The following is a 47079-nucleotide window of genomic DNA, read 5'->3' as shown; positions in this document are numbered from 1 at the left end:
GGAAGTCGAGAGCCTGTGAGATACGCATAAAAAATCCGAAACCAATCAACAGGTTTCGGATTTTTACACATCAGGAGGATCGGTCAATGGATCCTTAACTGATCGGCATTAGCGCCATGCGCTCCTTTTCTTTATCTGTCTGGTATCCGGCGTCTTCAGCCTTTGTGCAACCAGGGTGTCAGTCGCAGTATATCTCCCTCAAGCTGCAACTTGCCCGCCGCGAAGTCCGCGAGTTGCTCGTTGCGAAGCAGCAGCTGACCATCCTGCCAGGGGAGAGGCTGCTGACGGGCACCGTCGATGAGGTAGGCGGTGCCGCTCGGCTGCACCAGGGTCACCCGTACCCCCGCCATGTCCGGCAGGAAGTGCTTGCCGACCATGCCTGCCAGCTTGTCCAGCAGCGACTGCATCTCCTGCTGGCGTGCCACCACCTCGCTCACCCTGAACGCCGGGCCATCCGACGCAGGGGGCGCATCGGCCATCACCTGCACCGACATGTCGCAGGCGGCGTGTGGTTCGGTCAGCTCCACCACTACGGTTGCCTTGTCGAGATTGAGATCGTCGTCATAGGGCAGGCGCAGCTCGCTGTCTATGGTCACCTCGGCGGCAACGTCCCGATCCAGGGTCGAGACCCGGGCCGAGGCGAGCCCGCAGCGCTGGCCACTTTGCGGATCGGTCAGATAAAACCCCAACCTGGCATCACCAAACTCGCCCTTGGCAAAGGTCTTCATCTGGCTGTAGAAGGTGCTGTATTGCAGATCCAGCGAGGGCGCCGCCGCGCACAGCACCGGCACTATCAGCAGACTTGCCGCCATGCCATGTCGAACCAGCTTCATATGCCATCCTTTTGCATCACGCGTTGAAATGATCGGGCCCTTGCCCGGTGGCGGCATTGTCCGCCACTTCGGTCACCTCCACGGCGACCCCGCACAGATCCCGATAGAGGATCCCCTTGAGGTTGAAATAGAGGGGGGCCACCCAGATAAGGCCTATGCCCATGGGGATGATGGCCAGGAAAAACAGCGCCAGCATGACGCCATGCAGCAGCACTATGCTGGGCCAGCCACGGGCGAACAACTTGAGGGAGACCAGGATGGCCTGGGCCGGCGACAGGCCGCGCTCCAGCACCAGGGGCACGGTGAACACCAGCCCCATGCCCACCAGGGCAGAGGGAATGAAGGCCAGCATCACCGGCAAGCCCAGCAGCTCAAACAGGGGGCCAAACAGGCTGGTGATGAGGCTGCCCAGCAGGCTCAGGGAGCCCAGACGCAGGAAGTGACGGAAGAAGTCGAACACCTGGTTCGGGCGGGCCCGCACCCCCACCGACTGCTGCAACCCCAGCATGTCGAGGGAAGAGGTCATGGGGGACATGATGACGGTGATAAGCAGGCTCAATATCAGGGCCATGTCCATGTCACCCCCTTCCTGGCTGACATAGGGGGCCAGCAGGGTGTTGCTCAGCAGGATCCAGATTGCCATGACCCCGGCGATGGCCAGCGTCAGACCGAAACCGGTGCGGCGGGTCTGTTGCCAGGCCTCTTTCAACACCCCTTGCAGGTCCAGACGGTATCCCTGGCTGAGGGACTGTTCGAGGGTTCCACCGATCCGCATTCTATTACTCAATTGACTATCCAACATTCAAAAGCGACTGTTCCAAGGTGGCACATTATAGCGGTTTGACCGGGCATGCGTAGTCGTTTTTCCTGTTATCTTCCGTTCAGAAAGCCATTGATTTCACTGACAAGCGCGCAGTTACCCTGCCCTCTGTTTGTGCCCCGGTCGCCTGGCTTGGCCCTGGCCCGCCATGGGCGTAGGATGGATGGCCAAGACTCGACAGACTCGCGCACTCCATCCCGGATCGCCCACACAAGGAAAGCTGCAATGTCCGAACTGACGCTCTATCTCGCCCCCGGTACCTGTGCCATGGCGGTGCGCATCGCCCTGGTGGAAGCCGGTGCCCCGCACCAGATCAAGCGCCTCGATCTCGCCGCCGGGGAGCAACGCACCCCCGCCTACCTTGCCATCAACCCCAAGGGACGGGTGCCGGCCCTGGTGACGGAGCGCGGCGTGCTGACCGAAACCCCGGCCCTGCTGCTCTACGTGGCTCAGCGTTTCCCCGATGCCGGGCTCGCCCCCCTGGACGACCCCTTCCTGCTGGCCAGGATGCAGGAGGTGCACAGCTTCCTCGCCTCGACGGTGCACGTCTCCCATGCCCATGGCCGCCGCGCCAGCCGCTGGGCCGATGACGAGCACGCCATCGCCGCCATGAAGGCCAGGATGCCGCAGAACATGCGCGAAGGGTTTGCCGAGATAGAACACCACTATCTGGCCGGCCCCTGGGTGCTGGGGGAGCATTTCAGTCTGGCCGACATCTACCTGTTCGTGGTGGCCAGCTGGCTCGAGAGCGACGGGGTCGCCATCGACGAGTTTCCCAAGGTGGCGGCCCATACCAGGCGCATGCTGGCGCGCCCCGCCGTGCAGCAAGCCCTCCTCCTCTGACCCCTTCTTCCCGTGGTACGGGTGCTCTTCTGGCACCCGTTTTTCCCTCCGACGGCCGGATCACTGAGATCGTTTTCACATTTTCGTCATCTGTTCCTAGACCCGTTAACGGTTAGCGCCTATCTTTCGCCTCAACAACGCAACCGGTTGCGTAACCGGTTGCCCAGATAAATATCGACATGCGGTCCCCATGCCGCCGAGGTGTTGTATGAAACGAGGCAAGCTGCTCAATGCTCCCCTGAGTGCCCTGGTGGCACAGATGGGCCACACCGACGAGATCACCGTCTGCGATGCGGGCCTGCCCATTGCGGCAGGTCCGGAGCGCATCGATCTGGCGCTGATGGCGGGGACTCCCAGCCTTGAAACCGTGCTGACCGCCCTGCTCACCGATCTGGTGGTGGAGAAGGTGATCATGGCAAGCGAAATAAAATTGATCAGCCCGGATGCCCATCAGACACTGGTTGCGCAGCTAGAGGCCCACGCCTTGGCCCAGGGCAAGCCCATCACCATCGAATACTGCCTGCACGAGGCGTTCAAGACCCGCTCCCGCCAGAGCAAGGCTGTGGTACGCAGCGGCGAGGTGACTCCCTACGCCAACATTATTCTCTGCGCCGGTGTGGCGTTTTAAGCCTCTTCAAGGAAGCTGCAAATGAGCACAACCGCCTCCCCCTCACCCATTCTCGAGCTCACCGGGATCGTCAAGACCTTCCCCGGTGTGCGCGCCCTCGACGAAGCAGGTCTGCGAGTCTATCCGGGCCAGGTGATGGCCCTGCTCGGTGAAAATGGCGCCGGCAAATCCACCCTGATGAAGGTGCTGACCGGCATCTATCAGGCCGATGCGGGCACTATCAGCTACCGCGGCCAGCCGGTCCACTTCAAGGGCCCCCGCGACTCCCAGGATCAGGGGATCAGCATCATCCACCAGGAGCTGAACCTGCTGCCGGAGTTGTCGATTGCCGCCAACATCTTCCTCGGCCGCGAGCCGCGCACCCGCTTTGGCAACATAGATCACAAACAGTTGCGTGAGCGGGCAAGCACCCTGCTGGCCCGTCTCGGCGTCAAGCACGGACCGGACACCCGGCTCGGGGACCTGTCGATTGGCGAGCAGCAGATGGTGGAGATCGCCAAGGCGCTGTCGTTCGATGCCAGCGTCATCATCATGGACGAGCCCACAGATGCCCTGACCGACACCGAGACCGAGCAGCTGTTCGTGGTCATCCGCGAGCTGCGCCAGCAGGGCTGCGGCATCGTCTACATCTCCCACCGCCTCAAGGAGATCTTCCAGATCTGCGACAGCGTTACCGTACTGCGGGACGGCAAGTGGATCGGCGAGCAGGCGGTGAGCGATCTCGACGAAGACAGGATCATCGAGATGATGGTGGGCCGCCGGCTGGAGGAGCAATACCCGCGCCTCGTGCGCGAGCTCGGCCCCGTCAGCCTGCAAGTCAAAGATCTGGCCGGTCCCGGCGTGCGCGGGGTGAGCTTCTCCCTGCGTCAGGGGGAGATCCTGGGCTTCAGCGGCCTCATGGGCTCTGGCCGTACCGAGCTGATGAAGCTCATCTACGGCGCCAGCCCCATCAGCAGTGGCGCTGTCGAGGTCGATGGCAAGGTGCTGGTACCGCGCACCCCGGCCGACGGATTGGCCGCCGGCATCGCCTATATCTCCGAGGATCGCAAGGGGGATGGCCTGGTGCTGGAGCTGTCGGTGCGTGAAAACATGAGCCTCTGCGCCCTCGGCGAGTTCATCAGTCACGGCAAGATAGATGGCAAGGCCGAGCGCCAGGCGGTGAGCGACTATGTGCGTCTCTTCAACATCAAGACCCCGAGTCAGGATCAGCTGATAAAGCTGCTCTCAGGCGGCAACCAGCAGAAGGTGGCCATCGCCAAGGGGCTGCTGACAAGGCCCAAGGTGCTGATCCTGGACGAGCCGACCCGGGGCGTCGACGTGGGGGCCAAGAAGGAGATCTACCAGCTCATCAACCAGTTCAAGAAGGAGGGGATGAGCATCATCCTGGTCTCCTCCGAGATGCCGGAAGTGCTCGGCATGAGTGATCGCATCCTGGTGATGCACGAAGGGCGAATCAGCGCAGAGTTCAACACCCGCGAGGCCAATCAGGAGAAACTGATGGCAGCGGCAGTCGGCAAACAGTGGCAAGCAGAGCAAGAGGCAGCACAATGACAACCCAAACCCTTCCCCGCCGTGGCGTCATGAGCAAGGCCTGGTGGATCGAGAACAAATCCCTGGTGGCGCTGCTGGTGCTGATCGGCGTGGTCTCCTTCTTGAGCCCCAACTTCTTCACCGCCGACAACCTGCTCAACATACTGCGCCAGACCTCGGTCAACGCCATCATGGCGGTCGGCATGACGCTGGTCATCCTCACCGCCGGTATCGATCTCTCGGTCGGCTCCGTGCTGGCCCTGTGCGGCGCCCTGGCGGCGACCATGGTGGCCATGGAGCTGCCGATCTGGCTGGTGGTGCCCCTCACCCTGGGTGCCGGTGCCCTGCTCGGCGGCGTCAGCGGCCTCATCATCGCCAAGGGCAAGGTGCAGGCCTTCATCGCCACCCTGGTGACCATGACGGCCCTGCGCGGCGTCACCATGGTCTACACCGAGGGACGTCCCATCTCCACCGGCTTCAGCGACGGCGCCGATCACTTCGCCTGGCTGGGGACCGGCTACCTGTTCGGTCTGCCGGTGCCCATCTGGCTGATGGCCATCGTCTTCCTGCTGGCCTGGTACCTGCTCAACCACACGCGCCTCGGCCGTTACATCTATGCCCTGGGCGGCAACGAGTCGGCCACCCGCCTCTCCGGCATCAACGTGGCCCGGGTCAAGCTCGCAGTCTACGGCCTGTGCGGCATGCTGTCGGCCCTGGCCGGGCTCATCGTCACCTCCCGCCTCTCTTCGGCCCAGCCGACCGCCGGCATGGGGTACGAGCTGGATGCCATCGCCGCCGTGGTGCTGGGTGGCACCAGCCTGATGGGGGGCAAGGGTCGCATCATGGGTACCCTCATCGGGGCACTCATCATCGGCTTCCTCAACAACGCCCTCAACCTGCTCGACGTCTCGTCCTATTACCAGATGATCGCCAAGGCCAGCGTCATTTTGCTCGCCGTGATGATCGATAACAAAAGCAATCGTTAATAACGTAAGCCATGCACACACAAGGAATGAAATGATGAAAAAGCTCAATACCCTGCTCGCTGCCGCCATCATGTCCGTGCTGGGTACCGCCCAGGCCGCCGATCAGACACTGGCCATGGTGGTCTCCACCCTCAACAACCCCTTCTTCGTCACCATGAAGGAGGGGGCCGAAGCCAAGGCCAAGGAGCTTGGTTACGAGTTGGTGGTGCTGGACTCCCAGAATGACCCGGCCAAGGAGCTCTCCAACGTGGAAGATCTCACCGTGCGCAAGGTCAATGCCATCCTGATCAACCCCACCGACTCCGAAGCCGTGGGCAACGCCATCCGCCTGGCCAACAAGGCCAATATCCCGGTGCTGACCCTGGACCGCGGCGCGGCCCAGGGTGAGGTCAAGGCCCACATCGCCTCCGACAACGTGGCCGGTGGCAAGCTGGCCGGTGACTTCATCACCGAGAAGCTGGGGGCAGGCACCAAGGTGATCCAGCTCGAAGGGATCGCCGGGACCTCTGCCGCCCGTGACCGTGGCGAAGGGTTTGCTCTGGCCGTTGCCGCCAACAAGCTGCAGGTGCTGGCTTCCCAGCCGGCCGACTTTGACCGCACCAAGGGTCTGAACGTCATGGAGAACCTGCTGGCGGCCCACCCGACCGTGCAGGCGGTGTTCGCCCAGAACGACGAGATGGCGCTGGGTGCCATCCGCGCCGTGCAGGCGGCCGGCAAAGAGGTGATGATAGTCGGCTTCGACGGCACCGACGATGGCAAGGCGGCGGTAGCCAAGGGTAAACTGGCCGCCACCGTGGCCCAGCAGCCGGCGCTGATCGGTGCCATCGGCGTGGAAACCGCCGACAAGGTGCTCAAGGGCCAGCCGGTGGAGAAATCCATCCCGGTACCGCTGCAAATCGTCAGCAAGTAAGCATGACGGGGGAGGCTCGCCTCCCCCTTTGTCTCCTGTACACAGGCAGAGCCTCCCGGCTTGGGCTCACTCAAGCCAAGATGTTCTCAATCAAGGGTGATCGATATGAATCGTCTCGTAGTTCTCGGCAGCGTCAATGCGGATCATGTGCTGCGCGTCCCCCACTTTCCCCGTCCCGGTGAAACCCTGACCGGTCACAGTTACCAGGTGGTCCCCGGTGGCAAGGGGGCCAACCAGGCGGTGGCCGCCGCCCGCCTCGGCGCCGCCGTCTCCTTTATCGCCCGCATCGGCGATGACGCCATCGGCCGTCAGATGAAAACGGGGTTTGCCAACGACGGCATCGACGTCAGCGCCGTCGAACTCGACGACAAGCTCCCCACCGGTATCGCCATCATCTATGTGAGCGACGAGGGGGAGAACAGCATAGGCCTCTCCACCGAGGCCAACGGCGCCCTCTCTCCTGCCATGGTCAAGCGCCATGAGGCCATGATCGCGGGCGCCCACACCCTGCTGCTGCAGCTGGAAGTGCCGCTTGAAAGCGTGTTTGAAGCCGCCAAGCTGGCTAGATCCCACGGCACCCGGGTGGTGCTCAACCCGGCGCCCGCCCAGCCGCTCTCCGCCGATCTGCTGGCGCTGGTGGATCTCATCACCCCCAACCAGACCGAGGCCGAGCTGCTGACCGGGGTCAAGGTGAGCGACGAGGCGAGCGCGGCAGAGGCGGCGGCCCGTTTCCACCAGATGGGGATAGCGGACGTGATGATCACCCTAGGGTCCCAGGGGGTCTATTGCAGCAACGCCAAGCAGCAGGCGCTCATTCCGGGCTTTCGGGTTGAGGCGGTGGACACCACGGCCGCCGGCGATACCTTCAACGGCGCCCTGCTGGCCGCCGAGCTGGCTGGCGCCGATTTCCACAGTGCGGTGCGCTTCGCCCACGGGGCGGCGGCGCTTTCGGTGACTCGCTTCGGAGCCCAGAGCTCCATCCCGGGCAAGCAGGAGGTCGACACCTTCCTCCAGTCCCAAACGGCGCAGGGGCACTGATGGCCAACATCAAGGAGGTGGCGGCGCGGGCGGGGGTCTCCACCACCACAGTCTCCCACGTCATCAACGAAACCCGTTTCGTGGCAGAAGAGACCCGGGAGCGGGTCTTCAGTGCCATGCGCGATCTCAACTATGCCCCCAGCCTGGTGGCCCGCAGCCTCAAGGTGAAGGAGACCAACAGCATCGGCATGCTGGTCACCACCTCCAGCAACCCCTTCTTCGCCGAGGTGGTGCGCGGGGTGGAACGCTACTGCTTCGAGCAGGGTTACAACCTGATGCTGGGCAACACAGAGGGGCAGGCCGAAACCGCCCTCTCCTACCTCAAGATGATGCTCAGAAAACGAGTGGATGGCCTGCTGATCATGTGCAGCGAGGGGCAGCAGGAGGTGTTCAACCAGCTCGACTGGCTCAAGAGCCTGCCGGTGGTGGTGATGGACTGGGGCATGGAGAGCAAGGAGGTGGATCTCATCGCCGACAACTCCCATCGCGGCGGCTATCTGGCTACCCGTCATCTGCTGGCGCTGGGCCACACCGATATCGGCTGCATCACAGGGCCCCACAGCCGCGCCCCCGCCAACCAGCGCCTGGCGGGCTTCGAGCAGGCGATGCAGGAGGCGGGGCTCACCGTCAATCCCGGCTGGATCCAGGAGGGGGATTTCGATTGCGCCAGTGGTTTCAGCGCCATGGAGCGGCTGCTTGCCCTGCCTGCACGCCCCAGCGCCCTGTTTGTGTGCAACGATATGATGGCCATGGGGGTCATCAGCGCCGCCCATCGCGCCGGGCTTCAGATCCCGCGGGATCTCTCCCTCGTCGGCTATGACAACGTGGCACTGGCCCAGTATATGTCCCCGCCGCTGACCACCATCAATCAACCCAAGGAGGAGCTGGGTCGCCTCGCCGTCACCCGGCTGCTGGCACGGATCAATGGCGAGCAGATTGATAATCGCATGATCACCGTGGACCCTGATCTGGTGATCAGAGACTCCTGCGCCCCCTTGTCGCCCTCCACCGGCCCCCAGCAGCATTGATTTTCGCACAATGACAAGGGCGGCCGAGGCCGCCCTTGTCATTCTCTATCCGTCACTACCAGGTCAACGGGGCTCCCCCTGTCTCCTTATCTCCCCTTCCTGCACCTCTGCCGGACGGCCCAGACGCAGCAGCCCCAGTTGCTGCGCCAGGGGCTGCAGCAAGGCATCGTGATCAGAGGGATCGGGCAGCCAGTAGCGCACCGGCCAGCCCGCGCGCAAGAGTACGGGGACCCGACTGCCCAGTTCACGCAATGCCAGCACGCAGCCGCGCTGGCTCAGCTTCTCCAGCAGCAGAGCATCCTCCGTCAGGGTCGGCAGCGCCAGGATGAGCGTCCGCTCTCCCAGGGGCGGCAGATAGGCCAGCACATGGGCCAGCTGGGACTGCTGATGGAGCACCAGGAGCAGCGGCAGCCGCGGTTCTGCGTCCGTCAGCAGCCGCGCCACCACGGGGCCCAGGATACCGCGCTCCTGCATCCAGTCCATGTCACACCTCTGCTGTCCCACCCGCCAGCGCAGGCCGATGCTCAGCACCTGTTGGCCCCGCTCGTCTTCCAGGATCTCCGAGATGGTCTCCAGCGGCGAGGGCGCGGCCCCCGCCAGCCACTCCCGCAGTTGATGCAGCTGGCGCTGGCCCATGTGCAGGGAAGCCTTCATCGCCGACTGGTACCAGATCAGGGTCGCATTGTCCCGCTTGGCCTGGTTCAGCGCCAATATGGCCTGCTCCTGCAGCTGATCCGCATCCTCTCCCTCAATGGCCCTGGCCACCCCGAAGCGGCAGGCCAGATCGAAGCTGCTCTCCCGGGTCACGAACTCGAACTGCAGCAGGCTCACCATGGCCTCCATCTCGGCTTCGAGACCGGGCTGCTCGCCGGCCAGGACCACGGCAAATTCATCCCCTCCCAGCCGGTAGGCCCGACCGGGATAGGCTTGCCGCAGTCTCGCGGCGACCGCCTGCAGCAGGCGATCCCCGACCTGGTAGCCGAGCAGATCATTGACCTGCTTGAACCGTTTCAGATCCAGCACCACCAGGGCCTGGGCATGATTGCGCTGCAGGGATTGCCTGAGCTGGCCCTGCAAGGCGCGGCGATTGCCGAGCCGGGTCATGGGGTCGAGCAGGGAGAGACGGCGATTCTGCAGATTGGTGCGGATCAGGGCAAACACCAGCACGCCCCCCATCACCAGCAGGATCAGTTGCCAGATCTGGATCCAGAACAGGCTCTGGCGCAGTTGATTGAGGGAGGCTTCCCGCTCCTGTCCGGAGAGGATCTGATCCCCTATCTGCTCCACCTGACGGGTCAGCTCGGCAATCCGGGCCTCAGAACGGTCAAGGGCCTGCCCCTCCTGCAGCGCACCGGCCTGCATCTGGGGCTCCAGCGCCTTGATCTCATCAAACAGCCCGGCCAGCACAGTACCCAGCCCATGGCGGCTACGCGCATCTGCGGTCTCGCTGCTGATCAGAAACACATCCAGCCGATTCCACAGCAGATCGTAATCCAGGCTCAGCGCCTCCATCTCGAGTCCCCCCGCCCGATAGAGGCGCAAGCCATAGAGGAAGCGTTGAGATTCCAGCATGACCTGGCTGATGTTCCAATGGGTGTTGCGATAGAAGATGTCGACCAGCTGCTCGTGCCGACTCTGCAGGAGCAGCCCCCAGACAGAGGAAAACAAAAACAGCAGGGAGATGGCCGCGAGCAGCAGATTATGGCGGTGACGGCGCGTCACGGGATGACCTCGATGCGCACCAGTTGCCACACCATGTAGCTGTGAATGGGAGAGAGATCGAATTCAGGGTATTTAGAGAAGGGCATCAGCAGCCAGACGGGACCCTTGTTGCGACGGGTCAGCGGCTTGTCATCCTGATAGCGCACCAGGCTCAGCGGCACCTCGGCAAACTGGGCGAGCTCGAATTGCTGCTGATAGCCATTGAGACCCGTCACCCTGACATGAGTGACATCCTTGAGCCCCTGCGCCGCCAGCATCGCCTTCAGAGTCGGGCCACGATAGCGGTGAACCCCTGTGGTCCAGGGGGTCGCCGTCTCGAACTCGGTCTGCGGCAAGGCGGCCAGCGCCGCCTCGTCCAGGGGGATCTCCCGCCTGTCTGGCAGGATCAAGTGCAATAGTGGTGAGGAAGAGCTTGCCTGAGTGCCGAACGCCGTCAGCACCAGCAGAATAAAAGCGATCCCATGCTTGAAAATGTTCATATCCCTTGCGCCAGCTGCATCTTCGATTTTACGGGTCAGTTTGGCGGCTTCATTGAGTCAATGCAACTATGTCATTTCTCAATAGTTATGGCCCGCGCATCTCCATCCAGTTATGACCGTCGATCTGCTTGGGTTGATGCACCCCGCAGCTTTGCAGTAATTCGTCCACGAAGGCCGGCACCAGCAGGGAGGCCGGGCCATAGCGCTTCTCGTCAAACTGGCTGCCTACCTCGCTTGGCTCCAGGTTCAGCTCGACGGTGTGAGCACCGTTGAGACCCGCCTCGTGGACGAACCCCGCCGCAGGATAGACGGCCCCCGAGGTGCCGATGGAGAGGAAGAGATCGCATTGTGCCAGGGCCGAGTAGATGCGATCCAGCCCCAGCGGCATCTCGCCAAACCAGACCACATGAGGCCGCAACGGTTGCGGCAACTGGCAGCAGGAGCAGAGCTCGTGCTGATGAAGCTCCCCGCGCCACTCGATCACCTGCCCCGAGCTGGGACAGCGCGCCTTGAGCAGCTCGCCGTGCATGTGGATGAGGTTTTTGCTGCCGGCACTCTCGTGCAGATTGTCGATGTTCTGGGTGACCAGGGTCACGCGCCCCGGCAACAGGCGCTCGAGGCGCGCCAGGGCATAGTGGGCAGGATTGGGGTGGATCTCGGCGCGTTGCAACTGATGGCGCCGTGCGTTGTAAAAACGTTGCACCAGTTCGGGATCCCGGGCATAGCCCTCCGGGGTGGCCACGTCTTCCACCCTGTGCTCCTCCCACAGGCCGTCGCAGGCCCGAAACGTCTTGATACCGGATTCGGCCGAGATGCCGGCACCGGTGAGGATCACGATATGTTTGGCTGACTGCACCATGGTTGATTTCCTCCAACGGATCACAGGCTGACCTTAGCACAGCAGGCCGGCCCGGCACATTCGCCCTTGGTCTTAGGAATGCCGGGGCACCAGGGTGCCCAGTATGCTCAAGTCCAGCCTGGCAAACACCATCTCCCGCCCCGTCACCAGGGTCAGCGGCAGCCCCAGCCCCTTCAGCAGGGCCAGCATGGGCCTGTTCTGGCCGAGTACCTCGGCGGTCCACTCGCGGATCCCCTCCCCGTGCGCCAGCAGTGCCAGCGCCAGCAAGATGCGGCGTCCGGCCCCCCTATGCTGGAAATGATCCGCGACTATGCAGGAGAACTCCGCCCTGTCGGGATGCAGGCGCCGCCGGATAGACTGGGCCATGGCCAGCGGTCGGCCCTGTTCGTCGGTGAGCAGCAAGCCTATCTGGGGGGCTCTGGGGTAGTCGAGAAAGAAGGCGAGCTGCTCGGCGGTGGCGGGCTGCTTGGCGCGCATGAAGCGCAGGTAGACACTCTGCTCGCTCAGCGCCTCGTAGGCCGCCTTCAGCCGCGCGGGATCGGCTCCTGCCAGCTCCTGCAGCCGGCAGGGAATGCCGCCCACCTCCATCATCAGGGGCAGAGAGGCACGCGAGCCTGGGTGCACCCAGCCTGCCAGCGCTCTGTTCAGGCGCGCCTCATCGGGAGGCCAGCAAAGGTAGCGCGGCACGGGCTACCAGCGCCCCGCCATGCCGAGATCCTGCCACTGGGCGGGATCCTGCAGGTTGAAGGGATCGTCGAGATAGAGGGCCATGCCGAGCTCGCGGGCCCGCCCGATAAAGCGGGACAGCAGGGAGTCGGCGGCCATCGCCTCCAGCTCCGGCAGCAGATGCTGCCCCAGCAGCAGGCTCTGGATCGGCAGCCGCTCCAGCTGTTCGAAAGGAAGGTGCTGGGCATTGTCGAGCAGCAGGGCGAGCCTGGCCCCGGCAAGACTCGCCTGCAGCACCAGGGCGAAGCGATCCGCCTGGCCCAGCAAGTTATCCCGCCGATGAATGACCAGGGTCAGCTCGCTCGCCTGCCTGCCATGCTGCTCCAACCATGCCTTGAGGGGGTCCCAGTGAGGGGGCAGGCTGCTCACGGCCAGCCAGATTGGCAGGGGACAGGAGGCCGCATCCGCCAGCAGGCCAAGCTGGCCGCGGGCCTCTCCCTGCCAGCTGCGAATGGTGCGCTTCAGGCCACCCAGCCTGCGCTGGCGCTGCGGCCCCAGGTAGAGTGCCTTGAGCTGACGCAGTAGATCGTCGCTCTGCAGCGGCTTGGCCAGGGCGGCCAGCACGTTGAAGCCGGCGTCGTTCAGCAGGCGCCTGGCGCCGTCGATCAGGGTCTGATCGTGGGCGGACAACAGTATGATGGGCAGGCCGCTGTGACGGTACTGGGGATGGCTCATCAGGAGACTGATGGCATCCTGCTCCGCCAGGCTGAGATCGCAGACAAGCAGCCCCACCCCGCCCTCTTCCAGCGCCCGCAGGCAGCCGTCGCCATCCTGCACCCAGTGGCAGGGAAGTCCCAACGCCTGGATCTCCTGCTGGATGCAGGCCCCCTGGAAGGGGTGATCCTCGAGCAGCAGGATCTGGAGCCGGGCGAGCCAATCCCGCCACCCCTGCTCCCGCGCCTGCAACCCCTCAAGCCAGGGATCCGACAGGGGGTAGATCCCCACCCCGGGGATCTGCAACTGCGGCAGATAATCGGCCCCCTCGTGGGAGGCGGGATCGAACAGGGCGATGGCTCCGGCGGCGAACAACCCCTCCCACTGCCAGCTCGCGTCCGGCCGGGTACGGTGCAGGCTGGCATAGGCCGGCAAGCCCGCCTCCTTTGCCGCCTGATGGGAGACAGCGTCCAGGGCATAGACGCTGACGGGGTGAAACACGGGCTCCTGGCTGACATCAGATTCCAGCAACGCCAACAACTCTTCATCTGTGATGATCATCTCATGCTCTCTCGCCCAGTTGCCGGCAGACCTCTTCCACGGCCTGCTTCAATTCTTCCACCAGGGGTTGCCCGGGGGCTCGCTGCCAGCACTCGATCACCTGTACCAGGGCGGCGGCCCCCACCATTTTGGCGGCCCCCTTCATCTTGTGTAAAGCCGTATTGAGGGCGCCTTCATCCCCTGCCGTGACGCACCTCTCAATGTCGGCCAGATCCTGACGAGCCGACTCCAGATAGAGGTTGATGAGCGCCGGGTTGAGCAGGGTCGTCATGGGGGTTGCCTTGACGGCGGCCTCCACCAGAGGCGCACTGCTGCGACCCGAGACGGTGCGCAGCAAGATGGCCAGCTCCTTCAACAGGACGGGTTTGTCCAGATGGCCCTGGCAGCCGCAGTCCGCCAGACGCTGGGCCGCCTGCTCGCTGAGATCGGCGGTGATCACATAGACAGGCAGCTGCTGCCAGCGCGCCGAGGCCCGCAACTGCCGGCAGAGCTCGGCACCGTCCATCACCGGCATCTGCAGGTCGGTCAGCACCAGATCGACCGATTCCCGCGCCAGGATCTCGAGGGCCAGACGGCCATTGGCGGCGCTCAGCACCCGGGCACCCAGCTGACTCAGCTGCATGCTGATCAGCACCCTATTCACCTCGTGATCCTCCACCAGGAGGACCCTCATGCCGGCCCCCGGCAGATCCGCGACCTCCCCGCTCCCCTGGACCAGCCTGGGTTGCAGCAGACTCACCACGGCGCCGGGGATCCAGGGCTCCCCCTGCCAGGACCAGGCACGCAGACCCTGTTCATCCTGGATGGCGACAAGGCCGGGCGCCGTCGCCTCCTCGGTCACGCCAAACTCGACGAGCCAGGCCCGCACGTACACCAGCTCCTCGGGGGGGAGCTGCAGGGACATCTGTTTGAACCTTGGCTGCCAGGGCGCCTTCTCCTGCGTCTCTTTGAGAGGCCATGCGCAGATGAAGCGGCTGCCGCCAGTGGCCACCGGCTCGAACCGGATCTCCCCCCCCATCTGCTCCATCAGCTGGCGGCAGATGGCCAGCCCCAAGCCGGTGCCCTGGGCCCTGAGCTGACCCAGCTCCTCCCCTTGCTCGAAGGGCTGGAACAGCCGGGGCAGCAGCTCGGCACTGATGCCGGGCCCCTCATCATCCACCCCGCACCAGACCCAGTCCCCGTGCCGGCGTGCCCACAGCACCACCTCGCCCTGCTCGCTGAACTTGATGGCGTTGGAGAGCAGGTTGTGCAGCACCTGTTGCACCCTGTGGGGATCGAGCGCCATCAGGGCGGGCAGTGCCGGATCCAGGTTGAGGCGCATCTGCAGGTGTTTGGAGCGCGCCTTGGACCAGTGCACCGCCGCCACATGCTCGCACAGCTCTACCAGATCGGTCGGCTGCAGGGAGAGCCGCAACTGGCGACTCTCGTTGCGGCTGAAGTCGAGCACGTCGTTGAGCAGCCCAAGCAGCTCGTTGCCCGCCTGCCTGACGTGCGCCAGCACCGAGGCCTGCTCTGCGGAGAGCGCGGTCTGATCCAGCCACTCCAGCAAGCCCAGGATGGCATTCATGGGGGTGCGGATCTCGTGGCTCACGGCGGCGAGGAAGCGCCCCTTGGCGAGCACGGCTTGCTGGGCCTGCTCGTGGGAGAGTTGCAGGGAGTGCTCCTGCTCGACCCGGTTGGTCACATCCTGCACCACCCCAAAGACGCGCCACCCCTCCCCCTGACGGCGCCCCCTGCCGGAGAACTGCAGCCAGCGCGTGCCCTTGGCCGGATGCTGGTAGCGCAGCAGATGGGAGAAGGGGCGTCCGGCCTGCAACATGGTCAGCATGGGGGCGCGCATCTCCCGCCTGTCCTGGTGCGAGATGCGGGTGAGGGTCTCGTTGGGATTGAGGCGGATCTGCTGGCTGGCCAGCCCCAGCAGCTCATGGCTGCCGCGGCTGACGAACTCCACCCGGGTGATGGCGCCCCCTTGCAGGGTGAACTGCAGCACCACCCCGGGCACCGTATTGGTGAGGGCCCGCAGGCGGCGCTCCGCCTGGCGCAGCAAGCGGGTGCGCTCGCGCAGGGCGCTGATGTCGGACAGGGCGATAAGATCCCCGGCCGGCGACTGGGGCCCCAGGCGCAGCGGGATCTGGGCATAGGAGTAGACCTGATCCCGCAGGGCTATCTCCCCCTCAGCCCCTTGCAACTGCGGAGACGGCAGGACGAGATCGGTGGCGTAGCGCGCCTCCATCCGCTTGGCCCGCTTGTTGCGCTTGATCACCTCCCCCTTGTCATTGCGCAAGAACACCGGCACGGGCAGCGCCTGGAACAGGGACTCCCTGAACTTGCTCTCCAGCGCCAGCGCCTGCTCCGCCTTCTGGCGCTCCCGCGCCTCCTGGGCGAGCTGCTGGCGGGAGCGCCAGACTGACCAGATCACCCCAGCGCTAATAAGGAGTGCCAGCAGGACAGAGCCAAGCCAGAAGCCGTAACTGACCCCCTCCTGCTGGTTCAGGACCAGGCGCCGCCAACGCTGGACCAGCTCGCTCACCTGGCGATCGTTGATGGTCGTCAGGCTCTGCTCCAGCACCCCGGCAAGCCTTGGCTGATCCCGCCGGATGGCAAAGCCGAGGCTAAACACCTCCGGCAGCTCAGTGATGCTCAGCTCGCTCAGCTGGTTGCTGCGCAGCGGATATTGCAGTTGATAGAGCTCGGCCAGCATGGCATCGGCCTCACCGCTCTGCACCGCCGCCAGCCCTTGCAACAGATTGTCGGTCACCCCCCAGTCGTGTTGCCCGAACCGGGCCAGCAGGCTGGTGTCGTACAGCATGCGGGGCACGACCACCTTGCCCTTGACCGCGGCAAGGGTTTGATAAGCCCCCCGCTTGCGGCTGACCAGGGCGTAGCGACTGGTTGCCACCACACGAGTGAACTCGAACTCCTCGTGCAGTGCCGGCGACTCCAGCAGGCCGGCCATCATGGCGGCCTCCCCGCTGCGCAACCTGGCGAGCGCCTCCTCCTTGCTGGCAACCGGGATCAGCTCGAAATTCAGCCCCGTCTGCCGACTCACCTCCCGCAGCACATCGCCACTCCAGCCGATGAGCTCACCCTGCTGGTTGACGCCGCTATAGGGCATGAAGCCGGGATCAGCCACCAACTTGATGGTGCGCGCGCTGCCGACCAGCCAGGCCTGATCCTTGTCGGTAAAGTGCAAAGGGTTGATGTCCTGCTCGCTCTGGGGCAGATAGCGCCCCAGATCCCGATAGAGGCTGCCCGGCGGCAGGAAGCGGATCGCCGTGTCTATCAGCTCCTGCAACTGCGGCTTGTCGTCCATCATCAGCCGGTAGCTGATCACCAGATCGTCGCTGCGCAGCCGCCGCAGGCGCAGCCCCTCATCCGGGAACTCCCGCATCAGGTAACGCAGTTGCAGATAGTCACCGAGGTAGGCGCTGCCCCTGCCCGCCACCAGGGCCCCGTACCAGTTTTCCGCATCGGTCAGGCGCAGCTGGGACGAGTGGGGATAGAGCCGCCGCAGGGTCTCCTCTGCCTGCCAGACGGGCGAGACCAGGAAGGTCGCCTGCTCAAGCGCCCCCCGATAGAGGATGGCGGACTCCGCCTCCAGCATGGCGCGGCTCAGGGCCGTGCCGGGCAGGGTCGCCCGGGTTGGGCCCACATGGGGGATGAGATCGCACTGCCCGCGCTGCAAGCCCTGCAGGGTCGCCGCCCAGTTCGGCAGTTTTTCAAAGCGCAGCGGCACCGGCAGTTGCAGGGCCAGTCGTTTCATCTGATCGATGAGCAGGCCCCCCTGCGCTTCCAGATAGGGAGGGCGCTGCAGGGCCGGGTAGCAGAAAGTCAGCCCGCTGAGCGTATCGGCATAGGCCTGGGTCTCGGCTGACAGGGGAAGCGTGGCGGCACGCAGCGGCAAGGCCAGCAGCGCACCAAACAGGAAGAGGGTCTTTATCATCGAAACGCAAAAGCCAGGCATTTGCCTGGCTTTTCTTTACTCATTGGGTTCAACATTTTCTACCCTGGCCTTGAGCTTCTGGCCAGGCCGGAAGGTCACCACGCGACGGGCGCTGATGGGAATATCCTCGCCCGTCTTGGGGTTACGTCCGGGACGCTGGTTCTTCTCACGAAGATCAAAGTTACCGAAGCCTGAAATCTTGACTTGTTCACCGCGCTCGAGCGCCTGTCTGATTTCCTCAAAGAAGGCTTCCACCATGTCTTTGGCTTCACGCTTGCTCATCCCGAGCTGGGTGAACAGGTGCTCTGCAATGTCGGCTTTGGTAAGCGCCATAGATCAATCCCTCAAGGATGCATTCAACTCTTCACCAAGGGCCCGCACGACATTGTCTACGGTCTCGGCAATCTCTTTCTCCTCCAGGGTGCGCTGGGTGTCTTGCAACACTAGACTGATGGCCAGGCTCTTCTTGTCCTCTGCCATACCAGCACCCTGGTATACGTCGAACAAGTTTATTCCAACTAACTGATTTCCGCCAACTTTTTTAATTACTGCCAGGACGTCACCGGCCAGAACCGCAACGTCGACCACCACGGCGATGTCACGGCGGTTGGCCGGGAAGCGGGAAACTTCGGCTGCAACCGGCACCTTGGCAGGGGTCAGCTTGTCCAGCTCCAGCTCGAACATCACCGCACGGCTCTTGAGACCCAGCTTCTTCTCGAGGCTCGGGTGGATCACGCCGATGTGGCCGATGACGGCGCCATTGCGCAGGATGGCGGCGCTCTGGCCCGGGTGCAGGGCGCTGTGCTCGGTACGCTCGAAGCTGAAGGTGGCCCCTTCGGCGGTGAGATCCAGCACGGCTTCCAGATCCCCTTTCAGATCAAAGAAGTCGCTGCCACGGCTCTTGACGTCCCAGTGCTCGTCGCTCTGGTTGCCGGTGATGATGCCGGCCAGCATGGGCTCCTGACGGATGCCGTTCTCGGCGCTCGCGTCCTTGATGAAACGCAGGCCCTGCTCGAACAGACGCACGCGCGGCTGCTGACGGTTCTGGTTATAGACCACAGCCTGTACCAGACCCGGGAACATAGAGACGCGCATGGCGGACATCTCGACCGAGATCGGGTTCGGCAGCACTATGGCATCGCTCTGGGGGAACAGGGTCTGCTGGGCCTTGGGATCCACGAAGCTGTAGGTGATCGCTTCCTGGAAACCGCGGTCAACCAGCAGGTCACGCACCCGCTTCAGGGTCACCTGGCCTTCGGCCTGCTCAACCATGGCCAGGGAGGCGGCGGGTTTGAGGTTCGGGATCTTGTTGTAGCCGTAGATGCGGGCCACTTCCTCGATGAGGTCTTCCTCGATGGCGATGTCAAAACGCCAGGAGGGCGCGAGCGCAGTCCAACCGTCGGCATCCACGGTCACCTGCATGCCGAGGCGGGTCAGGATCTCGAGCACCTGGGCATCGGCCACGCTGATACCGATCACTTTGTCGAGCTTGGTGCGACGCAGCTTGATGGGTGCCGCTTTCGGCAGATGGGCATCGGATTTGACCTCGATGACCGGACCCGCTTCACCGCCACAAATGTCCAGCAGCAGACGGGTGGCTCTGTCCATCACCTTGGCTTGCAGCTCGGGATCCACCCCGCGCTCGAAGCGGTGGGAAGAGTCAGTGTGCAGGCCGTAGGCACGGGCGCGGCCGGTGATGGAGAGCGGCGCGAAGAAGGCGCACTCCAGCAGGATGTCGGTGGTGGTCTCGGAGACACCGGTGCGATCGCCGCCGAAGATACCGGCCATGCAGGCAGGGCCTTGGGCGTCGGCGATAACGAGCGTAGTCTCTTTGAGCTTCACCTCGGTACCGTCGAGCAGGGTCATCGGCTCATCGGCGTGGGCACGACGCACCACCAGTTCCCCTTCCAGCTTGGCCAAGTCGAAGGCGTGCATCGGCTGACCGTATTCCAGCAGCAGGAAGTTGGTGATGTCGACGATGGCGTCGATGGAGCGAATGCCGCCACGGCGCAGTTTCTCCTGCATCCAGAGCGGGCTCTGGGCGCTCAGGTTCAGCCCCTTGATGACGCGACCCAGATAACGGGGGCAATCGGCTGGCGCCTCAACCCGGATCGGGAAAGTTGCATCAATGGTTGCAACAGCTGGTGCCCAGGTCGGCTCGACCACGTCCACGCTGTTGAGCACGCCAATTTCACGAGCCAGACCGGCGATACCCAGGCAATCGGCACGGTTCGGAGTCAGATCCACGTCGATGGAGACGTCGTTGAGGTTGAGGTAGTCACGAATGTCGGTGCCGATGGGGGCATCGCTCGGCAGCTCTATGATGCCATCTGCTTCTACGTCGATACCCAGCTCGCTGAAGGAGCAGAGCATACCGTGGGACGGCTGGCCACGCAGCTTGGCTTTCTTGATGGTGAAATCACCCGGCAGGGTCGCGCCCACCTTGGCCACGCACACTTTGAGACCGGTGCTGCAGTTCGGCGCGCCGCAGACGATGTCCAGCAGATCGGCCTCGCCCACGTTGACCTTGGTCACCCGCAGCTTGTCGGCGTCAGGATGCTGGGCACACTCGACCACTTCACCCACCACCACGTTGTTGAACTGGCCGGCCACCGCTTCCACGGCGTCCACTTCCAGACCGGCCATGGTGATCTGCTCGGCCAGTGCGTTGTCACTCAACTCGGTGCGGACCCACTCCATCACCCAGGATTTACTGAATTTCATGTTCTCTCGCCCTTACTTGAACTGCTTGAGGAAGCGCAGATCGTTTTCGAAGAAGGCACGCAGGTCGTTGACCCCGTAACGCAGCATGGTCAGGCGCTCAACGCCCATGCCGAAGGCAAAACCGGAGTATTTTTCCGGATCGATGCCGACCGAACGCAGCACGTTCGGGTGCACCATGCCGCAGCCCAGCACTTCCAGCCACTTGCCGTTCTTGCCCATCACGTCCACTTCGGCGCTGGGCTCGGTAAACGGGAAGTAGGAGGGACGGAAGCGAATGGTGAGATCTTCCTCGAAGTAGTTGCGCAGGAAGTCGTGCAGTATCCCCTTCAGTTCGGTGAAGCTGGCATGCTCGTCCACCAGCAGGCCTTCGACCTGGTGGAACATGGGGGTGTGGGTCATGTCGTAGTCGTTACGATAGACACGGCCCGGCGCTATGATGCGGATCGGCGGCTGCTGATGTTCCATGGTGCGGATCTGCACGCCCGAGGTGTGGGTACGCAGCATCAGATCGGGATTGAAGTAGAAGGTATCGTGATCGGTACGCGCCGGGTGATGAGCCGGAATGTTCAGCGCATCGAAGTTGTGGAAGCCATCTTCAATCTCGGGACCGCGCTCGACCTTGAAACCCATCTCGCCAAACAGGCGTTCGATGCGTTCAATGGTGCGGGTCACCGGGTGCAGGCCACCGTTCTCGATGCGACGACCCGGCAGGCTGATGTCGATGGTCTCGGCGGCCAGCTTCTGGTTCAGCACGGCAACTTCGAGGGCTTCACGACGCGCGTTCAAGGCATCCTGAACCAGCTGCTTGGCCTGGTTGATCACGGCGCCTGCGGCGGGACGCGCCTCAGGCGAAAGGGCGCCCAGGCCCTTCATCTGCTCGGTAAAAAAGCCCTTTTTACCCAGATATTTGACCCGGATTTCGTCGAGGGCGGCGATGTCGCTTACGCCCTCAATTTCGGCCTTGGCCTGGCCGACTACTTCTTCAAGCTGTTGCATGTCTTCCTCGTCACCACTCCCGAAACAGGAGCCTTTAGGCTAAATAAGGTCAAGAGGGGAATAATACAAAAAAAGCCCCTTCGCTGACCATAGTTATGGCGGGCTTTTCTCCCTATAAATCATTTTGTTATATCAAGCGAGTCTCAAGCCCTCCCCCGCTCGCTTCAATTTTTGATGATCGACCTTGGTTTGTTGGCATATCAGACATTTTCATGTCGGCCACCAGGGCAGATGGCGCTGTACGGCACAGCACCATGAAAGCAAAAAACGGGCAACAAAAAAGGAGGCCTGAGCCTCCTTTTATCTTTCATAACAGAACCGGATTAAACCAGCGCTGCTTTGGCCTTTTCAACCAGGGCGGTGAAAGCCAGCTTGTCGTGAACGGCGATATCGGACAGGATCTTGCGATCGATCTCGATGGAAGCCTTCTTCAGACCGTCGATCAGACGGCTGTAGGACAGACCGTTCTGACGGGCTGCAGCGTTGATACGCGCAATCCACAGCTGACGGAACTGACGCTTCTTCTGGCGACGGTCACGGTAGGCATACTGACCAGCTTTGGTTACCGCTTGTACCGCTACGCGGTAGACACGGGAACGGGCGCCGTAGTAACCCTTGGCGGCTTTCATTACTTTCTTGTGACGAGCGCGAGCAGTCACACCACGTTTAACTCTTGGCATTTTTCACATCCCCCTTATGCGTACGGCAGACAAGCGACAACACGTTTGTGGTCGGCAGCAGAAACCATGAACTTCGGCCCCAGCTTACGCTTACGCTTACTGCTCTTCTTGGTCAGGATGTGACGCAGGTGGTTGTGCTTGCACTTGAAGCGACCTGAGCCAGTCTTCTTGAAGCGCTTTGCAGCACCCCGGTTGGTTTTCATCTTCGGCATTTCATACTCCGCATTGTGAGTGACAACAAAATCGCAAGGCGAACCGACTCATGGGGCGAACCCATGAGTCAATTTCTTGTGGGCCTTAAGATTTCTTCTTGGGTGCGAGGACCATCACAGCTTGACGGCCTTCGACTTTCGGGAACGACTCGACTACGGCCAACTCTTCCAGATCGTTCTTGACTCGCTCCAGAACCTTGATACCAAGATCCTGGTGGGCCATTTCACGACCACGGAAGCGCAGGGTGACCTTCGCCTTGTCCCCGTCTTCCAGAAAGCGAACCAGGTTGCGTAGTTTTACCTGATAGTCGCCTTCGTCAGTGCCAGGACGGAATTTGATTTCCTTTACCTGGACGACTTTCTGCTTTTTCTTCTGTTCTTTGGTGGTCTTGCTCTTTTCGTAGAGGAATTTGCCGTAATCCATGATTCGGCAAACGGGCGGCTCAGCGTTAGGACTGATCTCGACCAGATCCACTCCGGCTTCAAGGGCCAAGTTCAGTGCATCCTGGATGGTAGTGATGCCAATGGCCTCACCGTCCAAACCAGTCAGACGAACTTCTTTCAGACGGATCTCTTCATTGATCCGGTGAGCGCGGGCTTGCGGTTGCTTGCCCAGTTTTTTTCCGCCTTTTATAGCTTATTCCTCCACTTTCTTTTGTCCGCGGGTCTGAACTTCCTGGGTTAACAGAGCTATCAGCTCTTCAACAGGATAAGAACCCAGGTCAGCCCCTTTACGAGTCCGTACTGCAATCTTGCCGGCTTCTACTTCTTTATCGCCGCAGACCAGCATGAAAGGCACTCGCTTCAAAGTATGCTCGCGGATTTTAAAGCCAATCTTCTCATTTCTCAAGTCCGCTTTTGCGCGAAGGCCCGCATCATTCAATGCCTTGGCAACTTTCACCGCATAATCGGCCTGATTATCCGTGATATTCATGACCACGGCCTGAGTCGGTGCCAGCCAGGTCGGGAACAGTCCGGCGTACTCTTCGGTCAGGATACCGATGAAACGCTCGAGGGACCCGAGAATGGCCCGGTGGATCATCACGGGTACGTGACGTTCGTTGTCTTCGCCCACATAAGTGGCGCCAAGACGGCCCGGCAAGGCAAAATCGAGCTGCACGGTACCACACTGCCACGCACGATCAAGACAATCGTGCAGGGTGAATTCGATCTTGGGACCGTAGAAAGCCCCCTCCCCCGGCTGCAGATCGTACTTCAAACCGTTGAGCACCAGGGCTTCAGCCAGGGCGGCTTCCGCGCGATCCCAGGCTTCATCGGAACCGATGCGCTGCTCCGGACGGGTGGAGAGCTTGACCACGATGTTTTCGAAGCCAAAGGTGCCGTAGACGTCATAGACCATGCGAATACAGGCCGAGACCTCTTCCATGATCTGATCTTCGGTACAGAAGATGTGCGCGTCATCCTGGGTAAAGCCACGCACCCGCATCAGACCATGCAGGGAGCCAGAGGGCTCGTTGCGGTGGCAGGAGCCGAACTCGGCCATGCGCAGGGGCAGATCCCGGTAGGACTTCAGACCCTGGTTGAAGATCTGCACGTGACCCGGGCAGTTCATCGGCTTGATGGCGTACTCGCGGTTCTCGGACTGGGTGGTGAACATGGCCTGGGCATACTTCTCCCAGTGGCCGGAGCGTTCCCACAGCACGCGATCCATCATGAAGGGGCCTTTCACCTCCTGATAGTCGTACTCCTTGAGCTTGCCGCGGATAAAGGTTTCCAGCTCACGGAAGATGGTCCAGCCATCGTTGTGCCAGAACACCATGCCGGGGGCCTCTTCCTGCATGTGGTACAGGTCGAGCTGCTTGCCAATCTTGCGGTGGTCGCGCTTGGCGGCCTCTTCGAGACGCTGCAGGTAGGCCTTGAGCTGCTTCTTGTCGGCCCAGGCGGTGCCGTAGATGCGCTGCAGCATCTTGTTGTTGGAGTCGCCGCGCCAGTAGGCGCCGGACATCTTCTGCAACTTGAAATGGTGGCAGTGACGCATGTTGGGCACGTGGGGGCCGCGACACATGTCGACGTACTCTTCGTGGTGATAGAGACCGGGCTGGTCATCACGGGCGATGTTCTGATCCAGGATCTCGACCTTGTAGGTCTCGCCGCGGGCCTCGAACACATCGCGCGCCTCCTGCCAGGAGACCTTCTTCTTGACGACGTCGTAATCCTTGGCAGCCAGCGCCAGCATGCGCTCTTCCAGGGCAGCCAGATCTTCATCGGTCAGGGTGCGGTCGAGATCGACGTCGTAGTAAAAACCGTTGTCGATGACAGGACCTATGGCCATCTTGGTCTGGGGCCAGAGTTGCTTGATGGCATGACCCAGCAGGTGGGCGCAGGAGTGGCGCAGAATATCCAGACCGTCTTCGTCTTTGGCGGTGATGATGGCCAGGGAGGCATCGGCTTCGATCAGCTCGCACGCATCCACCAGTTCACCGTTCACCCGGCCGGCAATGCACGCCTTGGCGAGACCGGGACCTATGTCGGCGGCGACGTCCATGACGGAAACGGCGTGGGGAAATTGACGTTGGCTGCCGTCAGGCAGAGTAATGATTGGCATTAGGTGTTTCCTTATACAGTGGTGCCCCCTACCAAAGGGCACATGCAGGTTGGAGAAAACCTTTCATTTCAAGCAGTTCACTCTTGAGTTTCACCGTTCACAATACGGTTGCTACACAGCAGTGGCACACACCCTCTTGGGTGTGCAAAGCCATCAATTGACAGGTACAGCGGAGGATTGTATCAGACGTCACGACTCAGACAAGTTGCCTTGCCGATTTTGTATACCATGGAGGGGAAAGCGAGGTGCGCCGTCATCAGTTGATTTGTCTGGCGTCACAGAGGCAATCGGGACGACGCACATGCGATGCGGGTCCCGCCGCGCCCTCTCTGTGCTAGGGTTCCAGTGAGGCGTCTGCCTGAACAAGGAGAACATGATGTACACCTACGACATTTCGTTTCCGGAGCATGCGGAGAAGATTATCCACCCGGATCACCTGTTGACGACACACTGCCCCGTCCATCTCGGGGAACTGGTGATCCTGAGCGATGGCAGCAAGCGCGAGGTGTGCAGCATAGTGCACAGCGCCGATCGCAGTACCCTCTATGTCACTGACGTGACACCGGGCAAGGTCACCGCCAGTCGCTGAGGGGCTAACCGTCCCCCAGCAGTGACTGGCCATTGAAATCGAAGGCGCTGCGACCCTCCTCGGCCAGCGCCAACTCCTGCAATACCGTCAACGCCAGCTTGTTGCCCTTTTGCGAGGCCTGATAGAGCCACTGCTTGGCCTCGGCCATGTCGACCCGACCATTGGCCCCCATCAGATGCAGCACCCCCACCTTGAGCATGGCGGGCACGTCTCCGTTGCGGGCCGCCCGCTCCATCCAGTGAAAGGCGATACGCAGATCCCGTGGCCCCCCTACCCCGCGCAGATAGAGCTCCGCCAGCCGGTACTGGCCAAACGCATCCCCCGCCTCGGCGGACTGACGATAGAGGCGGATGGCCTGCGCCAGATCCTGCTCGCTCCCCTGCCCCAGCTCATGGCTCCACCCCATCAGGGCCTGCGCCCTGGGTTGACCCTGCTCGGCCAGCGGCTGCCAGATACCGGTCGCCTGCTCGAAGTGGCCCACCCGCCAGGCGCGGTTGGCCGCGGCCAGCTCCTGCTCGGTGGAGAGCGGGAGCTGACGCCAGGCGACCAGGGCAATGACGCCGATAAACAGCCAGCGGTAAGTGGTGGGACTCATGATGATTTCCGTGATCCAGTTCGCATTTTGTCTATGTAAACGAAATGTAGCGACAGATCAAGCAGGAGATCCCGTTCTTTGGCCGAGTGAAATAAGGGAAGAGTGGCCGGACTTGATGTTTGGCACCATCCCGAGCAGAATAACTGTATGTATAAACAGTATATGGTGTGATGAGATGGCAGGACGAGGCAGCACCCACAATATCGAGCACCGTTTCAGCGGCCCGCAGATCGATGCCGTCGACGATGGCTGGCAGGCCGTGGAATGGGAGGCGGCATTTCGTGCGTCCCAGCCCCAAACCGAGGTGCGGGAGATCCAGGCCAAGAGCATCATCAGCCACAACCTCTCGCCGGACGTCCCCTTCGGCCGCTCCATCAATCCCTATCAGGGGTGCGAACATGGCTGCATCTACTGCTACGCCAGACCCAGCCACGCCTATCTGGAGCTCTCCCCCGGCCTGGATTTCGAGACCCGGCTGTTTGCCAAGCTCAATGCCGCCGCGCTGCTGCGCCGGGAGTTTGCCAAACCAACCTATCAGCCGCAGACCATAGTGCTCGGGGCCAATACCGATCCCTACCAGCCCATAGAGCACCACTATCGCCTCACCCGCGAGCTGCTGGAGGTGATGCTGGCTCATCGCCATCCGGTGGGGATCATCACCAAGAGCGCCATGATATTGCGCGATCTCGATCTGCTGGCCGAGCTGGCCCGGGAGGGGCTCTGCCAGGTGATGGTGTCGGTCACCACCCTGAACGAGACACTGAGGCGACAGCTGGAACCCCGCGCCAGCACGGGAGCGGGTCGGCTCAAGGTCATCGAGAAGCTGGCACAGGCCGGGATACCTGTGGGAGTGCTGGCGGCCCCCATGATCCCCAGGCTCAACGAGCCCGAGCTGGAGCAGATCATCAAGGGCGCCGTGGAGGCAGGCGCCGGCTGCGCCGACTATATCCTGCTGAGACTGCCCCACGAGCTGACCACCCTGTTTTGCGACTGGCTGGAAGAGCACTACCCCGGCCAGAAGGAGGCCATCCTGAACCAGTTGCGGGCAAGCAGAGGGGGGGCGCTCAACAGCCCCGCCTTCGGGACTCGCATGCGCGGAGAGGGGCAATTCGCCGACTTGCTCGCCCAGCGCTTTCGGCTCATCAGCAAGCGGCTGCAACTGGGCAAGCGCCATATCGCGCTCAACACCTCTGCCTTCATTCGCCCCAACGAGCAGCTGCGCCTGTTCTGATGACTGCGGCTATCGCCGCTCAGCCCCTGGGCCTTGGCGGATGGGGGCGCACCGGCTTGCCCTGTGCGATCAGCTCCGCCGGCAGGCGCGAGGGCTCATAAGCGACCTCCTCCTGCTCGTCATGTGACAATGCCCTGGCATCCTCTCCCCACATCCGGCTCCACCAGATCTCCCACATGATCCAACTGGTCATACCCTGCTCCTTCTGGATGATATTGCCAACGCCGGGCTCGGGCATGGTCGTGCCCTTGTCCCACCTGAACAGCCGCAGTCTGTCCCGCCGGGATGACAGCCATATGACGCCGGGATGAAGGATTGAATGAGCAAGAGAGCCCGGATCGGGAAAATCCGGCGCCAGCACAGGAGATGAACGCAGGCAGTTTCGGATGACCGAGCGCCGCAGGAGGGGGTGAAGGCAAGACAAAAAAAGAGCGACCCAAGGGCCGCTCTTTTTTATCGAGGCAGGTAACGATTATTCGTCGTCAGCCGCACCCTCTTCGCTGGAACCTGCATCGTCGGCAGCACCGGCGTCTGGCGCAGTCTCTGCACCTTCCACCTGCTCGCCGTCGATGGCCATGCCCTCGGCAACCAGAGCGTCGTTCTCTTCCTCGTCGCTCTCGGCGATGCGCTGCAGACCGACCACTGTCTCGTCTTCACCGGTACGGATCAGACGAACACCGCCGGTGTTACGGCCGATGACGCTCACCTCGGCAACGCGAGTACGCACCAGGGTGCCGCCGTTGGTGATCAGCATGATCTGGTCGGTATCTTCGACCTGGATCGCATCGATCACCTTGCCGTTGCGCTCGTCCACCTTGATGGAGCGAACGCCCTGGGTACCACGGCTCTTGGTCGGGTATTCGTCCAGTGCGGTACGCTTGCCATAACCGTTCTCAGTGGCGGTGAGGATGGCACCTTCACCGCGCGGCACGATAAGGGAAACCACCTTGTCACCGGCGCCCAGCTTGATGCCACGCACACCGGCGGCGGTACGACCCATGGGACGCACGCCCTTGAAGGTACCCTTGCTCTCGGTGCCTTCAGTGCCTTCGCCGTTGTCGCTGCCATCCTCGTCGTTACCGGCGTCTTCGTCGGTCTCGACGTCATCGCTGGCATCCATATCGGCTACATCGGCGCGACCGCTGCCTTCAGCGAAGCGAACCACCTTGCCCGCGTCGGAGAAGAGCATGATCTCGTTGCTGCCGTCGGTGATGTCCACCCCGATCAACTCATCACCCTCTTTGAGGTTGATGGCGCGAATACCGGAGGAGAGCGGACGGCTGAAGTCGGACAGGCTGGTCTTCTTCACGGTACCGTTGGCGGTGGCGAAGAAGACATACTTGTCGGCATCATATTCCTTCACCGGCAGGATGGCGGTGATGCGCTCACCCTCTTCCAGCGGCAGCAGGTTGATGATGGGACGACCACGGGCGCCACGGGACGCTTCCGGCAGCTGATAGACCTTGAGCCAGTAAACCTTGCCACGGGTGGAGAAGCACAGAATGGTGTCGTGGGTGTTGGCCACCAGCAGACGCTCCACAAAGTCCTCTTCCTTGATCCGGGTGGCCGACTTGCCACGACCACCGCGGCGCTGGGCCTCGTAGTCGGAGAGCGGCTGATACTTCACATAGCCCTGGTGAGACAGGGTGACTACCACGTCTTCCGGGGTGATCAGATCTTCGATGTTGATCTCGGCACTGGACATGCTGATCTCGGTGCGACGCTCGTCGCCATACTGCTCGCGCACGGCCAGCAGTTCATCGCGGATCACTTCCATCAGGCGTTCCGGGCTTGCCAGGATGAACAGCAGCTCGGCGATGAGATCCAGCAGAGATTGGTACTCTTCCAGGATCTTCTCGTGCTCGAGGCCGGTCAGCTTGTGCAGACGCAGATCGAGGATGGCCTGGGCCTGGATTTCGGTCAGGAAGTACTGCCCTTCACGGATGCCAAACTCCGGCTCCAGCCACTCCGGCCGTGCCGCGTCGTCGCCCGCTTTTTCCAGCATGGCGGCCACGTTGCCGAGCTCCCAGCCCTTGGCAACCAGGCCCGCTTTCGCATCCGCCGGGGTCGCACTGTGGCGAATGAGCTCTATGATGGGGTCGATGTTGGCCAGCGCCACCGCCAGACCTTCCAGGATGTGGGCCCGATCCCGCGCCTTGCGCAGCTCGAACACAGTCCTGCGGGTCACCACCTCACGGCGGTGCAGCAGGAAGGCATCCAGAATCTCTTTGAGGTTCATCACCTTGGGCTGGTTGTTATCGAGCGCCACCATGTTGATGCCGAACGTGGTCTGCATCTGGGTGTGCTTGTAGAGATTGTTCAGCACAATCTCGCCGGACTCGCCGCGCTTGATCTCGATAACGATGCGCATGCCGTCTTTGTCAGACTCATCGCGCAGGGCACTGATGCCCTCGACCTTCTTCTCTTTGACCAGCTCGGCGATCTTCTCGATCAGCCGCGCCTTGTTCACCTGATAGGGGATCTCGTGAACGATGATGGTCTCGCGACCCGTCTTCTCGTCCACTTCCACCTCGGCCTTGGCCCGCACATAGACGGAGCCGCGACCGGTGCGGTAGGCCTGTATGATGCCGGAGCGCCCGTTGATGATGCCGCCGGTGGGGAAATCCGGGCCGGTGACATAGGTCATCAGCTCGTCAATGGTGAGGGCGCCATTCTCGATCAACGCCAGACAGCCGTTGACTATCTCGGTGAGGTTGTGAGGAGGAATGTTGGTCGCCATGCCCACCGCGATACCGGAGGAGCCGTTGATCAACAGGGTGGGTACCTTGGTGGGCATGACAGCCGGGATCATCTCGGTGCCGTCGTAGTTCGGCACCCAGTCCACTGTCTCTTTGTCCAGATCGGCCAGCAACTCGTGGGAGATGCGCGCCATCCTCACTTCGGTGTAACGCATGGCCGCAGCGTTGTCGCCATCGACCGAGCCGAAGTTGCCCTGACCATCGACCAGCATGTAACGCATGGAGAAATCCTGCGCCATCCGGACAATGGTGTCATACACGGCGCTGTCGCCATGCGGGTGATATTTACCGATTACGTCACCGACCACACGGGCCGATTTCTTATAGGGCTTGTTCCAGTCGTTCCCCAACTCGTTCATAGCAAACAGAACGCGGCGGTGAACCGGTTTCAAGCCATCACGCACATCCGGCAGAGCTCGTCCTACGATCACGCTCATGGCGTAATCCAGATAGGAACTCTTGAGCTCTTCTTCGATGTTGACCGGCGTGATCTCTCTGGCCAGATCGCTCATAGAAAGCCTTAATCCCTAATTAGTTGTTCTTTGGCTTAAACAGCGCGACATGGTAACACACTGAGCCAAATACCTTAAGCCACAAATCCGGGTAACACGTCGGGCTGGTGTGACCAAGTCCGTCCGTTATAATGCCCGCCAGGACAATAGATTGCGCGCGCCCTGCCCGCTGCGCGCCCTGCCACAGGATCATCAAAAAATGAACAGTGATGCCAATGTCGATCTGACAGAAATCGCCAAATTTGAAGCCATCGCCTCCCGCTGGTGGGACATGGAGGGCGAGTTCAAACCCCTGCACCAGATCAACCCGGTGCGCCTTGACTGGATCACCGACAAGAGCGGCGGCCTGTTTGGCAAACGCGTGCTCGACATCGGCTGCGGCGGCGGCATCCTCTCCGAGAGCATGGCCCGCCGTGGCGCTCGCGTGACCGGCATCGACATGGGCAAGGAGCCCCTCGGTGTCGCCCGCCTGCACGCTCTCGAGCAGGGTGTGGAGCTCGAATACCGCCAGATGACCGCCGAGGCCCACGCGGACGAGGCCCCAGGCCAGTATGACGTGGTCACCTGCATGGAGATGCTGGAGCACGTCCCGGATCCCGCGTCCGTGCTGCGCGCCATCGCCACCCTGGTGCGCCCGGGGGGCAAGGTGTTCGTCTCCACCATCAACCGCAACCCGAAGGCCTACCTGATGATGATCCTGGGGGCCGAGTACCTGCTGAAGATGGTGCCCAAGGGCACCCATGATCACAAAAAGTTCATCACGCCCGCCGAGCTGTGTCGCATGGGTGAAGCCGCGGGCCTCTTGGTGCGGGACATGAGCGGGGTGCACTACGCGCCCCTCTCCAACAGCTTCAAGCTCGGCAAGAACGTCGACGTCAACTACATGGTGGCCTTCGTGCGCCCGGAGCAAGGCTGATGAGCACCGACAAGGCCCCCCTGCGCTGCGTGCTGTTCGATCTCGACGGCACCCTGCTCGACACGGCCCCGGATCTCGGCGCCGCCGTCAACCATGTGCTGATAAGCGAAGGCTTTGCCCCGCTGCACGAGGCCATCATCCGCCAGACCACCTCCCACGGGGCGCTCGGGCTGCTCAGGGCGGGCCTCGGCGACGAACTGCTGGAAGAGCTGGGGGCCACGCGCCTTCGCACCGCCCTGCTCGACCATTACGCAGCCAACCTCTGCGTCGGCACTCGTCCCTATGAGGGGATGCTGGATCTCATCGAATGGCTCGATGAGAAGAAGCTGCCCTGGGGCATAGTCACCAACAAGCCGGGTTTTCTCACCGAGCCGCTCTTGGCGGCCCTGCCGGCGCTGGCCAGCTGTGGCGTCACCGTCAGCGCCGACACCCTGCCGGTGCGCAAGCCAGATCCCGCCCCCATGTTCTTTGCCTGCGAGCGGCTCGGGGTCGAGGCGGCGCAGTGCCTCTATGTGGGGGATCATGTGCGCGACATCGAGGCGGGACGCAACGCCGGCATGCGTACCGCGGTGGCGGGCTGGGGCTACCTGAGCGATGACGAGGATACCGCCGACTGGGGCGCGGATCTGCAATTCGACACAGTACAGGCCCTGCACCATTGGCTGCGCTACGAGCTGACCTGAGTCAGACCTGTCCGGCACTGTTCTGCATAACGCTATAGATGGATCATCCGGGCAGCTTTAACGTCAGAGGGATACCAGATGAGTACGACGCTCATTCACCGGGCCGCACAATGGCAATGACAGGGGGCGCAGATGCGCCCCCTGTTTTGAGGTGATGACAAGTGCGTGCCTGCGGGGACAGAACAGCTTTTGACCCTGGCTGCACAAGGGATAACCAGGCTGAATTTGCTAGTAAAAACACCCTCTTTTCGCAAGCAAAAAAAGTTATTTAAATTTTCCATCTTCGATCATCGGACTTGCATTTGCCGGATCGGACGCATGAAAACCCACTCACTGTGAGCAGTCACTAACTCGAGCCCGAACACCCACAATTTATCCACAGCTAATGCGTTATCCACAGATTGCAATGCCGTGCCGACCTCACTATCTTGTAGTTCGAATTTAAAATAACACTATATCTTGTGATTCATGGCGCACTTCGCCCCCAGGCCACCCCAGAGAAGGGAACCCTGGATGCGTGGCGCCATGGTTTTTCGGGAATCAACTAAAGGTCATCAGCCAATGAACTTGTTTGTGACGAAGCGTAACGGCCACAAAGAACCCATCGATCTGGATAAAATTCACCGCGTGCTCGACTGGGCCGCCGAGAAGCTCGACAACGTGTCGGTCTCCCAGGTGGAGCTCAAGTCCCACATCCAGTTCTATGACGGTATCCGTACCGCCGATATCCACGAAACCGTCATCAAGGCCGCTGCTGACCTGATCTCCGAACAGAGCCCGGATTACCAGTACATGGCCGCCCGCCTGGCCATCTTCCACCTGCGCAAGAAGGCCTACGGCCAGTTCGAGCCGCCCCACCTCTACCAGCACGTCGCCCGTCTGGTAGACATGGGCAAGTACGACAAGCACCTGCTGACCGACTACACCCAGGCCGAATTCGAGGAGCTGAACGGCTACCTAGATCACTGGCGTGACATGGACTTCTCCTACGCAGCCGTCAAGCAGCTGGAAGGCAAGTACCTGGTGCAGAACCGCGTCACCGGCGAGATCTACGAGAGCCCGCAGTTCCTCTACATACTGGTGGCGGCCTGCCTCTTCTCCAAGTATCCGAAAGATACCCGTCTGGACTACATCAAGCGTTTCTACGATGCGGTCTCGACCTTCAAGATCTCCCTGCCCACCCCCATCATGAGCGGCGTGCGCACCCCGACTCGCCAGTTCAGCTCCTGCGTGCTGATCGAGTGCGATGACAGCCTGGATTCCATCAATGCCACCGCCAGCGCCATCGTGCGCTACGTCTCCCAGCGCGCGGGCATCGGCATCAACGCCGGTCGCATCCGTGGCCTGGGCAGCCCCATCCGTGGCGGCGAAGCCTTCCACACCGGCTGCATCCCCTTCTACAAGTACTTCCAGACTGCCGTGAAGTGCTGCTCCCAGGGCGGCGTGCGCGGCGGTGCCGCCACACTCTTCTACCCCCTGTGGCACACAGAGGTGGAGAGCCTGCTGGTACTGAAAAACAACCGCGGCGTGGAAGAGAACCGGGTCCGCCACATGGACTACGGGGTGCAGATCAACAAGCTGATGTACCAGCGCCTGATCAAGGGCGGCGACATCACCCTGTTCTCCCCGTCCGATGCGCCGGGTCTGTACGATGCCTTCTTCGCGGATCAGGACAAGTTCGAGCAGCTCTACGTCAAGTACGAGCAGGATCCGTCCATTCGCAAGAAGACCCTCAAGGCGGTGGATCTCTTCTCCCTGATGATGCAGGAGCGCGCCGGCACCGGTCGCATCTACATCCAGAACGTGGATCACTGCAACACCCACAGCCCGTTCGATCCGAGCGTGGCCCCGGTGCGCCAGTCCAACCTCTGCCTCGAGATTGCGCTGCCCACCAAGCCGCTCAACAACGTGGATGACGAAGAGGGCGAGATCGCCCTGTGCACCCTGTCTGCCTTCAACCTCGGCGCCATCGAGAAGCTGGAAGACCTGGAAGAGATGGCGGATCTGGCGGTGCGCGCCCTGGATGCCCTGCTCGACTATCAGGACTACCCGCTGAAAGCCGCGATGAAGGGCAGCATGAACCGCCGCACCCTGGGCATTGGCGTCATCAACTACGCCTACTACCTGGCCAAGAACGGTGCCCGCTACTCCGACGGTTCCGGTCTGGCCCTGACTCACCGCACCTTCGAGGCGATCCAGTACTACCTGCTGAAGGCCTCCGTGCAGCTGGCCCGCGAGTTCGGCCCCTGCCCTGCCTTCAACGAGACCACCTACGCCCAGGGCATTTTGCCCATAGATACCTATAAGAAGGATCTCGACAACCTGTGCAACGAGCCGCTGCACCTGGACTGGGAAAGCCTGCGTGAAGAGATAAAGACCGTGGGTCTGCGCAACTCCACCCTGACCGCCCTGATGCCGAGCGAGACCTCCAGCCAGATCTCCAACGCCACCAACGGCATAGAGCCGCCGCGCGGCCTGGTCTCGGTCAAGGCCTCCAAGGACGGCATCCTCAAGCAGGTGGTGCCTGAGTACCATCGCCTGAAGGATCAGTACGAACTGCTGTGGAAGCAGCCGAGCGTCGATGGTTACCTGCAGCTGGTCGGTATCATGCAGAAGTTTGTGGATCAGGCGATCTCCGCCAACACCAACTACGACCCGGCCCGTTTCGAAGGCAACAAGGTCCCGATGAAGCAGTTGCTCAAGGACTTGCTGACCGCCTACAAATACGGCCTCAAGACCCTGTACTATCACAACACCCGTGATGGTGCGGACGATGCCCAGACCGATCTGCAAGACGACGGTTGCGCCGGCGGGGCTTGTAAAATATAAGTCGCAGCACGATCTGATGAACCGGGCGGGAGCATGAAGCTCCCGCCCTCCTGTCTCCTCTCATTCAAGACATTCAAATCACCATGGCTTATTCAACTTTCTGCCAAACCCAAAACGACCAGCTCAAAGAGCCGATGTTTTTTGGCCAATCGGTCAATGTGGCCCGTTATGATCAACAAAAACACGACATCTTCGAGCGGCTGATCGAGAAGCAGCTCTCCTTCTTCTGGCGTCCGGAAGAGGTGGATGTGTCCCACGATCGCATCGACTACCAGGCCCTGCCGCCCCACGAGCAGCACATCTTCATCTCCAACCTGAAGTATCAGACCCTGCTGGACTCCATCCAGGGTCGCAGCCCGAACGTCGCGCTGCTGCCGCTGGTCTCCATCCCAGAGCTGGAGACCTGGATCGAGACCTGGGCCTTCTCCGAGACCATCCACTCTCGCTCCTACACCCACATCATCCGCAACATCGTCAACAACCCGGGTCAGGTGTTCGACGACATCATCACCAACGAGCAGATCCTCAAACGTGCCGGCTCCATCAGCCACTACTACGACGATCTGATCGAGGCGACCGCCCTCTACCACCTGCACGGTGAAGGCACCCACAAAGTGGGTGAGCGCGAGCTGACCATCACACTGCGCGGCCTGAAGAAGAAGCTCTATCTGTGCCTGATGAGCGTCAATGCCCTGGAGGCGATCCGCTTCTACGTCAGCTTCGCCTGCTCCTTTGCCTTCGCCGAGCGCGAGCTGATGGAAGGCAACGCCAAGATCATCAAGATGATCGCCCGCGACGAGGCGCTTCATCTCACGGGGACGCAGCATATGCTGAACCTGATGCGCACCGGCCAGGACGACCCCGAGATGGCGGAGATCGCCGCCGAGTGCGAACAGGCTTGCTTCGAGATCTTCAAGGACGCCGCCATTCAGGAGAAGGAGTGGGCCGAGTACCTGTTCCAGGACGGCTCCATGATAGGCCTGAACAAGGACATCCTCTGCCAGTACGTGGAGTACATCACCAACCTGCGCATGAGTGCGGTCGGTCTGCAGCCAGCCTTCGCCGGCGCCAAGCAAAACCCTATTCCCTGGATCAACACCTGGCTCTCCTCCGACAACGTGCAGGTGGCGCCTCAGGAAGTGGAGGTGAGCTCCTACCTGGTCGGCCAGATCGACAGCGAAGTGCACGCAGACGATCTCGGTGACTTCGAGCTGTGATGAGATTTACCCTGATGACCTCGGTGACGTCGCGCGGTGAGTGACGCAGTCAAGATGCGGGCCCCTGCCCCGCAGCGGGTCACGGAGCAAGGGGCACAGGCGCCGCTCGTCCATACCCGCGACGGCGCCCTGCTCGCCCATCCCGGCGAGAGCCTGCTGGAGACCCTGGAGCGCCACGGTCACAGGGTGGAGTTTCAGTGCCGCAGCGGCTATTGCGGCGCCTGCCGCACCCCCTTGCTGGCAGGCACAGTGCACTACCCCAGCGTGCCGCTCGCCTTTGTCTCCCCCGGGGAGTGCCTGCCCTGCTGCTGCCAGCCGGTCGGTGCCATCCGGCTGGATATCAAGAAGGGCTGACGCCGCCACAAGCTGGCAATTCGAGCAAAACAAAAAGCCGCCGGAGCAATCCGGCGGCTTTTTGCTGCGTCATCTGCACAGGGCGCCCAGTGCAGGCGCCCGACCCATCAAAGGGTCACAGCCAGGGAGCGGCGGTCGGCCCATGGTGCAGGCCCAGCTTCCAGACCCGGCCAAAGTGCTTGTAGTGACCGGCGGCCACACCGGCCTTCTCCCCCATGCCGTGATAGAGATCGAGGTGTCCTCTCTTCACGGCGCCACCCACGTCCAGCGCGATCAGCAGGCGCAGCTGGTGTTTGCCGGTCCAGTTGCCGGCTTTGTCGAGCAGCGGCACTTCCGCCAGGATGGGAGTGCCCATCGGCAGCAATGTCTTGTCGGCCGCCACCGCCGCCATGGGCAGCAGCGGAATGCCGGCGGCGCCCACCACGTCGTTGGTGGGGCGACGCTCGAAGAAGACGTAGGAGGGGTTCTGCTCCACCAGCTCCTTGACGTTCGCCTCCGGTTGGGCGTTGGCCCACTCCTTGATGGCCTTCATGGACATCTGCTCCTTGGGCACCTCACCCCGGTCGATCAGCACCCGACCTATGCTGACATAGCCGTGGCCGTTCTTGCCGCTGTAGCCGAGGTACTGCAACCTGTCGTCATCGCCGTAGTGGACAAAGCCGGAGCCCTGTACGTCCATCAGGAAGTTGTCGATGAGGGACTTGCTGTAGCCCAGCTCCAGCCCACGATTGGCCAGGGCCCCCTGATGGATCTCGGCACGACTCGGGCAGCGGCCACCGCACTTGGGCATGGCATAGATGGGGTACTTGTACTTGGCATCCGGGCGGTGACGCACCTCCAGCACCGGCGAGTAGTAGCCGGTGAAGAGCACGTTGCCCATGCGATCGGCGCCGCCGAGCTGGGCCAGGCTGATACCGTACTGGGTGATATGGGCAGGATCACCGCCATTGGCCACCCAGCGGGAGAGCTGGCGATAGAGCTCGCCATAGCGGCGGGTCATCTTGCCGGAGCGCTCCAGCACCAACCGGCTCTGGGGGCCGAACTTGCTGTAATCGGCACGCTGGCGACTGTTGACCCGCTCCACCCGCACCAGATCCCCTGGCAGGGCACCATCCAGATACTGCTTGCCCAGATTCTCGGGCACCTCGCAGTTCAGAAAACATCCGGATTCCGCCTTCTTCTGGGGCACCTTGGCGGGTTCAGGGTTGCCCGCACAACCGGCCAACCCCACCACGGCGGCGGCCAGCCAGTACGTATGTTTATTCATATGTCCTCATATAACACCGAGCATCATGTCCGGCGGGGAAGATGCCAAATTTGTCGGGGGAAAGCAAACGCCATCCACCCCCGGACACCCTATTTCTCCAAAGGGGATCTTCTGGGTTATAACAAGGTGACAAGATGTGAGAGGTCGTGGATGGAACAGCTCGAAATCTTCCCCCTGACGAGCCCCTGTGTCGGGGTCTGTGAAGTGAACAACAAGGGATATTGCAAGGGGTGCCTGCGCAGCCGGGAAGAGCGCTTCAACTGGCTCGTCATGACCCCGACCCAGCAGCAGGAGGTGATGCGCCTGTGCCGGGGGCGCAAGGCGCGGGTCGAAGCCGCCCGCCGCAAGGCCAGAGAGGGTGAACCCGTCGAGCCGCCATCGCAACCCGGCTGGGATTTCTGACCCCTTCCCTGCCCTCCTTCTGCCCACCAAAACAAAAGGCGGCCCGCAGGCCGCCTTGTCATTCATCAGATGGAACCAGTCAGGCCGTTGCCAGCTTGGCCTGCTCCTCGCCGCGCTTGAGCATGGCGTAGGAGACGCCGGTCAAGAGCGAGCCTGCGGCAATCGCCAGGATATACATCATCACGTGGCTGATGGCGTTCGGGATGAAGAGCACGAACAGACCGCCGTGAGGCGCCACCAGTTCGCAACCGAACAGCATGGAGAGCGCACCGGTCAGGGCGCCACCCACCATGCAGGCCGGGATGACCCGCATCGGATCCTTGGCCGCGAAGGGAATGGCCCCCTCGGAGATGAAGCACAGACCCAGCACGAAGGAGGCCTTGCCCGCTTCCTGCTCCGCCTTGATGAACTTCTTGCTGGCGAGGAAGGTGGCGATCCCCATCCCCAGGGCCGGCACCATGCCAGCGGCCATCACCGCAGCCATGGGGGCATAGGTCTTGGAGGCGAGCAGGCCGACCCCGAAGGCGTAGGCCGCCTTGTTGACCGGGCCACCCATGTCGAAGCACATCATGGCGCCTATGATGACACCCAGCAGCACGGCGTTGGCGGAGCCCATGTTGTTCAGGAACTCTGTCATGGCATTCATGATGCCGGCCACCGGGCCGCCCACCACGTAGATCATCACGAGACCGGTGAACAGGCTGGCAAAGAGCGGAATGATGAGGATGGGCTTGAGCGCTTCCAGGGTCACCGGCAGGCGCACCTTGTCACTCAGGTACTTGGCGCTGTAACCGGCGAGGAAGCCGGCGACTATGCCACCGAGGAAACCGGCCCCGAGGGAGCTGGCCAGCATACCGCCAATCATGCCGGGGGCGAGGCCCGGACGGTCGGCGATGGAGTAGGCGATGTAACCGGCCAGTACCGGGATCATCAGGGCGAAGGCGGATCCGCCGCCGATCTTCATCAAGGCCGCCGCCAGCGTCCCCTCTTCCTTGAACGCCTCGATGCCGAAGATGAAGGAGAGCGCGATGATGAGGCCACCGGCCACCACCATGGGCAGCATGAAGGAGACACCGGTCAGCAGGTGCTTGTAGGGGCCGGCCTTCTCCTCTTTCTTGGCCGCGGCGGCGCCGCTGTGGCGATAGGTCTTCGCCTCTGTCCACGCCTTGTCGAGCTCGGCGCGGGTCTTCTTGAGCGCAGCCCCCGTGCTGGTGCGATAGACGGGCTTGCCATCGAAGCGGGCCATGTCCACCTCGATGTCGGTGGCGAGGAACACCAGATCGGCGGCGGCGATCTCGTCCGCGGTCAGGGCGTTCTGGGCACCGACCGAGCCTTGAGTCTCAACGCGGATCTGATGACCCAGCTGCTTGGCCATGGTCTCCAGCGCTTCCGCCGACATGAAGGTGTGGGCCACCCCGGTCGGGCAGGCGGTGACCGCGACTATGCGCTTGGCACCGCTGGCCGCCTTGGGAGCGGCATTGGCAACGGCGGGCGCGGCCTGATGGCGATAGAGGCTGGCACCGCTCGCGGCAGCCTCCAGCAGGGCGGCCGGATCCTGCAGCGCCAGATCCATGCTGCCCTGATAGAGGCGCTTGCCGTCATAGGCGGCGAGATCCACCGGGGCACTGGCGACTACCAGCACCAGGTCGGCGGCGGCGATCTGCTCTTTCGAGGGAACCTGGCGGGGTTGTACGCTGGAGCCGACGTCAAGGGTGAGCTCCCAGCCCGCCAGCTTGGCCTGCTGTTCTATCCGTTTTGCAGCGAGAAAGCTGGTGGCAATGCCCGCCGGGCAAGCCGTAACCAGAATTGCTTTCATTGGGCATCTCCTGAGTGTGTCATCGAAAGGGGATTGGATTGAGCCGGTGCCAGGTCATCCAGACGCTGCACGCGCACCTGCTCGAGTAAGGGGGTGAGCACCTTGATATCGTCAAAGCCGACCGCCACCTGGCTCACCGCCAGGGCAGAGACGGCGGTGGCCAGGTGCAGGGTCTGCTCCGGCGACCAACCGAGGCTGAGGCCATGGGCCAGTCCCGCCACCAGGGAGTCGCCGGCACCCACTGTGCTGACGACCTTCATGCGCGGAGGAATGGCCTGCCAGACGGCATCGGGGCCAAACCAGATGAGGCCGTCGGCACCATTGGAGATCACCACATGGGGTATGCCCACGGCCTGCAACTCTCGCGCGCACTCGGCCTGCTCGTTCAGGGTCTTGACGGGGCGACCTGCCCATTGCTCAAGTTCTTCCAGGTTCGGCTTGACCAGGGTCGGCGCCGCCTTGATGCCCTCGCTCAGGGCCGCGCCGCTGCAATCGAAGATCACCTGCTTGCCCTTGGCCTTGAGCAGGCTGATGAGCTTGGCGCAGTAGCCAGGCTCGACCCCCTTGGGCAGGCTGCCCGCCAGCACGAACCAGTCGGCGCGCGGCGCCAGTTTCTCTATCTCGGCCTCCAGCGCGGCCACTTCCGCTTGGTGCACGTCAAGCCCCGGCAGATTGAGATCCGTGACCCGGCCCGATTGCTCGGAGATCTTGACGTTGATACGGGTGCTGCCCGCCACGCGCACGAAATGGTCTTCCAGAGCGCGCGTCTCGAACAGGGAAACAAAACTCTGCTGGTTGTCGGCGCCGAGCCAGCCCGTCAGTCCCACATCGCGGCCGAGATCTTTCAGGACCATGGCAACGTTGATCCCCTTGCCCGCGGCGCGCAAATTGGCTTCGCTCACCAGGTTCACCTCCCCCAGGCTCATGGTGCCCAGGCGGGTGGTGAGATCCAGCGCGGGATTGAGGGTGATGGTGACTATGTCCATCAGTGCGCCCCCTCGCCCAGACCGGCGGCAATGGCCTCGCCTATGCCCTTGAGGGCCGCCTCGGCATCCGCCCCTTCGGCGCGAAACGCCAGACGGTGGCCGCACTTGACGCCCAGGCCGATGACCTTCATCAGGCTCTTGGCGGAGACCGCTTCGCCGCTGCCATCCAGGTTCGCCACGCGAATGTCGGATGCATACTCCTTGGCCACCTTGACCAGCATGGCGCCCGGACGGGCGTGCAGGCCATGGGGGTTGATGATGGTGAAGGTGTCGGACAGACCACTGGCCGGGCCCGATTGCAACATGGCCAATCCGTCGCTCCCTGCGAGCGTCCCGAGTTGACCGGCGGCGGCCAGCTTGGCCAGGTTGTCCAGTTGTGGCAGATGGCTGCTGTCTGCGGCGCACAGCAGCAGCAGGGCACTGATCGGCAGTTCACCCGCAGTCAGCGTGCTGCTCGGGGTCGCCAGCACCCAGCCGGTCTGGGCCGCTTGCGTACGGGCCAGCCAGACGCCATCCCCCAGATAGGCGGGCTCGCTTGCCAGCAGGGAGGTCACCATGGCGGCCTCCCCCCAGCCGGCAGATTTGGCGCGGGCGGCGGCCCCCAGCAGCAACTGGTCGCGATCGTCGGCCGGGAAGTCCGCCAGGGTCAGGTATTGCACCTCTTTGGCCGCACTCGCGCCGGTCAGGATGTTGATGATGGTCTCTTCATCTGTGGCCTCTCTCAATTGCGCGGCTGCCTGCTCGTCACCCAGTACATGGGTGAGCTGGCGCAAGATGCCCAGATGCTCGTCGGACTTGGCGGCGATGCCGATGGCCACATAGGCAGTCTGCCCCTCATCCCACTCGATGCCCTGGGGGAATTGGGCCACCATGACACCTGTGCTCTTGACCAGATGACGGGTGTCCGTGGTGCCGTGAGGAATGGCGATGCCGCTGCCAAGATAGGTGGCGTGCTGGGCTTCCCGCGCCAGCATGCCATCCACATAACCGGCTTCCACCAGACCCGCTTCGGTCAGTTTGCCTGCCAGCAGGGCGATGGCGTCCGCCTTGGTCGTCACCGATTGTCCCAGCAGGATTTGCTGTCGCGCCAACTTCAACATAGAGATTCTCCATCAGGTCCGGCTCCGCCTCGCGGCACACCGGCTCAACTCAACTTGGATTTCGGGTAATTTGCCTGCTGACAATAGACGGGAATCTTCCCCCAGGTAGGCCGCTGCGGCATTTCCTGGTCGAACATTCATCGCTTACTGACAAGCTGAATCGTTTCACTTACACTCAGACTGAATCGTTTCAGCCAATTGTTCAAGATCCCACTGAGAGTGCTTTTCAATGATATGATCCCGCGCACACTTTTCGGTGCCCCCACCTGAAACCGTCGCGGGCCTTGCAACTCAAACAGAGCCAATATGATGAAACTGGATGAAATCGCCGCCCTGGCCGGTGTCTCGCGTACCACAGCCAGCTATGTGATCAACGGCAAGGCGGATCAATATCGCATCAGCCAGGCCACCCGTGACAAGGTGATGGCCGTGGTCCATGCCCACAACTATCAGCCGGACAGCCGCGCCGCCTCCCTGCGCGGCGGCCAGACCAGGACCTTGGGCTTTATCCTGCCGGACCTTGAGAACGCCAGCTACGCCAAGCTCGCCAAGCGCCTCGAGCAGGGCGCGCGGGCTCAGGGCTATCAGCTGCTGATCGTCTGCTCGGAAGACGAACCACAAACCGAAAAGGAGCTGGCCCGGATGCTGGTCAGCCGCCATGTGGATGCGCTGCTGGTGGCGAGCTGCCTGCCGCCAGCGGATCCTTTCTATCGGGAGCAGCAAGCCCATGGCGTGCAGATCCTGGCCATCGATCGGGCCCTGGCCGCCGATCACTTCATCACCGTGGCGAGTGAAAACCAGAAGGCGAGCTGCGATCTCACCGCCTCCCTGCTCACCCCCGCCCTTCGCCACGTGGCCCTGATCACAGCGCTGCCGGGTCTTACGATCAGCCAGGAGCGCCGCGCCGGTTTCGAGCAGGCGCTGAGCAGCCACGCCAGCGCCGCCCTGCTGACACCCCATGTCTGCGAGGGAGCCCACTTCTCCCGCGCCGAGGGCTATCGCCTGATCAAGGCGCTGCACCAGCAGCTCGGCCAGTTGCCCGAGGCGCTGGTCGCCACCTCCTACATATTGATGGAAGGGGTGCTCGACTATCTGCTGGAGCTGGAGGCCGACATGAGCCAGATTGCCATGGCCACCTTCGGGGACGATCGGCTGCTGGACTTCCTCCCCTTTGGCATCAATTCTCTGCCCCAGCAGCACGACGCCCTGGCCGCCCAGGCCCTTGCCCTCGCCTTCGAGGCCATCAACGGCCACTACCGCGCTGGCCTGCACTGTGTGAGCCGCACCCTCAAGCGCCGCCGCTGACGCCCCCTCACGCGCCGGCCGAGCCCTGCCACGCCGGCGCGCTTTTCCACCAGTCAACACCGCCTGCTGTCATCTTTTATTTCCACCTATTGCCACCTCACAGTACAAAATCCGCCTTTTCAGGCTTGTTTCCACTATTTTGATCCGTTAACTTGGCAACCATCTTTTACAATCCACGGGTTTTCGTAACGATGCGTCCACTCCGATATTGCTAGCCTCCGGTCCCGCCCCCGGAGGCACCTGGCCGACAGCGCCACTGGCACGCTTTTTTTACTACGCAGTTTCTCTATCTGGATGGACACCATGAATACCAAAACCCTGGGTTGCACCCTGCTTATCGCCGGCACCACCATAGGCGCCGGCATGCTGGCCCTGCCGCTGGCCTCCTCGTCGCTCGGCGGCCCCGCCACCTTGCTGCTGATGATCGGGCTCTGGGCCCTGATGGCTTTCACCGCCATGCTGCAGGTGGAGGCCAGCCTCAATACCGGCAAGTGGTACCTACACCAGTTGGCGGATCATCTGCTCGGCCCCTGGGGCAAGCGCATCGCCTCCTTCTGCATCCTGATGCTGTTCTACTCGCTCGCCTCTGCTTACATCAGCGGCGGCAGCAGCCTGCTGGCCCAGGCGCTGGCCGATGCGGGCACCACAGTCAGCCAGGAGCAGGCAGCCTGGGCCTTCACCCTGCTGTTTGGCGGCATGGTGTGTGTGGGCACCAAACAGGTGGATTACCTCAATCGACTGATGTTCACCGTGAAACTGGTGATCATGGTAGGGGTGCTGGCGCTGCTGCTGCCCCGCGCCGAGGGGCAACACCTGCTCTCCATGCCGCTCGGTCAGGGCTTGCTGCTGGCGGGCCTGCCGGTCATCTTCACCTCGTTCGGCTTCCACGGCTCCATCCCGAGCGTCATGCTCTACCTGGGCGATTGCCCCAAGCAGTTGCGCCGTGTCTTCGTGTGGGGCTCAGCCCTGCCGCTCATCCTCTACGTGCTGTGGCAAGTGGCCATTTTGGGCCTGCTCGGCCAGCAGACCCTGATCCAGACTGGCGGGGCACTCGACAGCCTGCTCGCCAGCGTCGGCAACCTGGTCAGCTGGCCCGCCTTCAATCAGGCGATGCACCTGTTCGCAGATCTGGCGCTCGCCACCTCCTTCCTCGGGGTGACCCTGGGGCTGTTTGACTTCATGGCCAAGGTGACCCGCCGCAAAGACAACTGGCAGGGCCGCAGCCAGACGGGCATGATCACCTTCGTGCCACCCCTGCTGTTTGCCCTCTACTTCCCGCAAGGTTTCATCATGGCGCTGGGTTACGCTGCCATTGCCCTGGCTGTGCTGGCGGTGCTGCTCCCGGTGGCCCTGGTGTGGCAGAGCCGCAAGCAGGCCGAGGCGCACCACTACCGTGTCCCGGGCGGCGTGCTGGCCCTGGGCCTGGCCGGCGCCATGGGGGTGCTGATCGTCGGCGTCCAGGTGAGCGTCAGCCTCGGCATGCTGCCCGCACTCTAAGCCGCGACCTTTCCCTGCGGCTCGCGAGAGGCCCCGCCAACCGGGTTGGCGGGGCCTCTCGTCATTTGCCCGCCCAGCGATGGGACGCCGCACCTGCCGCTCCCTCTCTATCCGCGTCCCGATGTGAACAAAATGACGCATGTATGTACATATATGGACAACTTCGCCATACTGAGGACAAGGCGAACCCACGGTTCGCCCCGATGCAACCCATAAGGAGGAGCCATGGTCGCCACAGCACAAGCCAACCACCGGGACACTGCCGTCGATCCCAGCAAGGCGCTGCCGGTGGTGTTCCGCATTCTGGATAAATGGCGGTGCAGCACGGATGAACAACTCAAACTGCTCGGCATCTCTTCCCGTTCGACCTTGAACAAGTACAAGGAGGCGAGCGGTGGTATCCGTCTCAGCGCCGATCTGCAGGAGCGGATGAGCTACATCCTCAACATCCACAAGAGCCTGCGGGTGCTGTTCAGCGTCGATGAGAGCATCTACGGCTGGGTGCGCAAGCCCAACAGCCACCCCTTCTTCGCCGGGCGCAGCGCCATGGATGTCATGCAGGGGGGTCGCGTCGCCGATCTCTATGAGGTGGCCACCCGGTTGCACGCCTGGCGCGGAGGCATGGCCTGATGTCCGCTATGCCGCCATCGCGCGAGCTGCAGGATCAGCAGGCCTTTCGCATCATCCCGAGCCGCTACCCCCCCATCTGCCTCTATGAGGACGTGGCCAACGCTGAAGAGCTGGAGGCGGTCTGGGCCATCGAGGCCCTGACCAACGATCGCCTGCGGGAAGAGGCCGGGGAGCTGGCGCGAGTACCGAAAGAGGATTGGCTGGTGGGACTGGCCGGTGGCAGCTATGTGATGGCGGCCTTCACCCACCTCAATCCGGAGGGGGCCCGCTTCACCACGGGGGACTTTGGCGGCTACTACTGTGCCCCCCTGCTCGACACCGCGGTGAAAGAGACCGTCTATCACCAGGAGCGGGTCTTCGGCTACACCCAGGAACCACCCCAGAAGCTGCAGATGCGGGTGCTGCACACCGAGTTTTGCGCCAAGCTCGTCGACATCCGGGGGGATGATTACCTCACCTCCCCCCTCTATCACGCCACCGACTATGGCCACTCCCAGGCCTTCGCCCGGGAGCAGAAGCGCGGCGGGGCGGACGGCATCCACTACCGCTCGGTGCGCCACAGCGGCCACGACTGCTATGTGCTTTACCGCCCCCGCCTTATCACCAAAATTCACCAGACCCAGCATCTGGAATACCACTGGAACGGCAACGCCATCGCCAATGTGCTGCAGATCAGATTGTATGGGGAATGACTCTCCCATCTTGGCATAATAAAGCCCGCCAGATTGGCGGGCTTTATTATGCCATGAAACCCTGGAGCTATAGCGGTACAGTATTATCTAACTTGGTCCAAGCAAGGTATCAATTTCAGTCCGGTGCCAAGTAATAACTAGTTATGTACATACAATTGTTATCTTCTTTCATCAATCCAGCTCTTTATGCTTGTGAGAGGCTGCTGTCCGACAACGGTAGGATTCTGGTGCAAGATGCACCAGATTATCCCAGCTCCAAATAGCGATATAAGTGTGTTTTCACTATGCCTGCTTCTGAACCACAAGCTAATAAAACCCCATTGGCGAATTTAAAATAAATAACAATGACAACAATATATCCACCAACAAGCTAAACAATCACTTTTTTAAAAAGTCAGTAACTAAAAGATATAATGTAATCGATGTTCCAGCAATAACCCCGTATACTATAGCTCGCTCTACATCCTCCCAAGATGTGATTACCTGCCCCTTTGTAACATAAAAAAACAACGTTCCTACAACACCTAAAAAGAAACATAGAAAAATACAATACAAACATGAATAAACCCACACTTTAATGTAATCTTTCATTTTGTTACAACCTTTTTTCTTTGCCGGTATTATTATCTATATTTTTATTTGCAAAACCAGTGAATAGCTCACTTCCGAGAGCGCTTGTTGCCTCGAAAATAAATTCTGTAACTCTCCCATCACTAATAGCTTTTCCTACTACTTCAGGTGCATATCTACCATACCCCCTCCAGTGCAGAACCGGTTCCTTAAATAGCTTTTTTGTCTAGCTTGAAGTCGTCAATTATTAGAAGTGACCCAATGGCCACACCTATATCACCAGGGCAAACGCATGAGTGCTTATTTTTCATCCACCTCGTTAAAGCCACTCAGGAGCACTTGCTCCAGATAGCTGCTGTTCATTGCCGCTATCTTTTGCTTACGTCTGATG

At 62.0% G+C, this 47079-nt stretch carries 41 protein-coding genes; 19 read left to right on the top strand and 22 right to left on the bottom strand.

The window, feature by feature from the left end:
• Nucleotides 1-155: 155 nt before the first annotated feature.
• Together ACB030_RS18130 and ACB030_RS18125 are read right to left on the bottom strand one after the other, a co-directional pair.
• Nucleotides 156-833, bottom strand: a complete 678-nt coding sequence (locus tag ACB030_RS18130; protein WP_139743872.1) for a DUF2987 domain-containing protein — start codon at nucleotides 831-833, stop codon at nucleotides 156-158.
• Nucleotides 834-849: 16 nt separating this feature from the next.
• Nucleotides 850-1608: a hypothetical protein gene (locus ACB030_RS18125; protein ID WP_162520020.1), complete on the bottom strand. Its 759-nt coding sequence runs from the start codon at nucleotides 1606-1608 to the stop codon at nucleotides 850-852.
• Nucleotides 1609-1878: 270 nt separating this feature from the next.
• Between ACB030_RS18125 and ACB030_RS18120 the strand changes: the two genes are divergently transcribed.
• The 7 genes from ACB030_RS18120 to ACB030_RS18090 all read left to right on the top strand — a co-directional run bounded on the left by ACB030_RS18120 (nucleotide 1879) and on the right by ACB030_RS18090 (nucleotide 8616).
• A complete protein-coding gene (locus ACB030_RS18120; protein ID WP_371161740.1) occupies nucleotides 1879-2496 on the top strand; it encodes a glutathione S-transferase family protein in 618 nt (205 codons plus the stop codon).
• A 208-nt stretch (nucleotides 2497-2704) separates the two neighbouring features.
• On the top strand, nucleotides 2705-3124 hold the full coding sequence (gene rbsD / locus ACB030_RS18115; RefSeq protein ID WP_163138050.1) for a D-ribose pyranase: 420 nt from the start codon (nucleotides 2705-2707) through the stop codon (nucleotides 3122-3124).
• 21 nt (nucleotides 3125-3145) lie between these two features.
• The gene (gene rbsA, locus ACB030_RS18110) at nucleotides 3146-4675 is read left to right on the top strand and encodes a ribose ABC transporter ATP-binding protein RbsA (RefSeq protein ID WP_371161737.1); all 1530 of its coding nucleotides are present in this window, start codon (nucleotides 3146-3148) and stop codon (nucleotides 4673-4675) included.
• The gene (gene rbsC / locus ACB030_RS18105; RefSeq protein ID WP_043131801.1) at nucleotides 4672-5640 is read left to right on the top strand and encodes a ribose ABC transporter permease; all 969 of its coding nucleotides are present in this window, start codon (nucleotides 4672-4674) and stop codon (nucleotides 5638-5640) included. Before rbsA ends, rbsC begins: the two co-directional genes overlap by 4 nt.
• A gap of 34 nt (nucleotides 5641-5674) precedes the next feature.
• The gene (gene rbsB / locus ACB030_RS18100) at nucleotides 5675-6550 is read left to right on the top strand and encodes a ribose ABC transporter substrate-binding protein RbsB (RefSeq protein WP_106886740.1); all 876 of its coding nucleotides are present in this window, start codon (nucleotides 5675-5677) and stop codon (nucleotides 6548-6550) included.
• Nucleotides 6551-6655: 105 nt separating this feature from the next.
• Nucleotides 6656-7588, top strand: coding sequence for a ribokinase (gene rbsK / locus ACB030_RS18095; RefSeq protein WP_371161735.1), 933 nt, complete (start codon nucleotides 6656-6658; stop codon nucleotides 7586-7588).
• Entirely contained in the window at nucleotides 7588-8616 is a 1029-nt protein-coding gene (locus tag ACB030_RS18090; protein WP_111910637.1) for a substrate-binding domain-containing protein, read from the top strand. Before rbsK ends, ACB030_RS18090 begins: the two co-directional genes overlap by 1 nt.
• 63 nt (nucleotides 8617-8679) lie before the next feature.
• Here the strand turns inward: ACB030_RS18090 and ACB030_RS18085 are convergent, their stop codons facing one another.
• The 13 genes from ACB030_RS18085 to thrS form a co-directional block, all read right to left on the bottom strand.
• On the bottom strand, nucleotides 8680-10338 hold the full coding sequence (locus ACB030_RS18085) for a diguanylate cyclase domain-containing protein (protein WP_371161732.1): 1659 nt from the start codon (nucleotides 10336-10338) through the stop codon (nucleotides 8680-8682).
• Nucleotides 10335-10817, bottom strand: a complete 483-nt coding sequence (locus tag ACB030_RS18080; RefSeq protein WP_205641719.1) for a hypothetical protein — start codon at nucleotides 10815-10817, stop codon at nucleotides 10335-10337. Before ACB030_RS18080 ends, ACB030_RS18085 begins: the two co-directional genes overlap by 4 nt.
• Nucleotides 10818-10902: 85 nt before the next feature.
• Nucleotides 10903-11676 carry a Sir2 family NAD+-dependent deacetylase gene (gene cobB, locus ACB030_RS18075; protein ID WP_205641718.1) on the bottom strand — a complete coding sequence of 258 codons (774 nt, stop codon included), beginning with the start codon at nucleotides 11674-11676 and terminating at the stop codon, nucleotides 10903-10905.
• Nucleotides 11677-11748: 72 nt separating this feature from the next.
• Nucleotides 11749-12363, bottom strand: a complete 615-nt coding sequence (locus ACB030_RS18070) for a GNAT family N-acetyltransferase (protein ID WP_371161729.1) — start codon at nucleotides 12361-12363, stop codon at nucleotides 11749-11751.
• Between the two features lie 3 nt (nucleotides 12364-12366).
• Nucleotides 12367-13617, bottom strand: coding sequence for a response regulator (locus ACB030_RS18065; RefSeq protein WP_371161727.1), 1251 nt, complete (start codon nucleotides 13615-13617; stop codon nucleotides 12367-12369).
• A 1-nt stretch (nucleotide 13618) separates the two neighbouring features.
• The gene (locus ACB030_RS18060) at nucleotides 13619-17542 is read right to left on the bottom strand and encodes an ATP-binding protein (protein WP_371161743.1); all 3924 of its coding nucleotides are present in this window, start codon (nucleotides 17540-17542) and stop codon (nucleotides 13619-13621) included.
• 54 nt (nucleotides 17543-17596) lie between these two features.
• Entirely contained in the window at nucleotides 17597-17893 is a 297-nt protein-coding gene (gene ihfA / locus ACB030_RS18055) for an integration host factor subunit alpha (RefSeq protein WP_005300715.1), read from the bottom strand.
• 3 nt (nucleotides 17894-17896) lie between these two features.
• Complete coding sequence (pheT, locus tag ACB030_RS18050) at nucleotides 17897-20284, bottom strand: phenylalanine--tRNA ligase subunit beta (RefSeq protein WP_371161725.1); 2388 nt, start codon at nucleotides 20282-20284, stop codon at nucleotides 17897-17899.
• 12 nt (nucleotides 20285-20296) lie between these two features.
• Nucleotides 20297-21280 (bottom strand): phenylalanine--tRNA ligase subunit alpha, encoded by a 984-nt coding sequence (pheS, locus tag ACB030_RS18045; RefSeq protein ID WP_371161723.1) that lies wholly within the window; start codon nucleotides 21278-21280, stop codon nucleotides 20297-20299.
• A gap of 323 nt (nucleotides 21281-21603) precedes the next feature.
• Nucleotides 21604-21960 carry a 50S ribosomal protein L20 gene (rplT, locus tag ACB030_RS18040; protein WP_010674800.1) on the bottom strand — a complete coding sequence of 119 codons (357 nt, stop codon included), beginning with the start codon at nucleotides 21958-21960 and terminating at the stop codon, nucleotides 21604-21606.
• A 14-nt stretch (nucleotides 21961-21974) separates the two neighbouring features.
• Nucleotides 21975-22172, bottom strand: coding sequence for a 50S ribosomal protein L35 (gene rpmI / locus ACB030_RS18035; protein ID WP_005315535.1), 198 nt, complete (start codon nucleotides 22170-22172; stop codon nucleotides 21975-21977).
• Between the two features lie 85 nt (nucleotides 22173-22257).
• Nucleotides 22258-22788: a translation initiation factor IF-3 gene (gene infC / locus ACB030_RS18030; RefSeq protein WP_205597183.1), complete on the bottom strand. Its 531-nt coding sequence runs from the start codon at nucleotides 22786-22788 to the stop codon at nucleotides 22258-22260.
• 21 nt (nucleotides 22789-22809) lie between these two features.
• Nucleotides 22810-24738, bottom strand: a complete 1929-nt coding sequence (gene thrS / locus ACB030_RS18025) for a threonine--tRNA ligase (RefSeq protein WP_043131783.1) — start codon at nucleotides 24736-24738, stop codon at nucleotides 22810-22812.
• A gap of 376 nt (nucleotides 24739-25114) precedes the next feature.
• On the opposite strand from thrS, the gene ACB030_RS18020 reads away from it, so the two are divergent.
• Nucleotides 25115-25327 carry a hypothetical protein gene (locus ACB030_RS18020; RefSeq protein WP_205641713.1) on the top strand — a complete coding sequence of 71 codons (213 nt, stop codon included), beginning with the start codon at nucleotides 25115-25117 and terminating at the stop codon, nucleotides 25325-25327.
• A 4-nt stretch (nucleotides 25328-25331) separates the two neighbouring features.
• On the opposite strand, the gene ACB030_RS18015 is transcribed toward ACB030_RS18020, so the two are convergent.
• A complete protein-coding gene (locus ACB030_RS18015; protein WP_371161720.1) occupies nucleotides 25332-25922 on the bottom strand; it encodes a tetratricopeptide repeat protein in 591 nt (196 codons plus the stop codon).
• A 175-nt stretch (nucleotides 25923-26097) separates the two neighbouring features.
• Here ACB030_RS18015 and ACB030_RS18010 point away from each other — a divergent pair, with 175 nt between their 5' ends.
• Nucleotides 26098-27153 (top strand): PA0069 family radical SAM protein, encoded by a 1056-nt coding sequence (locus tag ACB030_RS18010; protein ID WP_205641711.1) that lies wholly within the window; start codon nucleotides 26098-26100, stop codon nucleotides 27151-27153.
• Nucleotides 27154-27172: 19 nt separating this feature from the next.
• On the opposite strand, the gene ACB030_RS18005 is transcribed toward ACB030_RS18010, so the two are convergent.
• Complete coding sequence (locus ACB030_RS18005; protein WP_265435219.1) at nucleotides 27173-27346, bottom strand: hypothetical protein; 174 nt, start codon at nucleotides 27344-27346, stop codon at nucleotides 27173-27175.
• Between the two features lie 279 nt (nucleotides 27347-27625).
• Nucleotides 27626-30424: a DNA topoisomerase (ATP-hydrolyzing) subunit A gene (gene gyrA, locus ACB030_RS18000; protein ID WP_371161717.1), complete on the bottom strand. Its 2799-nt coding sequence runs from the start codon at nucleotides 30422-30424 to the stop codon at nucleotides 27626-27628.
• 199 nt (nucleotides 30425-30623) lie between these two features.
• Between gyrA and ubiG the strand changes: the two genes are divergently transcribed.
• The 5 genes from ubiG (at nucleotide 30624) to yfaE (ending at nucleotide 36423) form a co-directional block, all read left to right on the top strand.
• Nucleotides 30624-31340 carry a bifunctional 2-polyprenyl-6-hydroxyphenol methylase/3-demethylubiquinol 3-O-methyltransferase UbiG gene (ubiG, locus tag ACB030_RS17995; RefSeq protein ID WP_163138037.1) on the top strand — a complete coding sequence of 239 codons (717 nt, stop codon included), beginning with the start codon at nucleotides 30624-30626 and terminating at the stop codon, nucleotides 31338-31340.
• Complete coding sequence (locus ACB030_RS17990) at nucleotides 31340-32023, top strand: HAD family hydrolase (RefSeq protein ID WP_371161714.1); 684 nt, start codon at nucleotides 31340-31342, stop codon at nucleotides 32021-32023. The genes ubiG and ACB030_RS17990 overlap by 1 nt, the downstream gene beginning before the upstream one ends.
• A 561-nt stretch (nucleotides 32024-32584) precedes the next feature.
• The gene (gene nrdA, locus ACB030_RS17985; protein ID WP_371161712.1) at nucleotides 32585-34852 is read left to right on the top strand and encodes a class 1a ribonucleoside-diphosphate reductase subunit alpha; all 2268 of its coding nucleotides are present in this window, start codon (nucleotides 32585-32587) and stop codon (nucleotides 34850-34852) included.
• 83 nt (nucleotides 34853-34935) lie between these two features.
• On the top strand, nucleotides 34936-36069 hold the full coding sequence (gene nrdB, locus ACB030_RS17980) for a class Ia ribonucleoside-diphosphate reductase subunit beta (RefSeq protein WP_371161710.1): 1134 nt from the start codon (nucleotides 34936-34938) through the stop codon (nucleotides 36067-36069).
• 54 nt (nucleotides 36070-36123) lie between these two features.
• Entirely contained in the window at nucleotides 36124-36423 is a 300-nt protein-coding gene (gene yfaE, locus ACB030_RS17975) for a class I ribonucleotide reductase maintenance protein YfaE (RefSeq protein WP_371161708.1), read from the top strand.
• A gap of 115 nt (nucleotides 36424-36538) precedes the next feature.
• Here the strand turns inward: yfaE and mltA are convergent, their stop codons facing one another.
• On the bottom strand, nucleotides 36539-37690 hold the full coding sequence (gene mltA / locus ACB030_RS17970; RefSeq protein WP_371161706.1) for a murein transglycosylase A: 1152 nt from the start codon (nucleotides 37688-37690) through the stop codon (nucleotides 36539-36541).
• Nucleotides 37691-37840: 150 nt separating this feature from the next.
• On the opposite strand from mltA, the gene ACB030_RS17965 reads away from it, so the two are divergent.
• A complete protein-coding gene (locus ACB030_RS17965; RefSeq protein WP_289982410.1) occupies nucleotides 37841-38092 on the top strand; it encodes a DUF1289 domain-containing protein in 252 nt (83 codons plus the stop codon).
• 79 nt (nucleotides 38093-38171) lie between these two features.
• Here the strand turns inward: ACB030_RS17965 and fruA are convergent, their stop codons facing one another.
• Genes fruA through fruB form a run of 3 tightly spaced genes read right to left on the bottom strand, consistent with a single transcriptional unit; the run spans nucleotide 38172 to nucleotide 41994 of the window.
• Complete coding sequence (fruA, locus tag ACB030_RS17960) at nucleotides 38172-39908, bottom strand: PTS fructose transporter subunit IIBC (RefSeq protein WP_371161703.1); 1737 nt, start codon at nucleotides 39906-39908, stop codon at nucleotides 38172-38174.
• On the bottom strand, nucleotides 39905-40894 hold the full coding sequence (gene pfkB, locus ACB030_RS17955; protein WP_371161701.1) for a 1-phosphofructokinase: 990 nt from the start codon (nucleotides 40892-40894) through the stop codon (nucleotides 39905-39907). Before pfkB ends, fruA begins: the two co-directional genes overlap by 4 nt.
• Nucleotides 40894-41994 carry a fused PTS fructose transporter subunit IIA/HPr protein gene (gene fruB / locus ACB030_RS17950; RefSeq protein ID WP_371161699.1) on the bottom strand — a complete coding sequence of 367 codons (1101 nt, stop codon included), beginning with the start codon at nucleotides 41992-41994 and terminating at the stop codon, nucleotides 40894-40896. The genes pfkB and fruB overlap by 1 nt, the downstream gene beginning before the upstream one ends.
• A gap of 306 nt (nucleotides 41995-42300) precedes the next feature.
• Here fruB and cra point away from each other — a divergent pair, with 306 nt between their 5' ends.
• The 4 genes from cra (at nucleotide 42301) to ACB030_RS17930 (ending at nucleotide 46118) form a co-directional block, all read left to right on the top strand.
• Nucleotides 42301-43299, top strand: coding sequence for a catabolite repressor/activator (gene cra / locus ACB030_RS17945; protein WP_371161697.1), 999 nt, complete (start codon nucleotides 42301-42303; stop codon nucleotides 43297-43299).
• 303 nt (nucleotides 43300-43602) lie between these two features.
• Nucleotides 43603-44796 carry an aromatic amino acid transport family protein gene (locus tag ACB030_RS17940; RefSeq protein WP_371161695.1) on the top strand — a complete coding sequence of 398 codons (1194 nt, stop codon included), beginning with the start codon at nucleotides 43603-43605 and terminating at the stop codon, nucleotides 44794-44796.
• Nucleotides 44797-45021: 225 nt separating this feature from the next.
• Nucleotides 45022-45426, top strand: coding sequence for an antitoxin Xre-like helix-turn-helix domain-containing protein (locus ACB030_RS17935; protein WP_371161693.1), 405 nt, complete (start codon nucleotides 45022-45024; stop codon nucleotides 45424-45426).
• The gene (locus ACB030_RS17930) at nucleotides 45426-46118 is read left to right on the top strand and encodes an RES family NAD+ phosphorylase (RefSeq protein ID WP_371161691.1); all 693 of its coding nucleotides are present in this window, start codon (nucleotides 45426-45428) and stop codon (nucleotides 46116-46118) included. Before ACB030_RS17935 ends, ACB030_RS17930 begins: the two co-directional genes overlap by 1 nt.
• The last annotated feature ends 961 nt before the right edge of the window (nucleotides 46119-47079 follow it).

This window comes from Aeromonas sp. S16(2024) (genome assembly GCF_041403065.1).
Lineage (GTDB): Bacteria > Pseudomonadota > Gammaproteobacteria > Enterobacterales > Aeromonadaceae > Aeromonas.
This window is presented reverse-complemented; position numbering and strand designations above follow the sequence as displayed.

Coding starts and splice junctions, on each gene's coding strand:
- gyrA (WP_371161717.1), bottom strand. CDS start 30,424: ATGAGCGATCTGGCCAGAGAGATCACGCCGGTCAACATCGAAGAAGAG.
- nrdA (WP_371161712.1), top strand. CDS start 32,585: ATGAACTTGTTTGTGACGAAGCGTAACGGCCACAAAGAACCCATCGAT.
- rbsA (WP_371161737.1), top strand. CDS start 3,146: ATGAGCACAACCGCCTCCCCCTCACCCATTCTCGAGCTCACCGGGATC.
- ACB030_RS18080 (WP_205641719.1), bottom strand. CDS start 10,817: ATGAACATTTTCAAGCATGGGATCGCTTTTATTCTGCTGGTGCTGACG.
- ACB030_RS17930 (WP_371161691.1), top strand. CDS start 45,426: ATGTCCGCTATGCCGCCATCGCGCGAGCTGCAGGATCAGCAGGCCTTT.
- ACB030_RS18090 (WP_111910637.1), top strand. CDS start 7,588: ATGGCCAACATCAAGGAGGTGGCGGCGCGGGCGGGGGTCTCCACCACC.
- ACB030_RS18130 (WP_139743872.1), bottom strand. CDS start 833: ATGAAGCTGGTTCGACATGGCATGGCGGCAAGTCTGCTGATAGTGCCG.
- ACB030_RS17940 (WP_371161695.1), top strand. CDS start 43,603: ATGAATACCAAAACCCTGGGTTGCACCCTGCTTATCGCCGGCACCACC.
- rplT (WP_010674800.1), bottom strand. CDS start 21,960: ATGCCAAGAGTTAAACGTGGTGTGACTGCTCGCGCTCGTCACAAGAAA.
- mltA (WP_371161706.1), bottom strand. CDS start 37,690: ATGAATAAACATACGTACTGGCTGGCCGCCGCCGTGGTGGGGTTGGCC.
- ACB030_RS18020 (WP_205641713.1), top strand. CDS start 25,115: ATGTACACCTACGACATTTCGTTTCCGGAGCATGCGGAGAAGATTATC.
- yfaE (WP_371161708.1), top strand. CDS start 36,124: ATGCGGGCCCCTGCCCCGCAGCGGGTCACGGAGCAAGGGGCACAGGCG.
- fruB (WP_371161699.1), bottom strand. CDS start 41,994: ATGTTGAAGTTGGCGCGACAGCAAATCCTGCTGGGACAATCGGTGACG.
- ACB030_RS17990 (WP_371161714.1), top strand. CDS start 31,340: ATGAGCACCGACAAGGCCCCCCTGCGCTGCGTGCTGTTCGATCTCGAC.
- thrS (WP_043131783.1), bottom strand. CDS start 24,738: ATGCCAATCATTACTCTGCCTGACGGCAGCCAACGTCAATTTCCCCAC.
- ACB030_RS18010 (WP_205641711.1), top strand. CDS start 26,098: ATGGCAGGACGAGGCAGCACCCACAATATCGAGCACCGTTTCAGCGGC.
- ACB030_RS18005 (WP_265435219.1), bottom strand. CDS start 27,346: ATGACCAGTTGGATCATGTGGGAGATCTGGTGGAGCCGGATGTGGGGA.
- cra (WP_371161697.1), top strand. CDS start 42,301: ATGATGAAACTGGATGAAATCGCCGCCCTGGCCGGTGTCTCGCGTACC.
- pheS (WP_371161723.1), bottom strand. CDS start 21,280: ATGCAACAGCTTGAAGAAGTAGTCGGCCAGGCCAAGGCCGAAATTGAG.
- ihfA (WP_005300715.1), bottom strand. CDS start 17,893: ATGGCGCTTACCAAAGCCGACATTGCAGAGCACCTGTTCACCCAGCTC.
- ACB030_RS18120 (WP_371161740.1), top strand. CDS start 1,879: ATGTCCGAACTGACGCTCTATCTCGCCCCCGGTACCTGTGCCATGGCG.
- cobB (WP_205641718.1), bottom strand. CDS start 11,676: ATGGTGCAGTCAGCCAAACATATCGTGATCCTCACCGGTGCCGGCATC.
- nrdB (WP_371161710.1), top strand. CDS start 34,936: ATGGCTTATTCAACTTTCTGCCAAACCCAAAACGACCAGCTCAAAGAG.
- rbsC (WP_043131801.1), top strand. CDS start 4,672: ATGACAACCCAAACCCTTCCCCGCCGTGGCGTCATGAGCAAGGCCTGG.
- rbsK (WP_371161735.1), top strand. CDS start 6,656: ATGAATCGTCTCGTAGTTCTCGGCAGCGTCAATGCGGATCATGTGCTG.
- rpmI (WP_005315535.1), bottom strand. CDS start 22,172: ATGCCGAAGATGAAAACCAACCGGGGTGCTGCAAAGCGCTTCAAGAAG.
- ACB030_RS17935 (WP_371161693.1), top strand. CDS start 45,022: ATGGTCGCCACAGCACAAGCCAACCACCGGGACACTGCCGTCGATCCC.
- ubiG (WP_163138037.1), top strand. CDS start 30,624: ATGAACAGTGATGCCAATGTCGATCTGACAGAAATCGCCAAATTTGAA.
- pfkB (WP_371161701.1), bottom strand. CDS start 40,894: ATGGACATAGTCACCATCACCCTCAATCCCGCGCTGGATCTCACCACC.
- ACB030_RS17965 (WP_289982410.1), top strand. CDS start 37,841: ATGGAACAGCTCGAAATCTTCCCCCTGACGAGCCCCTGTGTCGGGGTC.
- ACB030_RS18125 (WP_162520020.1), bottom strand. CDS start 1,608: ATGCGGATCGGTGGAACCCTCGAACAGTCCCTCAGCCAGGGATACCGT.
- rbsB (WP_106886740.1), top strand. CDS start 5,675: ATGAAAAAGCTCAATACCCTGCTCGCTGCCGCCATCATGTCCGTGCTG.
- rbsD (WP_163138050.1), top strand. CDS start 2,705: ATGAAACGAGGCAAGCTGCTCAATGCTCCCCTGAGTGCCCTGGTGGCA.
- ACB030_RS18065 (WP_371161727.1), bottom strand. CDS start 13,617: ATGATCATCACAGATGAAGAGTTGTTGGCGTTGCTGGAATCTGATGTC.
- ACB030_RS18015 (WP_371161720.1), bottom strand. CDS start 25,922: ATGAGTCCCACCACTTACCGCTGGCTGTTTATCGGCGTCATTGCCCTG.
- fruA (WP_371161703.1), bottom strand. CDS start 39,908: ATGAAAGCAATTCTGGTTACGGCTTGCCCGGCGGGCATTGCCACCAGC.
- pheT (WP_371161725.1), bottom strand. CDS start 20,284: ATGAAATTCAGTAAATCCTGGGTGATGGAGTGGGTCCGCACCGAGTTG.